At 45.5% G+C, this 57,671-nt stretch carries 51 protein-coding genes and 2 pseudogenes (2 of these 53 cut by a window edge); 33 read left to right on the top strand and 20 right to left on the bottom strand.

The genetic code is table 11. From position 1 onward, the window contains the following. A protein-coding gene (gene gdhA, locus A6049_RS14635; protein ID WP_063565366.1) for an NADP-specific glutamate dehydrogenase crosses the window boundary here: on the bottom strand, positions 1 to 737 show its 5' portion. 640 nt of this gene lie to the left of the window's left edge; 737 of the gene's 1,377 nt are visible here — the first part of the coding sequence; the start codon lies at positions 735 to 737; its stop codon lies off the left edge, out of view. 388 nt (positions 738 to 1,125) lie between these two features. Here gdhA and A6049_RS14640 point away from each other — a divergent pair, with 388 nt between their 5' ends. The 4 genes from A6049_RS14640 (at position 1,126) to A6049_RS14655 (ending at position 4,576) form a co-directional block, all read left to right on the top strand. Continuing rightward, positions 1,126 to 1,599, top strand: coding sequence for a GreA/GreB family elongation factor (locus tag A6049_RS14640; RefSeq protein WP_063565367.1), 474 nt, complete (start codon positions 1,126 to 1,128; stop codon positions 1,597 to 1,599). Then, positions 1,589 to 2,095 (top strand): cation:proton antiporter regulatory subunit, encoded by a 507-nt coding sequence (locus A6049_RS14645; RefSeq protein WP_063565368.1) that lies wholly within the window; start codon positions 1,589 to 1,591, stop codon positions 2,093 to 2,095. Before A6049_RS14640 ends, A6049_RS14645 begins: the two co-directional genes overlap by 11 nt. Before the next feature lie 3 nt (positions 2,096 to 2,098). After that, the gene (locus A6049_RS14650) at positions 2,099 to 3,304 is read left to right on the top strand and encodes a cation:proton antiporter (protein ID WP_063565369.1); all 1,206 of its coding nucleotides are present in this window, start codon (positions 2,099 to 2,101) and stop codon (positions 3,302 to 3,304) included. Positions 3,305 to 3,619: 315 nt separating this feature from the next. Further along, positions 3,620 to 4,576, top strand: coding sequence for an alpha/beta hydrolase (locus tag A6049_RS14655; protein WP_095206106.1), 957 nt, complete (start codon positions 3,620 to 3,622; stop codon positions 4,574 to 4,576). On the opposite strand, the gene A6049_RS14660 is transcribed toward A6049_RS14655, so the two are convergent. Beyond that, on the bottom strand, positions 4,571 to 5,449 hold the full coding sequence (locus A6049_RS14660) for a PhzF family phenazine biosynthesis protein (RefSeq protein WP_063565370.1): 879 nt from the start codon (positions 5,447 to 5,449) through the stop codon (positions 4,571 to 4,573). The two genes, A6049_RS14655 and A6049_RS14660, sit on opposite strands and share 6 nt — an antisense overlap. Before the next feature lie 181 nt (positions 5,450 to 5,630). Between A6049_RS14660 and A6049_RS14665 the strand changes: the two genes are divergently transcribed. The 4 genes from A6049_RS14665 (at position 5,631) to A6049_RS14680 (ending at position 9,240) form a co-directional block, all read left to right on the top strand. Further along, positions 5,631 to 6,557, top strand: a complete 927-nt coding sequence (locus A6049_RS14665; RefSeq protein WP_063565514.1) for an NADP-dependent oxidoreductase — start codon at positions 5,631 to 5,633, stop codon at positions 6,555 to 6,557. 295 nt (positions 6,558 to 6,852) lie between these two features. Then, on the top strand, positions 6,853 to 7,404 hold the full coding sequence (locus tag A6049_RS14670; RefSeq protein WP_063565371.1) for a GNAT family N-acetyltransferase: 552 nt from the start codon (positions 6,853 to 6,855) through the stop codon (positions 7,402 to 7,404). Between the two features lie 386 nt (positions 7,405 to 7,790). Continuing rightward, positions 7,791 to 8,420: a type 1 glutamine amidotransferase family protein gene (locus A6049_RS14675; protein WP_063565372.1), complete on the top strand. Its 630-nt coding sequence runs from the start codon at positions 7,791 to 7,793 to the stop codon at positions 8,418 to 8,420. Between the two features lie 82 nt (positions 8,421 to 8,502). Then, complete coding sequence (locus A6049_RS14680) at positions 8,503 to 9,240, top strand: cyclase family protein (RefSeq protein WP_063565373.1); 738 nt, start codon at positions 8,503 to 8,505, stop codon at positions 9,238 to 9,240. Positions 9,241 to 9,370: 130 nt separating this feature from the next. Here A6049_RS14680 and A6049_RS14685 read toward each other — a convergent pair whose 3' ends face one another. After that, positions 9,371 to 9,571, bottom strand: coding sequence for a hypothetical protein (locus A6049_RS14685; protein ID WP_063565515.1), 201 nt, complete (start codon positions 9,569 to 9,571; stop codon positions 9,371 to 9,373). A gap of 186 nt (positions 9,572 to 9,757) precedes the next feature. Between A6049_RS14685 and A6049_RS14690 the strand changes: the two genes are divergently transcribed. Beyond that, complete coding sequence (locus A6049_RS14690) at positions 9,758 to 10,249, top strand: hypothetical protein (RefSeq protein ID WP_063565374.1); 492 nt, start codon at positions 9,758 to 9,760, stop codon at positions 10,247 to 10,249. A 77-nt stretch (positions 10,250 to 10,326) separates the two neighbouring features. Here the strand turns inward: A6049_RS14690 and A6049_RS14695 are convergent, their stop codons facing one another. From A6049_RS14695 to A6049_RS14705, 3 genes are all read right to left on the bottom strand, one after another. Continuing rightward, positions 10,327 to 12,153 (bottom strand): ABC transporter substrate-binding protein, encoded by a 1,827-nt coding sequence (locus tag A6049_RS14695; protein WP_063565375.1) that lies wholly within the window; start codon positions 12,151 to 12,153, stop codon positions 10,327 to 10,329. Between the two features lie 65 nt (positions 12,154 to 12,218). Then, complete coding sequence (locus A6049_RS14700; protein ID WP_063565376.1) at positions 12,219 to 13,733, bottom strand: ABC transporter permease; 1,515 nt, start codon at positions 13,731 to 13,733, stop codon at positions 12,219 to 12,221. A gap of 12 nt (positions 13,734 to 13,745) precedes the next feature. After that, entirely contained in the window at positions 13,746 to 15,164 is a 1,419-nt protein-coding gene (locus tag A6049_RS14705) for an ABC transporter permease subunit (protein ID WP_063565516.1), read from the bottom strand. Positions 15,165 to 15,334: 170 nt separating this feature from the next. Between A6049_RS14705 and A6049_RS34405 the strand changes: the two genes are divergently transcribed. Continuing rightward, positions 15,335 to 17,086 carry an ABC transporter ATP-binding protein gene (locus A6049_RS34405; protein ID WP_063565377.1) on the top strand — a complete coding sequence of 584 codons (1,752 nt, stop codon included), beginning with the start codon at positions 15,335 to 15,337 and terminating at the stop codon, positions 17,084 to 17,086. 106 nt (positions 17,087 to 17,192) lie between these two features. Here the strand turns inward: A6049_RS34405 and A6049_RS14715 are convergent, their stop codons facing one another. The 3 genes and pseudogenes from A6049_RS14715 to A6049_RS14725 form a co-directional block, all read right to left on the bottom strand. Continuing rightward, complete coding sequence (locus A6049_RS14715) at positions 17,193 to 17,981, bottom strand: hypothetical protein (protein ID WP_063565378.1); 789 nt, start codon at positions 17,979 to 17,981, stop codon at positions 17,193 to 17,195. A 113-nt stretch (positions 17,982 to 18,094) separates the two neighbouring features. Further along, on the bottom strand, positions 18,095 to 18,853 hold the full coding sequence (locus A6049_RS14720) for a LuxR C-terminal-related transcriptional regulator (RefSeq protein ID WP_063565379.1): 759 nt from the start codon (positions 18,851 to 18,853) through the stop codon (positions 18,095 to 18,097). Between the two features lie 18 nt (positions 18,854 to 18,871). Next, a pseudogene (locus A6049_RS14725) lies at positions 18,872 to 19,936 on the bottom strand (suppressor of fused domain protein). Between the two features lie 148 nt (positions 19,937 to 20,084). Here A6049_RS14725 and A6049_RS14730 point away from each other — a divergent pair. The 5 genes from A6049_RS14730 to A6049_RS14750 all read left to right on the top strand — a co-directional run bounded on the left by A6049_RS14730 (position 20,085) and on the right by A6049_RS14750 (position 26,918). After that, positions 20,085 to 20,375, top strand: coding sequence for a hypothetical protein (locus A6049_RS14730; RefSeq protein WP_079696310.1), 291 nt, complete (start codon positions 20,085 to 20,087; stop codon positions 20,373 to 20,375). 280 nt (positions 20,376 to 20,655) lie between these two features. Beyond that, on the top strand, positions 20,656 to 22,113 hold the full coding sequence (locus tag A6049_RS14735; protein ID WP_062325655.1) for a glycoside hydrolase family 1 protein: 1,458 nt from the start codon (positions 20,656 to 20,658) through the stop codon (positions 22,111 to 22,113). Positions 22,114 to 22,360: 247 nt separating this feature from the next. Continuing rightward, positions 22,361 to 23,785 carry a glycoside hydrolase family 1 protein gene (locus tag A6049_RS14740; RefSeq protein WP_063565380.1) on the top strand — a complete coding sequence of 475 codons (1,425 nt, stop codon included), beginning with the start codon at positions 22,361 to 22,363 and terminating at the stop codon, positions 23,783 to 23,785. Positions 23,786 to 24,019: 234 nt separating this feature from the next. Beyond that, positions 24,020 to 24,871 (top strand): BglG family transcription antiterminator LicT, encoded by an 852-nt coding sequence (licT, locus tag A6049_RS14745; RefSeq protein WP_063565381.1) that lies wholly within the window; start codon positions 24,020 to 24,022, stop codon positions 24,869 to 24,871. 127 nt (positions 24,872 to 24,998) lie between these two features. Beyond that, positions 24,999 to 26,918: a beta-glucoside-specific PTS transporter subunit IIABC gene (locus A6049_RS14750; protein WP_063565382.1), complete on the top strand. Its 1,920-nt coding sequence runs from the start codon at positions 24,999 to 25,001 to the stop codon at positions 26,916 to 26,918. Between the two features lie 103 nt (positions 26,919 to 27,021). Here A6049_RS14750 and A6049_RS14755 read toward each other — a convergent pair whose 3' ends face one another. Beyond that, on the bottom strand, positions 27,022 to 27,915 hold the full coding sequence (locus tag A6049_RS14755) for a LysR family transcriptional regulator (protein ID WP_063565383.1): 894 nt from the start codon (positions 27,913 to 27,915) through the stop codon (positions 27,022 to 27,024). Positions 27,916 to 28,099: 184 nt separating this feature from the next. On the opposite strand from A6049_RS14755, the gene A6049_RS14760 reads away from it, so the two are divergent. After that, complete coding sequence (locus tag A6049_RS14760) at positions 28,100 to 28,684, top strand: ankyrin repeat domain-containing protein (RefSeq protein WP_063565518.1); 585 nt, start codon at positions 28,100 to 28,102, stop codon at positions 28,682 to 28,684. Next, positions 28,681 to 30,027 (top strand): uracil/xanthine transporter, encoded by a 1,347-nt coding sequence (locus A6049_RS14765; RefSeq protein WP_063565384.1) that lies wholly within the window; start codon positions 28,681 to 28,683, stop codon positions 30,025 to 30,027. Before A6049_RS14760 ends, A6049_RS14765 begins: the two co-directional genes overlap by 4 nt. A gap of 68 nt (positions 30,028 to 30,095) precedes the next feature. Here the strand turns inward: A6049_RS14765 and A6049_RS14770 are convergent, their stop codons facing one another. The 4 genes from A6049_RS14770 to A6049_RS14785 all read right to left on the bottom strand — a co-directional run bounded on the left by A6049_RS14770 (position 30,096) and on the right by A6049_RS14785 (position 33,289). Next, positions 30,096 to 30,473 carry a PilZ domain-containing protein gene (locus A6049_RS14770; protein WP_063565385.1) on the bottom strand — a complete coding sequence of 126 codons (378 nt, stop codon included), beginning with the start codon at positions 30,471 to 30,473 and terminating at the stop codon, positions 30,096 to 30,098. Between the two features lie 181 nt (positions 30,474 to 30,654). Further along, complete coding sequence (locus tag A6049_RS14775; protein WP_063565386.1) at positions 30,655 to 31,818, bottom strand: alpha/beta hydrolase family protein; 1,164 nt, start codon at positions 31,816 to 31,818, stop codon at positions 30,655 to 30,657. Beyond that, on the bottom strand, positions 31,791 to 32,480 hold the full coding sequence (locus tag A6049_RS34570; RefSeq protein ID WP_063565387.1) for a GNAT family N-acetyltransferase: 690 nt from the start codon (positions 32,478 to 32,480) through the stop codon (positions 31,791 to 31,793). Before A6049_RS34570 ends, A6049_RS14775 begins: the two co-directional genes overlap by 28 nt. Beyond that, positions 32,477 to 33,289, bottom strand: coding sequence for a MerR family transcriptional regulator (locus A6049_RS14785; RefSeq protein WP_063565388.1), 813 nt, complete (start codon positions 33,287 to 33,289; stop codon positions 32,477 to 32,479). Before A6049_RS14785 ends, A6049_RS34570 begins: the two co-directional genes overlap by 4 nt. 100 nt (positions 33,290 to 33,389) lie before the next feature. Here A6049_RS14785 and A6049_RS14790 point away from each other — a divergent pair, with 100 nt between their 5' ends. The 8 genes from A6049_RS14790 (at position 33,390) to A6049_RS14825 (ending at position 41,206) form a co-directional block, all read left to right on the top strand. Continuing rightward, positions 33,390 to 33,839, top strand: a complete 450-nt coding sequence (locus tag A6049_RS14790) for a DUF6386 family protein (RefSeq protein ID WP_063565389.1) — start codon at positions 33,390 to 33,392, stop codon at positions 33,837 to 33,839. 38 nt (positions 33,840 to 33,877) lie between these two features. Then, positions 33,878 to 34,501: an SMI1/KNR4 family protein gene (locus tag A6049_RS14795; protein WP_063565390.1), complete on the top strand. Its 624-nt coding sequence runs from the start codon at positions 33,878 to 33,880 to the stop codon at positions 34,499 to 34,501. A gap of 38 nt (positions 34,502 to 34,539) precedes the next feature. Beyond that, the gene (locus A6049_RS14800) at positions 34,540 to 34,866 is read left to right on the top strand and encodes a hypothetical protein (protein ID WP_063565391.1); all 327 of its coding nucleotides are present in this window, start codon (positions 34,540 to 34,542) and stop codon (positions 34,864 to 34,866) included. A gap of 140 nt (positions 34,867 to 35,006) precedes the next feature. Continuing rightward, a complete protein-coding gene (locus tag A6049_RS14805) occupies positions 35,007 to 35,555 on the top strand; it encodes an RNA polymerase sigma factor (protein WP_240321406.1) in 549 nt (182 codons plus the stop codon). Beyond that, entirely contained in the window at positions 35,545 to 36,684 is a 1,140-nt protein-coding gene (locus A6049_RS14810; RefSeq protein ID WP_063565392.1) for a DUF4179 domain-containing protein, read from the top strand. Before A6049_RS14805 ends, A6049_RS14810 begins: the two co-directional genes overlap by 11 nt. Before the next feature lie 197 nt (positions 36,685 to 36,881). After that, a complete protein-coding gene (locus A6049_RS14815) occupies positions 36,882 to 37,934 on the top strand; it encodes a pectate lyase family protein (protein WP_063565393.1) in 1,053 nt (350 codons plus the stop codon). 310 nt (positions 37,935 to 38,244) lie between these two features. Further along, a complete protein-coding gene (locus A6049_RS14820) occupies positions 38,245 to 39,726 on the top strand; it encodes a methyl-accepting chemotaxis protein (RefSeq protein ID WP_063565394.1) in 1,482 nt (493 codons plus the stop codon). A 256-nt stretch (positions 39,727 to 39,982) separates the two neighbouring features. Further along, a complete protein-coding gene (locus A6049_RS14825) occupies positions 39,983 to 41,206 on the top strand; it encodes a GNAT family N-acetyltransferase (protein ID WP_240321407.1) in 1,224 nt (407 codons plus the stop codon). 129 nt (positions 41,207 to 41,335) lie between these two features. Here the strand turns inward: A6049_RS14825 and A6049_RS14830 are convergent, their stop codons facing one another. Beyond that, a complete protein-coding gene (locus tag A6049_RS14830) occupies positions 41,336 to 41,704 on the bottom strand; it encodes a VOC family protein (protein ID WP_240321409.1) in 369 nt (122 codons plus the stop codon). Between the two features lie 359 nt (positions 41,705 to 42,063). On the opposite strand from A6049_RS14830, the gene A6049_RS14835 reads away from it, so the two are divergent. The 4 genes from A6049_RS14835 to A6049_RS14850 all read left to right on the top strand — a co-directional run bounded on the left by A6049_RS14835 (position 42,064) and on the right by A6049_RS14850 (position 47,641). Beyond that, positions 42,064 to 43,320: an amidohydrolase gene (locus A6049_RS14835; RefSeq protein ID WP_063565396.1), complete on the top strand. Its 1,257-nt coding sequence runs from the start codon at positions 42,064 to 42,066 to the stop codon at positions 43,318 to 43,320. A gap of 170 nt (positions 43,321 to 43,490) precedes the next feature. Continuing rightward, entirely contained in the window at positions 43,491 to 45,125 is a 1,635-nt protein-coding gene (locus tag A6049_RS14840; RefSeq protein WP_095206108.1) for a carboxylesterase/lipase family protein, read from the top strand. A gap of 261 nt (positions 45,126 to 45,386) precedes the next feature. Beyond that, positions 45,387 to 46,343, top strand: a complete 957-nt coding sequence (locus A6049_RS14845; protein ID WP_063565397.1) for a helix-turn-helix transcriptional regulator — start codon at positions 45,387 to 45,389, stop codon at positions 46,341 to 46,343. A gap of 110 nt (positions 46,344 to 46,453) precedes the next feature. Beyond that, positions 46,454 to 47,641, top strand: coding sequence for an MFS transporter (locus A6049_RS14850; protein ID WP_063565398.1), 1,188 nt, complete (start codon positions 46,454 to 46,456; stop codon positions 47,639 to 47,641). 2 nt (positions 47,642 to 47,643) lie between these two features. On the opposite strand, the gene A6049_RS14855 is transcribed toward A6049_RS14850, so the two are convergent. The 3 genes from A6049_RS14855 to A6049_RS14865 are packed head-to-tail and all read right to left on the bottom strand — an operon-like array spanning position 47,644 to position 49,606. Next, positions 47,644 to 48,303: an Imm50 family immunity protein gene (locus A6049_RS14855; protein WP_063565399.1), complete on the bottom strand. Its 660-nt coding sequence runs from the start codon at positions 48,301 to 48,303 to the stop codon at positions 47,644 to 47,646. 60 nt (positions 48,304 to 48,363) lie between these two features. After that, complete coding sequence (locus A6049_RS14860; RefSeq protein ID WP_063565400.1) at positions 48,364 to 48,921, bottom strand: DUF1697 domain-containing protein; 558 nt, start codon at positions 48,919 to 48,921, stop codon at positions 48,364 to 48,366. Between the two features lie 34 nt (positions 48,922 to 48,955). After that, on the bottom strand, positions 48,956 to 49,606 hold the full coding sequence (locus tag A6049_RS14865; protein WP_063565401.1) for a hypothetical protein: 651 nt from the start codon (positions 49,604 to 49,606) through the stop codon (positions 48,956 to 48,958). A gap of 372 nt (positions 49,607 to 49,978) precedes the next feature. On the opposite strand from A6049_RS14865, the pseudogene A6049_RS34575 reads away from it, so the two are divergent. The 3 genes and pseudogenes from A6049_RS34575 to A6049_RS14880 all read left to right on the top strand — a co-directional run bounded on the left by A6049_RS34575 (position 49,979) and on the right by A6049_RS14880 (position 53,501). Next, positions 49,979 to 51,494 (top strand): annotated as a pseudogene (locus A6049_RS34575) (DUF1593 domain-containing protein). Positions 51,495 to 51,681: 187 nt separating this feature from the next. Then, positions 51,682 to 52,488: an alpha/beta fold hydrolase gene (locus tag A6049_RS14875; RefSeq protein ID WP_063565402.1), complete on the top strand. Its 807-nt coding sequence runs from the start codon at positions 51,682 to 51,684 to the stop codon at positions 52,486 to 52,488. Positions 52,489 to 52,517: 29 nt separating this feature from the next. Next, positions 52,518 to 53,501, top strand: a complete 984-nt coding sequence (locus tag A6049_RS14880) for a sensor domain-containing diguanylate cyclase (protein ID WP_063565403.1) — start codon at positions 52,518 to 52,520, stop codon at positions 53,499 to 53,501. Between the two features lie 135 nt (positions 53,502 to 53,636). Here the strand turns inward: A6049_RS14880 and A6049_RS14885 are convergent, their stop codons facing one another. Both A6049_RS14885 and A6049_RS14890 read right to left on the bottom strand, forming a co-directional pair. Then, a complete protein-coding gene (locus tag A6049_RS14885) occupies positions 53,637 to 55,127 on the bottom strand; it encodes a right-handed parallel beta-helix repeat-containing protein (protein ID WP_063565404.1) in 1,491 nt (496 codons plus the stop codon). Positions 55,128 to 55,288: 161 nt separating this feature from the next. Further along, entirely contained in the window at positions 55,289 to 56,524 is a 1,236-nt protein-coding gene (locus A6049_RS14890) for an MFS transporter (protein WP_063565405.1), read from the bottom strand. A 111-nt stretch (positions 56,525 to 56,635) separates the two neighbouring features. Here A6049_RS14890 and A6049_RS14895 point away from each other — a divergent pair, with 111 nt between their 5' ends. Then, positions 56,636 to 57,671, top strand: partial view of an SgrR family transcriptional regulator gene (locus A6049_RS14895; protein WP_063565406.1) — the 5' portion only. It continues 764 nt past the right edge of the window; only the first 1,036 of its 1,800 coding nucleotides appear in the window; it begins with the start codon at positions 56,636 to 56,638; its stop codon lies off the right edge, out of view.

Genomic DNA, 57,671 nt, shown 5'->3' on the forward strand with positions numbered 1-57,671 from the left:
ACGGTGCTGTCCTTGAAGCTCAGTCCTTTAGATGCCAACATTTCCTTCACAAAGTACACGCATCCGAATCCGGTAGCTTCCTTACGTGCAAGACTTCCTCCGTATAGGAGCCCTTTACCTGTAAGAACGCCAGCTTCGTGTCCACCGCTGATGCGTTTGTACTGTCCGAACATATAACCGATTTCCCGTGCACCTACACCGATGTCCCCGGCAGGTACGTCCGCATCGGAACCGATATATTTGTACAGCTCAGTCATGAAGCTTTGAGTGAAACGCATGACTTCCAGATCTGATTTTCCTTTTGGATCGAAGTCGGAACCACCTTTACCACCGCCGATTGGCAGGCCAGTCAGGGCATTCTTGAAAATTTGTTCAAATCCCAGGAATTTAACGATTCCCGAGTAAACGGAAGGATGGAAACGAAGTCCACCTTTGTAAGGACCAATTGCGCTGTTGAACTGAACACGGAATCCACGGTTTACTTGTACCTTGCCTTGATCATCTACCCAAGGCACGCGGAACGTAATGACACGTTCTGGCTCAACAAGCTGTTCAAGCAAGCCATTTTCCCGATATTTCGGGTGAGCTGCAATGACAGGAATAAGCGAGTCCAGGATCTCTTTAACAGCCTGATGGAATTCACTTTCCTGTGGATTTCTGGCGATAACCGATTCGTAAACGGAATGAACATACTCTGCGGCAGTTACTTGAGTTGAATCCTTAGTTATAGTCGACACTTTTTCAATGCACTCCTTTATTGTGTTAAAGTCTTGGGATGGCTATTTGTATAAATTGCATAAAAGTTTGTAGTTAAATATACAGGAAACAAAATAAAAATACGAGATGAAAACCCATAAAATGTTTTTTATGACGTTATTAAAATCTTCTATGGATCTGTCATATGATGTAAAGGTTAAGTTTGGAAGCCGGATTGACGCCCTTTTTATCATTATACAACGCAAAGTTAACAGAATAGCTGGATTAAAAAATTTGTTTTGGTAAGATGGTAGTAAGACCGCGGTATCCGTGGTTTTTTTATCTATATGAAGGAGGAGAACAACATGATGAAGAAAAACATGCGAATCAACATGGAGAACAGGGCTTGTATAGGAGGTGAGATTTATTATGAACCATAGGACCTCCTTTCAAAATTGCAGAGAAATGCTGGTGAACCAGCTCATTATATTCGGTGAAGAGAAAAGAACATTTCTCGACGCCTATTTTGACGTGCGTGATCCGGAACGTTCGCAGATGGAACGGCTGCTCGCAAACTATACCACGTGTGTGGAGAAGCTGCTCCTTGGTTCGGATGAAGCTCTGGAATCGGTGGTACTTATCGGTAGTTTAATCCGTTTTGAGTACGTTGACTTCCATACATCTGATTCATTCACCATTGTTATGCCGGATGACGCGGACCCGGATGCGGGGCATATTTCCTTCCTCTCCCCTGTGGGGCGGCAATTATTGCTTGGGCTCAAGGGAGAAGTGAGGTCGATTAATATACCGGCTGGCTCCATGCGAGTACGCATTACGGATATTACGTTAAACAATGAGTCCTTGAATCGGATGTCCACTGGGGGTGCAGATCATGCACTTTAAAGAGACGGATTTGCCGGGAATTGGACGCAAATATTGGTTGCACACACGCAGCGGTGAGCATCTGGTCATCGTTATCCATAATGATGAGCGACGTGACCTGTTTCACATGGAATCAGGCGATTCGCCTGAAGAATTGGGAGATATGGTGTCACTGGTCACACTGGATGATGATGAGGCACGTGCGGTTGCGGCTATTGTCGGTGGCATGACGTATAAACCAACCTTTCAGGATGAGCGTGAAGTTATGCTGGAGGGACTGTTAATTGAGTGGCTCCGTATTGAGCCGCATTCAGAGAGCATAGGAAGATCGATCGGAGAACTGAATATTCGCCAGGCAACAGGAGCAGTTATTCTTGCTGTGGTGGAGAAGAACAGGATGAAACAGTTTAATCCAGGTCCTGACTATACCTTTACCGCGGGGGCAACGGTTGTTGTCGCTGGTGAACGGGATCAGATCAAACTGTTAAAACAGTTGTTATCCAATGGACGGCTCTAGCCTATGGATATGCTCATATTCGAAGTGGGAATTGCCGTTGCGCTGATTACACTTACGGGGCTAATATCTGCAAAATTACGATTTTCGGTCATTCCTTTCTATATTCTGATTGGTATGGCTGTTGGACCGCATGCACCACAGATCGGCATTGTGGATTTGCGTTTTATCGAAAGCTCGGAATTTATTGAATTTATGGGCAGGCTGGGTATTCTGTTTTTGCTCTTTTATCTGGGATTGGAATTTTCGGTCTCCCGCCTGATGAAGTCGGGCAAAGCCATTCTGACCGGAGGTATGTTCTACGTTGGACTAAATTTTGCTTCCGGTCTGCTGCTAGGATGGTTCATGGAACTGCCACTCAAAGAAACGTTAGTTGTCTGTGGTATTATGACGAGTTCTTCCACAGCTATTGTGGCTAAAGTACTCGTGGATCTGAAGCGCACGGCGAACCCGGAGACGGAGATTATTATGGGCATGATCATGTTTGATGATCTGTTTATTGCCATCCATATCTCGATTCTGACGGGGCTTGTACTTAGTGGGGCTACCTCATTCCTCAGCGTCTTGCTCGTATCCTTGTCTGCGCTGCTCTTTATTGTGCTATTTCTAATCATAGGCAGGAAATGCATCAAGTATATTGATAAGGCACTCAACATCAAGTCATCGGAGTTGTTTCTGCTTACCGTTATGACGTTGCTCTTTCTGGTGGCGGGTTTCTCGGAAACGCTGCATGTAGCCGAAGCGATTGGAGCTCTGATGATGGGGCTGGTTCTGGGGGAGTCCAGACATGCCAGCCGAATTGAGCATCAGATTATGCCGTTCAAAGATTTCTTTGGGGCGATCTTCTTTTTCAGCTTTGGCCTGACCATTGAACCTTCGACCCTTGGCGGAGCCGTTGGCATGACCGTGATTGCCGTTATTCTGACCATTGCCAGCAACTATGGTGCGGGCATGATCGCTGGCAGACTCTCCGGGATGTCTCCACGCGCTTCTCTTAATGTGGGATTCACGCTGGTGTCCCGTGGAGAGTTCTCTATCATTATGGCGAATATCGGCAAGGCAGGAGGCCTGATGGCATCCATTCAGTCTTTTGCCGTGTTATATGTGTTGATTCTGGCAGTGCTTGGCCCGATCCTGACGAAAGAATCACCTTGGATCTACAGTCAATACGCTCGCTTGAGGAAAAGAATGAGGGGGAAAGAGACGGGATGAATTGTGCATCTGTTTGCCACGTCTTTACAGCGTAGGTTAATACACAAATGCAAACACGCTTTGAATCTAATCCACTGCTAAACCGTACACGCCACACTACTTGGAGTATATTCTCTCCTTGGTGTGGCGTTTATTGTATCGGGGAATGTACCATCCCTTTATTGACAGATGTATGAAGGCTGTTATACAAAGAAGTATACTTATGGAAGTAGGCTTAATGTAAGGTCGTGCAATGCACGGCCTTTTTTGGCTATATAGGATCAGTCTCATTCAATCTGAATGAGACTGATCTATGACAAGAGGAGAATGAACAGCATGGATAATCTGCCTTCATATCATTCATCACATCATTATTGGAAACAGTATCAAGCCTTTTTCCCGGAAGAATTCAGGCTAGGGGACCATGCGAATCCTGAAGAGGAGTGGTGGGAATCGAACGGGGTTCATCTGCACATCGATCTTCTGCCCGCGCCCGATTCGCCGATCAAAATTCTGTTCATTCACGGAGCTGGAGGCAATGGCAGGTTGCTCGCGCCTTATGCTCGAATGTTGCAGCTCCGAGGCTATGAGGTAGTATCGCCAGATCTTCCACCGTATGGACTGAGCTATCCGTTGCCTGGGACACGTCTCAATTATGAACTATGGATCAAGCTGCTTGTTTCACTCGCTGATTGCGAATTTAGGAAAGACGGCAAGCCGATCGTGGCATTGGGAAGCAGCATCGGAGGTATGCTGGCTTATCACATGAGTGCACGCAGTGAGCACGTACAAGGCTTGATTGTAACGACATTTGTGGACACGAGTGATGCGGATATGCGTGACCAGCTTGCACCAAACCGTTTGGTGAGCCGATGGGGCAAACGTATGATGGATCGGTTTCCGGCTTTACTGGATCATATACGTATCTCTGTGAAGCAAGTATCGCGTATGCAGCTGATTACCAATAATTCGGAGTTAACCCGACTTATTATGAATGATCCACAGGCGGCATCGACACGTGTCCCATTAGAACTGTTAAGAACATTCCTGAATAAGAAGCCGGAGGTAAATCCGGAACAGTTTGGCCAATGTCCCGTACTGCTGGTTCACCCCGAACTGGACCCGATGACACCACTACGGTTCAGCCAATCTTTTTTTGATCGATTAAAGGTGGAAAAGGAATGCGTAGTGTTGGAAGGAGCGGGCCACTTCCCTATAGAACAGCCAGGGCTGAATCAATTGGAAGAAGCCGTGTTACGATTTTTACATAAGATTGAAGCTCAACATTTATGAAAGTTGAATTCGAATGTTCTCTATATGAACCGCGACCCCGCCCACTTGAATCTTTGTAATTTCATTGGACATGCCCAGTGTTAATCTGGCTTGGATCTCCGAGGGACGGTTCATAGTATACCCTTGTCTAATCGTATAGATTGTATCGTGGGGATCTGAAAGTTGGTTGTATTTATGTAAATAACAGAGTAAAGCACCGTTAGAAGTACCAGTTGCGCTCTCTTCCGGGATATCGTAAAGGGGAGCAAAGTTCCGGCATTCTGCCAGAGTACTCTCTTTATCTGGTTCGACTGCAAACACGTGATAACCTACGACATGGTTAGCTTTGCTAATTTCAGCGATAAGCTGAAAATCAGGAATGATTTTTGACAGAACATCAACATGGTTAACCGCAATCAAGATATCGCGCAATCCGGTAGATACGATCTGTACAGGTAATTCAGCGTGTAAATCATGTGTAGAAATACCCAGAGAATCTGCAATGTCTTGTCGGTCAACGATATCTCCAAACTCCGGAAGCGCCTGAGACAGATAGACTTCACCATTGTTGTGGACAACTACTTCAAGTATTCCTGCTAACGTCTCCAGCGTGTATACACCTACATCAACGATATGCTGTGCTTTCATTAAATAAAATAAGGCAATCGTTGCATGTCCGCATAGATCAACTTCATCACTAGGGGTGAAGTAACGAACTTTGAAATCAGCCTGATCCGATGGCATAACAAACGCGGTCTCTGAGAATCCAACTTGTCTGGCAATCTCCTGCATCTGGGAGTCGGACAAGTGTCCTGCTTGTAAAACAATTCCTGCGGGGTTTCCGCCTAGAGGCTTATCCGAAAATGCATGTAACGTACTTACTTCAATTTCCACATCTCTACCTCGCTTGTTCAGTTATTTAAGTTCAACAGTTCTTCATTATATCACGGTTCCTAATCGGGATTGTGAACCCAAACCTGCTGCGAATTCATGAATATAGGTCAAGTGAACGTTCGGGAAGGGTAATGAAGAAGGAGAGCATAACGATAATGCTATGGAAAGGCTGGGATCTCTAATGAAAGCAATTGTGATTGAAAAGTTCGGTGGAGCGGAACAATTGAAGGAAAAGGAAATGCCGAAGCCGGCATGTGGAGTGAACCAGGTGCTAATCCGCATTCATGCTACTTCTGTAAACCCGGTGGATTTTAAAGTCAGACAAGGCCATATGAAAGAGGCAGCAGATTCTTTCCCACTAATATTGGGCGGGGATGTGGCCGGGACAGTGACTGAAGCGGGTTCCAATGTCACTAGGTTCAGAGCGGGCGATCGCGTATTTGCCCGTCCTCGTCATTTCGGGACCTATGCAGAATATGTGGCTGTGGATGCGGACATCATTGCCCGTATCCCGGAAAATCTAAGCTTCGAGGAAGCAGCTGCCATACCGCTAGCAGCCATGACGGCCTGGCAGGCACTTGTTGACCATGGACGGCTTGCCAAAGGGCAGAAGGTTCTCATTCACGCCGGAGCAGGTGGTGTAGGAACCTTTGCTATTCAGATTGCCAAATATCTTGGCGCTGAAGTGGCTTCCACGGCGAGTGAATCGAATGAGGAATTGCTTCGTTCGCTGGGAGTGGACCATTTTATCAATTATAAAAAAGAAGATTTCTCGGAGATTCTCTCCGGGTATGATGTCGTGCTGGACACGATGGGTGGCGATATTCAACGTGATAGCTTCAAGGTATTAAAGCCAGGTGGGCATCTGGTATCACTTGTGGAACAACCGGATGAAACGCTGGCTAAGGAAGCTGGTGTAACCGCCAACGTGTTCATGATGGAACCCAAAGGGGACCAACTCGATCAGTTGGCTGAGCTCGCTGCTGAGGGCAAGCTGAGACCCATCATTGATGAGACATACCCCTTGAGTGAACAAGGACTGCGTGAAGCGCACGAAAAAAGCGAAACCCATCATACACGCGGGAAACTGGTCATTCGAGTAGAGTAGTTGAGAATTACCATTAGTTGTTTAAGTTAGATTTTTGTTTGGCGTACACCTCCTAAAATTGACATTGGACATAACCTTATGGGAAGCCGGTGATATTTTAGGAGGTGTATTTTTTATGCGGAAAAGACCGAATAATATAATTTGAAATAATGGAATATTACGGTATATACTTGATGTAAGTGTTGAAAGGAATGAGAACGATGTAGTCTATGAAGACTTAGATCCCAAGGCCAGATCTCCGCCTTAATTCAGATATGAGTGAGGTAGGAGTAAATAAACCTTAGGAGGATCTATAATGGAAAATAATATTTGGACAGGTCATAAAGTTAAATTACGTGCAATTCTCCCAACTGATTGGGATAAGTTCCACAATAATGATTCTGATTCTGACTGTGCTAGACTTTGCGATGTAATAAATTTCCCAAGATCGGAAGATGGTACAAAAGCTTGGGCTGAACACCAGGCATCCCGTGGTCCTGATGGGGATAAAATTATGCTCGCGGTCGAGACTTTAGATGAAGTATTAGTGGGAAGTATAAGTTCGAATAACTGTGATACCCGCAATGGAACTTTTACGTACGGTGTTGCTATCTTTAGAGAATTCTGGCGAAATGGTTATGCTTCAGAAGCTATAAAGATATTGTTGCGATATTACTTTAAGGAATTACGCTATCAGAAAGTTACCGCACATGTTTATGCTTTTAATGAAGGTTCATTAGAACTTCATGAGCGTCTTGGATTTGTCCAAGAAGGGAAACTCAGAGATATGGTATTCACTAATGGACAGCATTACGATGAGTATCTCTATGGTATGACTAAAAGTGAATACTTGAAAATGAAGATATGAGAGTAGGCTACCCTAGTGGTAGCCTTTTTTCGAATAACGGTAAACGAAAAATTTAACTCTGAGGCGAGATGTAGGCGGAATGATTTCTTTAGTTGGGGCTCCGATTTGTTGATGTTCATTTTCAAATACCAATCTCAGAACATGATCCTCTAAAAGCGGTCTCTTATATAGCATAAGAGACTTCGATGAAAGTGATATTTCTGCTAAAAGAAGCAATTTATTCTTATGTAGCCTATTTACCTTTTACCATACGGAAAATCTGTTCCAGTCATTAAACCCACGATATGAGCTATTTGATTATTATCAAATTCAAAAAAACTTTACTGACGGAAGATGTCAGTAAAGTTTTTTTATAATAGGCTTATCGACTAGAAGGGGAGTGCATTATGCATACAAAAAAAGCATATCTTTATGTATTTGATACGATGTCAGACTGGGAGGTAGGTTATTTAATTGCTGAATTAAACTCGGGAAGGTATTTTAAGAAAGGGCTGGCGGCGATAGAGGTGGTTGCTGTTGGCGTTGATAAAAGTCCGGTGACTACCATGGGGGGATTGGAAATATTACCTCGCATTTCAGTTGATGAGTGTATGTTGGAAAGTACGGATGTATTGATTCTTCCAGGCGGAAATACTTGGATGGAATCCATTCACGAGCCTATATTGAAAAAAGCTTCGACATTTTTGGAAAAAGGTCATGTTGTTGCGGCAATATGTGGTGCAACCGTTGGACTTGCGAGGGTGGGATTGCTAGACTCCAGAAGGCATACAAGCAACGATCTGGAATATTTGAAAATGATTTGTCCTCATTACATTGGAGAAAAATGCTATGAAATGGTACCGGCCGTAACGGATGGCAATTTAGTTACTGCATCGGGCATAGCTCCTTTGGAATTTGCGATGCATGTATTGAAGGTGCTCGATGTATTTACACCGGAGACTTTAGATTCGTGGTTCAATCTATATCAGACTCATGAACCAAAATACTTCTTCGAGTTAATGAATTCTATCAAATAGCTGACATTTCAATATTTTCGCATGGAGTGGAATAAGATATAATAGTAACAATTTATTCCATTCTATGTATGAGGTGATTCGGATGTCCAATGAGCTCATTCAAGCGATTCAATTATTAAAAGAAAAGAAGTGGGTGGATCTGACCCATACGTTTGGACCGGAATCTCCACATTTCTCAGCTTTTGATGCGGCAAAATTCGATACGTTGTTTAATCACGACCAAGGTTTCTTTGCCCAAAGTTTCAGGTTTCCCGGTCAATATGGTACGCATCTCGATGCACCGATCCATTTTGTGCGTGATACCCGTTATCTCGATGAATTGGGGTTGAAGGAACTTGTGCTACCGCTGGTGGTCATTGATCAATCTGTGGCTGTAGAGAGCAATCCGGATTTCACGCTGGATGTCGAGCATATTCTTGAGTTTGAAAAAGAGCATGGCGTTATTGAAGCTGGCAGCTTTGTAGCACTGCGTACCGATTGGAGCAAACGCTGGCCCAGTCATGAAGCATTCGACAACAAAGATGCTGAGGGACACAGTCATGCACCCGGATGGTCAGTCAGTGCGCTAATGTTTTTATTCGAGGAAAGAAAAATACAGGCGATCGGCCATGAGACCTTCGACACTGATTCAGCTGTAGACTATCAAAAGAACGGGGCACTTCTGGCAGAATATTATGTACTTGCCCAGGATACATATCAGGTAGAGCTGTTAACGAATCTGGATCAGGTACCAGCCAAAGGTGCCGTGATCTTCAATATCGTACCCAAGGCCGAAAAGGCGTCCGGCTTTCCAGTGCGCTCGTTTGCCATTTTACCGTAAAACAAAGTTGAACATAGGTATAATGCAAAGGACTCACACACAGTTCTTTCCGAATGATTCACCAACGGCATTTGTGCAAACTGCTCATATAAATAATAAAGGAGGCGTAGTACGCCTCCTTTTTATGTGGTTACTTTTGATCCGAAGAGGGATCCTGATTGAATCGTTGTGAAATTTTTTTCTCTGTCTTCTTACGCCGAACCCAGCGCTTGAATATACTTTCTTCTTTTCTTCCCTGCAGTGTTTCCTTCATGCCTTGGATCATAAATTCGGATCTTCGTCTGTCATCCCGACTAATCTCGCGTAGTTCCTTAATAAATTTGTCGTCCATATCTGCCTCTCGCTCATTAAGTATATCTCTATTATACCGAACGTACGTTCTTTTATCAAGTTTTACCATAATCGAATTTTTGGGGACGATTTTAGTGAGAAAGAGCACAGGATTCAGCCCTTTCCATATGTGAAAATGGAATAGAACGTTCAGTATATCTGTATAACAATGTCTGGAGGGTGAGGGATGAGGACTAGTGATGATGGAATAAAGCGTGAATGTGTACCTGAAAGATCGTGGGCGCTCATTATGATGCAGGGGTTACTGGGCATTGGTGCGATGGTTGGAGGGGGAGCACTCATTATCGATCCTTCGGGAAATCTCGTCCATATGCCGGATTCATTATTGGAGCATTCCCCTTTTGGCAGTTTTCTGATCCCGGGAATTATACTATTGTTGGTTCTTGGTGTTATGCCGATGATCATTGCCATTTTACTCCTTCGTCGCACTCACTGGGAAATAGGTGAGAAACTGAATCTCTACTCGAATCAATACTGGGGATGGACGTTCTCGTTATATACGGGATTTGCTCTGATCATCTGGATTATGGTGCAGGTATACTGGATCCAGCATATATCTGTTATCCATCTGATCTATTTTGCCTGGGGAGTGGGAATCCAAATCGTCACTCTGCTTCCTGACGTACAGCGAAGGTATCAGGCAGACTGCTCATCATAATATATTCTTTCTATAAAATAATACGGCTGTCATCCGGATCTTGGAGTGATCCGGGTGACAGCCGTTTATCTTAATTGTTACTTGGAAGCCTGGTAGGCGCTCAAGAATTCTTTTACTTTTGCCGGATCGGACTTCAATTCATTCCCGGTCTGCACGAGTGGACTTACTGTAGAGTATGCCTTAAGTTTATTGTTTTTGTAGAACTGCAAAATGTCATCCTGATTGATGGAGTAGAGCACGGATTTTCTCAGATCACTGCTCTTGGCAACTTCCCGATTGGCTGTGTTGAACAGCAGATAGGAAACCGCATTGCTCGGAATACTCTGCAATTGCAACTTGCTGTCATTTTTGATGATGTCATACTTTGTTTCGGATACTCCGTAGTACAGGTGGATTTCACTGCTGCGAAGAGCAGACAACGCACTGTCGGCATCAGAGATGAATCGAACATTCACCTGAGAGATTTTGGGTGCATACTCAGAGCCTTTGCGGTATCCGGGATTCTGATAGAATACACCTTCGTAATCATTTTTATATGCCAAGATATATGGGCCGCTGGCATACAGGGTGTTGTTGTACGCAGCACCTTCAGTCACGGTATTCTGATCGCCGTAAGGAATGTCTTTATTCACGTCAAACGAAGCTACATCATACGTATTGATGCTTTCGACCTGTTTTTTGGACACAATGCCAGCAGATTGGTGAGCCAGATAGTTCAATACTTGCGGGAAAGGTTCCGTTGTTGTGAGTTTCACAACCTGATACTTTCCGGCAGCGTTATCGGCTTTGTTTTTGTCCGTAACCAGTTCCGTAATTTTCGTGCCAAGCCCTTGTTCCAATGCGTCTTTAACCGTACCACTGCCACTAGATTGCTGAACGGATTCCAATGCGCCCAGATCGGTTACTAACTCGGCTTCCTTGATATGTTCGTGAAGGCTGTATGTCCGGTGATCTGGTACGGAATCTTTGTTTTTGGCGCGATCGAGAGAGAAGATGACGTCATCTGCACCGACACGTTCTCCCGTATCTACCGCTTTTTTATTATCAATCTTGGCAAAGTTGATATCGTCTCTGAGAATGAAGTAATACTCCGAGTTACCCTCAGCAATACTGAAATTGTGGGAGAGGGAACCCTCTGGTGTAAGTTGATCGTCATCTGTCAGGTTCACGAGACGTACATACATGTTGGTGTTCAGTTGGTTGATGGAACCGTCATTTCCTTTGATCGGGTCAAGGGAAGTCAGGACGGAAGCGGTTTGTGTCAGAATTAATGGTTCTTTTGTATTTTTGGAGCTGTCTTTGAATTCAATCGGTTCCCATGCCATGGCGCGGGATTTAGACAAGCGAACGGTGTCTACATTGAGAATGTCTTTGTTCACAGCCTGACTTTTCAGGGAAATGTACAGCGGAGCGATATAGGCTTGATCGGTTACCAAGCGGTCCTCCAATTGTTTATACGTATCCTTGTATTCGTCCGGCGTCTGGGTAGCAGCCTGGTCAATAAGTTTATCGATTTCTTCATCAGCCAGAATGCTGTAATCTCCGCCTGTTTTGAAGAGTGAACGAACTGCGTAATCCGGATTCCCGGTTACCGTTGTCCAGCTGGACAGCGCAATGTCATAATTGCCAGCATCCTGCTGGGATTTGTAGCTGCCGTAATCCGGCTGCAGGTTCAGCTTAACATTGAAGCCATTCTTGGTAAGCTGGTCGCGGATAATGTTCACGTCATTTTCGGAGGAGCTCTGAGCCAGTAATTCGATGTCCACCGGTTTTTGGTTTTGCGTGTTTTCTGTTGTATCTGACGGTGCGGATTCTGACTGGGATTCCGTCTTGGTCTTCACACTGCAACCGGAGACCACAAGGACAAAAGTTAATAGTAGTGCTATCAGCATACGTTTTTTCATGAAAATACCTCCAGATAAGTTCATAATCATTGGAATTCAATTTGAGTTGAATATTGTAGAAGTGGTTAAGCCTTTTCCAGCTTTGGATCAAGCGCATCACGTAGTCCGTCACCCAGAAAGTTGAACGAGAGCACGAGCAGAATGATCGCAAGACCTGGATAGATGGCCAGATACGAATGGGTTTCCAGATACGTGCTGCCCAGCTTGAGAATGTTGCCCCACTCGGGAATATGCGGCTCCACGCCGAGCCCCAAATAACTCAGACTGCTGGTGGCAATGACGGCTCCGCCGATCGTAAGTGTAGACTTGATAATCATGGGTGCGAGCGAGTTCGGAATAATATGTTTGAAAATAATCGAGCGATTGTTGTAACCCAGTGCACGTGCAGCTTCAACAAATTCAAAAGTAGATACATAGAGCACACTAGCCCTCATGGTTCGTGCATAAGTTGGGATCGAACCCAAGCTGAGTGCCAGAATAAGATTGACTGTGTTGGCCCCGAACGCCGCAATGATGGCGATAGCGAGCAGAATACCCGGAATAGCATAGAGAATATCCAGCAGTCGCATGATGATATTGTCCGTGTGTCTCCCATAGAATCCCGAGAAGGCTCCGAGAATACCGCCTATCAGTACTGGAATCAGGGTTGACATGAAGCCTACGATTAATGATATACGGGCGCCAAATACAATCCGGGAAAATAAACATCGTCCAAAGTCATCCGTTCCCAAGGGATAGGCGAGCGATGGGGACTGAAGCAAGGCCGAGTAGTTATTTTCTACAGCCATGCTGTAATCAAAAGTAAAGAAGCTGCAAATCGATATCGAGAACAGGAAAATGATAAAAAACAAACCGGACATTGCCGTGACATTCGGAGCAAGACGCTCCCACAGATCATTCCAGAAGTTGGATTTTTGTTTACCCTGTCTGCGGATTCGTCCAATGATGGAGATACCCAGCAGCAGTGCGAATACATTCCCTGTGACCGAAGTCAGAATCAAGATCACGCTCACGCCCAGCATCCAGCGTGGGATGATCGAGGCTGACGTATACCGGGATACGATAAACAGCACCACCAGATCGATGCCAAGTACAAGTACGAGCACAGCCATGGCTGGCAAAAACGTATCCGCAACATATGGTTTAAACATATTGAGTGCCGAGACCCCAATAACGAACAGCTGGGTCAGCAGCATATACACCGCAAATGTATACTCAATGCTTTTTGTTTTCTTGATCAGATGAAAAGCGGCCGTAACGATAAAGATATTGCCTGAAATGATACCCAACAGCTGGACCCAGGCAAGTCTGCGAGTCAGCACAGAGATTGTCCCCTTCTGAATCAGGTCTCTCCGAATTCGGAGCGTCAGTACACTCTGGACCAGCGTGAAAAATAGGTAGATTCCGAGCGCAGTCAGCAGAAATGGTCTGAACTCCTGAAGGCTCCAGTCATAACTGTTGAACAACAGTAACACCGACAAGAGAAGGGAAGTGACCCAGGCGAAGCTCGCCTGACTGTACTCCTGTGAAGACTTAAGCCGAAAACGCATTTCTTGTGTAAGTGAACCCGATTTTGTCATAGTGCACCTGCTTTAATATTGTTTCATCTTGGAACGAACCCTGGGATCGACAAAAGCGTACAACAGATCTACCACAACATTGATGATGGAGATTGTAATCGCTGTGTATATGACCCCGCCCATAATGCTCGGAATATCAGGGATAAACTGTTTATCCACAATGTAGCTGCCAAGTCCGCTGATATTAAATACTTTCTCCGTTACAGCCGCCCCGCCAAGCATGCCTCCGAACTGAAGACCTACAACGGTTACGATTGGAATTAGCGCATTGCGCACCGCATGTTTCAGCAGAACCTGTCGTTCGCTTAATCCTTTGGCACGAGCAGTCACCACGTAATCCTCATGAATAACTTCCAGTGTGGAAGACCGAGTCATACGGGCCACCGCAGCAGTTAATCCCGTTCCCAGAACAATCGTTGGCATAATAATAGATAGCCAGTTCTGTGGATTGAAGGTAGCCGGAAGCCACTGCAGTTTGATCGAAAAATTCAGGATGAAGATGAGTCCTTGCCAGAAATTCGGAATCGATAATCCAATTAATGCAATAAACATGAATGTGTAATCAAACAGTGAATTGGGCTTGATCGCCGAGATGATGCCGATTGGCAATGCAATGACAAGGGCAAGCAGCAAGGAGATAACGGCCAATGTTAACGTGATTGGAAACTTTCTTGCGATCGTAGCCGTGACATCTTCATTCCCTGAAAAAGACTTGCCGAGATCAAATAGCGCTATGCCCTTGATATTGTTCCAGAGCTGGACAAGATAGGGCTGATCCAGGCCATAGACATGGTTAAAAGCTGCGATCTGTTCCTGTGTCGCTGTCTCTCCGAGAATGTTGGCCGCCGGATTGAATGGGGACAGGTACAAGATGGTGAATACAAGTGTAGCTACGCCCAGAATGACGAATACCGTCATCAGAATTCTTTCGAATATGTACTTTAGATAAGGATTGCCATACAAAAACATCATGGCGTACATCAGACAGCCCGGAATAACTGATATCGCAAGGAACCAAGGTTTATCAATCATCGATTGGAATGTATCAGCCATCGTCAGTCGCTGTTTTCCCTGTTCTTGAAGCTTGCTGAACGTTCGTTCCTTTAACTCCTTCTGAACGGATTCCTCCAGCCACTCCTCGGTCTGACGCTTAAACTCTGCCTCACTAACTTGCTGCCGAAAGAAACGGTGTTTACGCCTCAACTGTTCTTCAACGTCCGTCCGAAGTTTATCCCGATAAGAAGTGGAGAGCATATCGCGTTCAACAGCTTGTTGAACCACGGCCCAGCCATCCCTTTTTCGTCTAGATTGCCAGATCAGAAGCACAACCAAATTAACGGGCAGTCCAAGAATAAATAGAACATATCGATAGGAGGGATGAAGCAGCATTTTGCCATAATTAAATCCCAAGGTGTAAACAAGCTGTGACATTTTGCTGCCTTTTGCAAGATTCAAACCATGCGAGCCTCCTTTCATCTTATTTTAAATTGCATTATTCCGATTGATATAGTATATATTATTTAGAGTCTATTTAATTGTCAAGGTATGGAAGAGTATACATATGAGCACATGTGAAAATATGGATGAGGGCTGGTGATCACATGCAACCTTTGTTGAAAGTAAATGAGTTGTCCGTTTCTTTTCATTCCGGAGAGAGTGAATTTCAGGCGGTGAAAGAAGTCAGTTTTGAAGTGCGGAAAGGGGAAACACTTGGCATCGTAGGGGAATCCGGCAGTGGCAAGAGTGTAACGGCACGTTCCATTATGCGGCTGCTTGCCTCGCCTCCTTCGCAGATGAAAAAGGGTGAGATTCTGTTTAAAGGGGTAGACCTGGTCCATAAAACGCAAAAAGAGATGGAGAGTATCCGTGGCCGTGACATCGGCATGATCTTTCAGGACCCTATGAGCTCGCTTAATCCGACTGTGAAAATCGGAAAACAGATCACCGAAAGTCTGATTAAACATCAGAAGCTTTCCAGAGGGGAAGCGAAGAAGCAGGCGATTGCCATGCTGGAGCTCGTTGGTATTACCCGGAGTGAAATACGTTTCAACCAGTACCCACATGAATTCTCCGGAGGTATGCGTCAGCGGGTGATGATCGCTATTGCTCTTGCTTGCCGTCCTGAATTGCTGATTGCGGATGAACCTACAACTGCGCTTGATGTTACTATTCAGGCCCAAATCCTTAATTTGATGAAAGATATGCAGGCACAGCTGGGCACTTCCATTATTCTGATTACCCATGATCTCGGAGTAGTGGCAGGCATGTGTGATCGGGTTGTAGTCATGAAAGACGGGCAGATTGTGGAATCCGGCACAACCACAGAGATTTTTGCGAATCCGAAACATCCATACACAGCAAGACTGTTGAATGCATTACCTCGACTGGATGAGAAGAAAAAGCCAAAACTCGTCTCGTTGGTGCCACGCGATCTGGAAGATGATCAGCCTTTACTGGAAGTGAAGTCCCTCAAACAACATTTTAATTTGGGTAAAGGCAACACTTTAAAAGCTGTGAACGATATCAGTTTCGAGATTCGCCAAGGGGAGACGCTTGGGGTCGTAGGCGAATCGGGCAGCGGGAAATCGACTACAGGCAGAGCCATTCTACGACTGCATGAACCTACAGGTGGGGATGTGCTGTTTAAGGGAGTGCCGCTCAACCGCCTCTCTGCCTCAGAGATGAAAACGATGAGGAGACATATGCAAATTATTTTCCAGGATCCGTATGCCTCGCTTAATCCGAAATTTAGAATTATGGACATTATTGGGGAAGCCTTGGATATTCACCATCTTGCCGGCAGCCCCGCTGAGCGGGAAAAACGTGTGGAGGAATTGCTGGAGATGGTGGATCTCGATCCGGCTCATGCTCAGCGATACCCTCATGAATTTTCGGGTGGTCAACGGCAGCGGATCGGAATCGCTCGTGCGCTGGCCGTGGAACCTGAATTTATTGTATGTGACGAGCCTTTGTCTGCGTTGGATGTGTCCATTCAGGCTCAGATCGTACAGCTGCTTGAAGAATTGCAGCAGCGACTCGGTCTGACATACCTGTTCATTGCACATGATTTGTCCATGGTTAAACATATCAGTGATCGTGTAGCTGTCATGTATAATGGGAAGATTGTGGAGTTAGCAGAAAGTGAAGAACTATATTCGAACCCTCAGCATGCGTACACAAAGGCCTTGTTATCGGCTATTCCGGTTCCGGACCCGGCTGTGGAAGCGAAGAAAAAACGTCATGCTGTAAACGAAGCCCCAAGAGAGACGGTAGAAGTGGAAGATCGCTATAATCTGGAACAGTCCCGATGGGTGGAAGTAAAAGAGGGACATTGGGTGGCCATTTCCGGATAAGGTGAAACATTCATTTTTACTCGAAAAAGAACCCCGGCAATGATCTGTAGAAGGTCATTGCGCGGGGTTCTATTCATGCACAGCAAGCACTGTGACAGTGAGTGTATTATTTGAACTGCACGGATTTCTTAATGTTATCGATCTCGGCCTTTGTAGTATCATCCAAATAGGTGAAGATGAAGTTGAATGCATAACCTTCAATAATGGTGCTGTAGTAATCTTGCGTAATGGTTGAACCATTACCCGCATCCATCGTAATTTGCATCAGATCCATCTCTTTGCCACCGATGGTTTCGGTTGTGAATTCCTTGTATTCATAAGGGAACTGGCTGTCCTCCATGAATTTCTTCGTTGCTTTCAGATAATCTTTACCGGTACGAATTCCTTGCAGCAGGCTTACTTTTTCAGCAATCGCCATGGCGGAAGGGCCAACTTGACTTCCGTCCAATGGATATTGTGAAGCCATCAACAGGTTCAGTGTTTTGGCCTGAGATAGTTCAATTTGTTTTTTCTTCGTTTCATCATCTCCAGCAATAACTTCGGAGGAAGCGTTAGTCAGCTCGTTCATGCCTGCGGCATCCTGGAACTCCCAAGCTTCGGGGAATTTCAACGAAACACCGAAATAGTCATTGTTGTAAGAGCCTTTTTCCGTAGTTCCCAATTCAACGTCTTTGGAGTTATCTGTTTCCTTGGACTCGGAAGTGGATGCTTCGGAGCTCTCCGTGTTCTCCGTATCTTCTGTCTTGGCTGTGTCTGTATCTGTGCCGGCAGTGGTTTCTGTTGCAGTGGATTCCTTCGATTTGGCGTTGTTATCCGCTTTGTCGCCGCAGGCTGCAGCAACCAACAGAATCATAATTAACATGGCAAACAATGAAGCTTTTTTTGGATTAGACATATTACCCTCCTGAAAATGTGTGTGTGTTCTTGTTCTCTCTCTAATTCATGTGTACCTAAAATCTTAGCACAGATGTTCGTGTTGACCACCTATAGGAATCTATAGGTGTACCTTTATAGATAAGACAGACGGCTGGCAATTGAAACAGCTTCCGTGCTGGATTGTACACCTAATTTGTTAAAAATCACTTTTTTATGGTGATTTACGGTGCATTCCTTTATTTTCAATTTCAAAGCAATGGCTTTAACCGTCAGTCCGTTAGAGATCATTTTCAGAATGGTTAACTGTCGCTTGGTGAATTCAATCGATGGCTGCTCTGTTACCGACGAGGCAAGGTTAGATTGATACCGATTTTGCATATGGGCCGGGATCAGCTTGGCGATTGCAATCAGCTCACTCTGGATGTCTGCATTAATGGTGGAGACGTCCAGGTAGCCAACATGTTGAAGACCGACCGACAAAGGTGCAGCGTAGCAATGCCAGTTCTGAAAAAGTGGATTCTCATGCTGCTCAGGGGACAGCTGAACAGGCCCGTGTTTATCCATAGATTCGGATATGGCATTGACGCCACAGCTTCTAGCTGTAAAGATCATACCCGGGCGGATGGGTGACTGTTTCACCACCTGTTCCAAATCAGGGCTATAATCCATGGCAAGCAGAACTCCATGCCCGTCGGTGAGCAGAAAGAGATACGTGCTGGATAGGTTTTCTTTGATATCCGAGAGACTCTGCTGGAAGGCGTTAATCAGAAAATGATTGATTTTGCGAATCCTGTCCAGATTGGTTTTAGTTAAATATTGAATATGTGCCATACCGTGAGTATAATTTTCGCTCTCGGACCAGCTCTTCCGTAAGGAAGATGTTCTTGACATATGGTTACCTCCTTGTGATCAACCGATGGTTTCGATCACATGACCATCCTGATCGGTAATTTCAGTGCGGGCAATTCGAAAGAGAACGCCGGGCAGTGAAGCAATTTCAAATGTTTGCTCGACTGGGCGAAGGTTTGCAACTAACTCCGATACGGTTTGTTCATGCACAATTACCTTAATCTGGTTGCCATCCTCAGAAAATGAAGGTGTCCCCCCGGCTTCGAACGTAATGTTCACTCCTGATCCGATTAGGGACAGTGGAGCGCCTTTTGAAAAGCGGCTACGTAGTATTTTTCCGATAATTTGGGCTTGTTTTGCTCCGATCTGGAGTTCAGCGGGTACACTTTATTGCAGTATTCTCTTGCGTGGAGATGTCCAGGCCAGTTGTTGTATGAATAAAAATGCTGTACTGGAACCTTCCTCTTCAATCCCGCGCTCAACAGCCTGTATCACTGAGGGGATATCCAAATATGAATTTCTCATGAGATCCGTAACGTATTTTGGCATGAATTCAACAAAGGCTGCTAACAATCCGCGGGTGTTCCATGTTTGCATCGTTTCGAGTTCCAGACCGGTGATTCCCACCATCTGAATGAATTTCACCGTTCCATTGGGTGTGGAGATCTCTGTCAGATCAGGATCTTCAATAAAAGAAAGTGCGGTTAGTAATGTATCTGAGCCGAGACAAATGGGGCCATTTGCATCCATGTAATCTCCTGCATGAAATACGTTTCCGCTAGTAAAAACATATCGTCCAACGTTCTGTAATAGATTCAGAGCCCAAGACGGGGGTGTGGACTCACCCTCACTCCGGGTAAGCCGAAACGTCATTTCAAATCCATAACCGCTATGCTCGAGATCTTCCGATTCCTTCTCATACAGTTCTGAAAAACCATAGGTAATGAAATGCCAGTGAGGTATGGGGGCATCCACTTTGTATACGCTAATTCCATTTAGCGGATCAGGTCCACCGAGCATATAAGGAATGGCTGTACCATAGTGAAGTGGTTCCTGATCTCCATATAACTTACCAACTGCTATATCAATGGCATCCCAACCGGATGTGTTTGCTTCTTCAGTCATTGTTGTGTTCCTCCTTGGCTATCCATTTTCCCGAAAAACATTTAAAATTAAGTCTACCTTTTTCAAAATCGGTTTCAAGCGGCTTAAGGATGAATTGCTTATCGTAGGACTTGGGGGTTACGATGTCTATTTCAGGGAGGGAATTTACATGAGTATGAAAGAGTTATATCTGGCGGAATTTAATCAAGGCAGTTGGGACTCATTTGTGCAACTCTTTGAAAAATCATATTTACATGTGGACCCAAAATGGGCTGAATGTGCAGAGCAGCGAGGGATTCCGGCAGATATTAGCAAGGTTATATTATGTGAAATGGGTGAATATGCGCTAAGATGGATAGACATGAAAGTTCCTGCATTGGGCGACGAAAGTCCTGCCAGCTACCTCGAATACGGGGATACAAATGCCCTAAGAGCAGCGATTATGCGAATGCCTCGATAACGTCCAAAGGTGGTCAGCGAGTGCATTGAGCGGAAAGTTGATTTTGCAAAACAGATATGTTACGCTTACATTACAAGAGAAAAACAACCGAATACACAATAACATCTTTTGATGGATTGTAACTGTGCAGACAGGCAAAACCTAAACTGATGGTGAAATGAAGGCTCTTTTTTTGCGAGCTATTTTACCTTGAGTTTAGGTTTTTCTTGTTTTTTGGCGTGAAATACAGCCGCTGTATTCGGGAAAAACCCAAATAAAATTCGAAAAGAGGTTGTTCGTTATGACCACGGCAAAAAAAGGATTCCCCGAAAACTTCCTGTGGGGAGGCGCTACAGCTGCCAACCAATTAGAAGGTGCATTCGATAAGGACGGCAAAGGTCTCTCTACTGCGGATATGATTGCGCATGTTCCCAAAGAGAAGCGTACAGGTGGACATGCCATGGAAATCTCCTCTACACGAATTGAAGAGATCCTTTCTGGCAAAATTGAAGAACGTTTCCCTAAACGCTTTGGTATTGATTTCTATCATCACTATAAAGAAGATATCGCATTATTTGCTGAAATGGGCTTCAAAGTGTTCCGTTTGTCCATTCACTGGGCACGTATTTTCCCGAATGGTTACGACCAAGAGCCGAACGAAGCTGGCTTGAAATTCTATGACGACGTCTTCGACGAACTGTTGAAATACGGCATTGAACCGCTGGTAACCTTGTCTCACTATGAAACTCCGCTGGGTCTGACACAGAAATACAATGGTTGGGCAGGCCGTGAAGTGATTGGGCACTATGTGAGATATGCAGAGACTGTGTTCAACCGTTATAAAAATAAAGTGAAATACTGGTTGACGTTTAATGAAATCAACGTGATGTTGTTTAGCCCATACACAGGCGGCGGTATCCTGATTGATAAAGTGGACAACCAACTGCAAACGACATATCAAGCGCTGCATCACCAATTTGTAGCAAGTGCACTGGTAACCAAGCTTGCACATGAGATTATTCCTGGTTCCCAAGTGGGCTGTATGCTCGCTCGTATGGAAACGTACCCTGCGACCTGTAACCCGGTTGATGTTCGTCTGGCGCAACATGAGAATCAGATTAACCTCTTCTTTACGGATATGCATGCTCGTGGTCAATACCCGAACTACATGGCTCGTTATTTTGAAGAAAACAACATTGTGATTCAGAAAGAAGCAGGCGATGATGAGATCTTGCTCAACAATACCGTTGATTTCATTTCCTTCAGTTACTACATGTCCGTAACCAAATCTGCATCTGCAGACAAAGAAGAAACAACAGGTAACCTGACTGGCGGCGTGAAAAACCCTTATCTGGAAGCTTCCGACTGGGGCTGGGAGATCGATCCGATCGGTCTGCGCGTAACATTGAATAACTTCTGGGATCGCTACCAGAAACCATTGTTCATCGTAGAAAATGGCCTGGGTGCATATGACCGTGTTGAAGAAGACGGTTCAATTCATGACTCCTATCGTGTGGACTATCTGAAGAAACACATCGAACAAATGAAAGAAGCGATCAAAGACGGTGTGGATCTGATTGGATTTACAGCTTGGGGCCCGATTGACCTCGTGAGCATGTCCACTTCTGAAATGTCCAAACGTTATGGTTTCATCTACGTGGATTTGGACGACGAAGGTAATGGAACACTCAAACGTTCGAAGAAAGATTCGTTTGACTGGTACAAAAACGTAATTGCCAGCAATGGTGAGCAACTATAATTTGGTCTGATTCCTTATCTTGAACCCGGATCGCTGTAAGTAATTAGGCTATTCGCGGATTGTTACCGCATAAAGCGGGCAAAACCCAACATAAAGCAGGCCATCGGTGATTATCTGATCTGAAGCCCTTTAGTTGGCGTGTTGTCCGCTTATTGATGTGGAACTGATCGAAACAAGTGCTTACGGGCATAGGGTCAACCGTTTTAACAAAGAATGAAGATAACGTAACCAGAGAGGAATGACAGATATGACAACACCATTTCCGAAGGATTTTCTATGGGGCGGCGCAGTCGCAGCCAATCAGCTCGAAGGAGCCTACAATACAGATGGCAAAGGCCTGTCTGTTCAGGATGTAATGCCGCATGGGATTACGACGCCAAGAACGGAAGGACCGACAGAGGATAACCTGAAATTGATCGGTATTGATTTCTACAACCGTTACAAAGAGGACGTTAAATTGTTTGCTGAAATGGGCTTCAAAGTATTCCGCACATCCATTGCCTGGTCCCGTATTTTCCCTAAAGGCGATGAGTTGGAGCCAAACGAAAAAGGTCTGCAGTTCTATGATGACCTGTTTGACGAGTGCCACAAATACGGGATTGAACCCCTCGTAACGATCTCTCATTATGAGACACCGCTGCATTTGTCCAAAACGTATGATGGCTGGGTTAACCGTAAAATGATTGATTTCTACGAGCGTTATGTAACCGTGCTGTTTAACCGTTTCAAAGGCAAAGTAAAATACTGGCTGACGTTTAATGAAATTAACTCCATTCTGGAAGAACCATTCATGAGTGGCGGCATTTTCACACCAAAAGCGGAACTGTCCAAACAGGATCTGTACCAAGCAATCCACCATGAGCTGGTGGCAAGTGCGCTGGCAGTTAAACTGGGTCATGAGATTATGCCTGAAGCGAAAATTGGCTGTATGGTACTCAGTATGCCAACCTATCCATTGACACCAAATCCGGATGATGTTGTAGCTGCAATGCATGCAGAACAGCGGAATGACATCTTTGCCGATATTCATGCACGTGGCTATTATCCGAAATACATCAATCGTTACTTCAAAGCGAATAATATCAACATCAAGTTTGAAGATGGCGATGCTGAAATTCTGAAACATACGGTGGACTTCATCTCATTCAGTTACTATGTAAGTATTTGTGAGACAGGTGACCCACAGAAACGTGTTGAAGGTAAAGGAAATCTGTTTGCAGGTGTACAGAACCCTTACCTCAAAGCAAGTGAATGGGGATGGCAGATTGACCCGCAAGGCCTGCGCGTAACGCTGAATAAATACTGGGATCGTTATCAAAAACCGCTGTTTATTGTCGAAAATGGTTTGGGTGCAGTCGATGAGCTGATCACAGACGAAAATGGCAATAAAACAGTGAATGATGATTACCGGATTCAATACCTGAATGATCACTTGGTGCAAGTGGGTGAAGCGATTGAAGACGGCGTTGAAGTCATGGGTTATACCTCATGGGGCTGCATCGATCTGGTGAGTGCATCCACAGCAGAAATGAAGAAACGCTATGGCTTCATCTATGTGGACCGTAACAATGATGGATCAGGTACCCTGGATCGTTACAAGAAAAAATCATTCCATTGGTACAAAGAAGTTATTGATACAAACGGCGCAAGTCTAAAATCCGAAAACCATTAATTTCTAGTTCTAAAGACATATGTGGGCAGCATCTTCTTGTGTCATATTCAAGCACATTAACCGCTTTCACAAAAACATTGTCAGATGGATAATTATATGGTAAGATGGGCCTAAGGCTAATGAATACTGGATTGTTACTGTTCAATCAGGCAAAACCAGAAGCGGGGCATGTGTATCATGACCAGCTTTGGTTTTGCCTTTTACTACTTTGACGGTGCAAGGTGATGTGAAGAAATGAAAATTGAGAAGGTGCTGAACAACAATGTAGTTACTGTGATTGATCCAGGAGGAAACGAACTGGTCGTCATGGGACGGGGCATAGCCTTCAAAAAGCATACTGGTGAAACGATAGAGGACAGTCTGGTCGAAAAAATATTCTCATTGGAAAGCAAGGAAGTATCGCAGAAACTGAAAACGCTTCTGTCTGATATTCCAGTTGAATATGTTGAATGCTCGGATGAGATTATTCGTTACGCCGAGACCGTGTTGGGTGAGAAGCTTCATGAAAGCATCTACATTTCACTTACGGATCATATTCATTTTGCCATTGACCGGCATCGTCAAGGCTTGCAGATTCGTAATGCATTATTCTGGGAGATCAAGCGCATGTACCGCAAGGAATATGCCATTGGGCTCAAGGCACTTCAGATTATTGAAGAAACATTGGGTGTCCTGCTTCCTGAAGACGAATGCGCATTCATCGCAATGCATCTAGTCAATGCCCAGATGAACGGTGAGATGAGAGAAACCATCAGCATTACGAATATCGTAAAAGATATACTCAACATTGTACGACGCAGCTTTGTCATTGAGCTGGATGAGGATTCGCTGAGTTATTATCGATTCCTGACACATTTGAAGTTCTTTGCTCAGCGCGTACTACACGGTACAGCGATTGAAGATAAGGAAGCAGATAATCCGCTTCATGACCTGGTGAGCAAACAATATCCTGAGGCACATGCTTGTGCCTGTAAGATTAACGACTATACTCGCAAGATCTATAGCCGGGTCTTATCCAAGGAAGAAATCCTATATCTGACCATTCATATTGAACGAGTTGTCAGAACTGAACAAACAATTGAATAATTGGGATTGTTACTGCAAAAAAGGCAAAACCTAAACGTTGAATAATGATAAGCTGAAACTGCTTTGTCATTATTCAGTGTTTAGGTTTTTTTTTAACCTTCATTACACATAAAAGGAGCAAAACACAATGGATAAACAACAATTGTCCAAGGATATTCTGAAGCTTGTTGGTGGCGAAGAGAACATCGATCAAGTCACACACTGTATGACAAGACTCCGGTTTAACCTGAATGACAACAAAAAAGCGGACAAAGCGACGCTGAAAAATACACCTGGCGTTATGGGCGTTATGGAGAATGGCGGACAGTTCCAGGTCATTATCGGGAACGATGTGCCCGTTGTGTATAATGCACTGGTAGGCAACATGTCCAAATCCCCGAATGCAGACGCTGGATCAACCGGTACTTCGACTGGGGTTAAGAAAAAGAGAAATCCAGTAAGTGCATTGTTCGACTTTATTTCCGGAATATTCACGCCGATTCTGCCAGCGATTACAGGTGCCGGTATGATCAAAGGGATCGTGGCAATCCTGGTAGCTGTAGGTTGGTTGTCTGATACCAGTTCAACTTATATCATTTTATCTGCTATCGGTGATGGTGCATTCTACTTCCTGCCGATCATTCTGGCGATCAGTGCTGCACGTAAACTCGGTAGCAATATGTATATTGCTGCAGCGTTGGCAGCGGGGATTATGCATCCGACGATTACAGCCTTGCTTGCCAATGGTGACACCACATTTGTGGGCATTAAGGTTATAGCAGCAACCTATTCTTCTACGGTTATTCCAATTATTCTCGCAATCTGGATTGCTTCCTATGTAGAGAAAGCGGTTGATCGTGTTACACATGCTTCACTTAAGCTTCTGATTGTTCCAACGGTTACCCTGTTAATTATGGTTCCTCTGACCTTGATGACAGTTGGACCATTGGGTACAGTGCTCGGTAATGGTTTGTCAGGTGGTATTTCCTGGTTGTTCGACAATATGTCTATATTCGCAAGTATTTTGATTGGTGGTACGATGTCACTTCTGATCATTACGGGTATGCACTATGCACTGCTGCCGATCATTGTTGGTTCGATGACATCACTCGGTTACGATTTTATTATTCCACTGATGTTTGCAGCTAACTTGGCACAAGGTGGTGCAGCATTTGGTGTTGGTCTTAGATCGAAAAATGGTAAAACTAAATCGCTTGCTTATTCCACAGGTCTTACGGCTATTATGGGGATTACGGAACCGGCAATGTACGGGATCAATATGAAGTTCAAAAAACCATTTATTGCTGCCCTGATCGGTGGAGCTGTTGCAGGTGGATTCATGGGGATCGTCAATGTTAAAGCTTATGTACTTACAGGTCTAGTGGGTCTGCCGAGTATTGCAGCATTTATCAGTCCGGCAATTAGCACGTTACTCTACGCTCTGGCTGGTGGTTTGATTGCCATCGTAGCAGCAGCAGTACTGACGTACATCCTTGGTTTCCAAGAAGACAATGCTCCACAATCGGCTGAAGCTACGCCAGCTGCTGAGCCTACAACACCAGCAGCAACGACTTCTGCTTCCGCAATAACTGCTATCGAAGAAACTAAAGCACTGGATCAAGAAGTATTTAGCCCAATTACTGGTGAAGTTAAATCACTGAGCGAAGTTCCAGACCCTGCATTCTCCGAAGAGATTATGGGTAGAGGGTTTGCGATTCAGCCGTCGGAAGGCCGTGTGGTTTCTCCAATTAACGGTACAGTATTCTCGTTGTCGAAGAGTGGACATGCCATTGGTCTCGTTAGTGATGACGGCGCTGAAATGCTGATTCACATCGGGATTGATACCGTGAAACTGAAAGGTCAATTCTTCTCCCCTAAAGTTCAAGCAGGAGCGAAGGTTGCCGTTGGTGATGTACTGATGGAATTCGACAGAGAAGAAATCGAAAAAGCCGGTTACACAACGATTACGCCGGTCATCATTACGAACATGCATCAATATAATTCAATTGAGTCTGCCGGACGTACAACGATTAAGGAAAAAGAATTGTTGTTCACGGCAAAAGCTTAACGAACATCAAAAAGCAGCAGTCTTTCCGGATGAAATTATTCCGGCAAGGCTGCTGCTTTTTAGTATATGGACGATATTCTTCATGGCTGATATTTGCTGGACACTACACCGAGCGAGAAGGCAGCAGCTCCTGAACCAATTGTACAAAGTGCTGCGCGGGCTTGGAAAGATGACGATTGCGATGCCACACAAGCGCAGAATCTACGTTAGATTGCGCATCTTGAATACGATAGATATGGAACGGATGCTCATGATAAAGCTGAAGAACCGTATGGGGCACGATGGAGCTTGCAAAACCGAGTCGCACAAGTTCCAACAACATGTTAATATCCGAGCATTCGCCCGCAATCGAAGGGTTCACGTGATGCTCACGGAATTTCTGTAATATCAGTTCGAACATCCCGAGTCCTTCAGTGCTAGGAAGCAAGAGAGGGATATCGGCCAGCTTTTGAAAATAAATCCCGCGCTCATCCGCTGACTTCAGTGGTGTGGAGGAAATATAGAAGAGAGCTTCCTGCGGTAGATGCAGCACTTCATATTGCTCTGTTTTGACAGGCATCCGTACACAGGCAAGCTCAATTTTGCCTTCACCCAAGAGCTGGCAGAGCTGTGCAGATTCATTTTGCTGAATTTTATAAGTCACCTGAGGGTGTGTTGTCCGAAACTGCTGGAGCGCCTGTGGGATCAAACGATCTGAAATGGTATTAATGCCAAGCGACAGCTTGCCCCGAATGCCATACCTGAAGCTTTGCATCTCCATGACGGCTTCTTCCATATATTTGGTCATTGTGACCGCATAATCATAGAAGCTTCGACCCGCCTGTGTCAGCTCCATGCTGCGTCCTTTGCGTTCAAACAAAGCCACGCCGAGCTCGTCTTCCATCAGCTTGAGCTGCTGGCTTAAAGGAGGCTGAGCCATGTGTAATCTGCGCGCTGCCGCCGTGATCTGTCTCTCCTCGGCAATCGCGATGAAATAGCGACATTGTTTGATATCCACGTGTGTTCTCCTTATTTGCAGCGATATGATTTTCATATGGGAAACCAACAAAACATGTATTTTTATTATACTTACATCCTATGTTACCATACATAAGATTTAAACACTGCAAATCACACATGTCGATTATGATCTATCGAATATATGCCGTGAGGATGACGACGAATTGGAGGGTGAAGGTGCGATGCTGAAAACAATACATGCAGCTGCTGAAGCTGGACATACAGATGATGTGCTGCGGTTTATCGAACAAGGAACCGGAGTGAATGACCGGGATGCGCGAGGACGGACGCCTCTGATGGCCGCGGTACATGGCAACAAGCCAGAGACGGCAAGTATGCTTATTGAAGCGGGAGCGGATGTGAACATCCAGGATCAACGACTGGACAACATGCTGCTGTATGCCAGTGCGGAAGGTTTGCGTAAAATGGTCGAACTGGCTATAAAAGCAGGTGCCGATACCCGGATTACGAATCGGTTTGGGGGCACAGCTCTTATTCCTGCTTCAGATCGAGGTCATGTCGATATTGTGGAGATCCTTCTGAAATGCACGGATGTGGATGTGAACCATATCAACAATCTGGGCTGGACAGCTTTGCTGGAAGCGGTCATTCTGGGGGATGGCGGCACTCGTCATCAGCAGATCGTAGTATTACTTTTGCAATATGGTGCCGATCCTTCCATTGCTGACCAGGACGGCGTTACAGCATTTGCGCATGCCCGGAGGCATCATTATAAAGAAATGGAGCGAATGTTAACCCAATCATGAACAGACATCAAGAGCAATCTTTGCAAAATAATTTAAAGGGTGCGTCATCGCTTGCATTGGCAGGTATTCAGTGGTTTTTCTTCCTGTTTACCAACACAGTGGTGGTGCCGTTATCCATCGGACACAATTTTCAGCTTTCACCGGAGGCCATTGCTGCGTCGATGCAGCATGCCTTTTTGCTTACCGGGGCTGTGTGTATATTACAGGCGTTCTTTGGCCATCGTTATGCCGTGATGGATGGTCCCTCGGGGTTATGGTGGGGGCTGACGCTAAGCTTAACGGCCTCGGCTTCATCGGCAGGAATGAGTTTGGAACGTATTGGGGGAGGACTGGCTGCGGGTTTCCTGTTAGCTGGGCTGACGATGATGATCCTTGGCGGGCTTGGAGCGGCGCATGTGCTTCAGAAGCTGTTCACACCAATGGTCAAGAGTGCGATGTTATTTCTGATGACGATTCAATTGACCATGAATTTCTTCAAAGGCATGGTTGGATACACCGAGTTTGGCACATTCAACCTGCCTGTAGCGGCGTTGTCCGTTGCTATTGCGTTTCTTGTGGCCTTAATCCAGCTTAAGGGAAAAGGCAAGCTTGGCAACTATTCCATCCTGATTGGCATCGTGACGGGGTGGATTGCCTACAGTTTTGTGTTCCCTGGACAGCATGCAGGAGCATCAGGTCAACAGGATTTAAACCTGTTTTCCTGGTTTCCATGGGGGACGCCGAAGTGGGAACCGGGAATCGTCATCACAGCTTTTTTTGTTGGGCTGGTGAATATGACGAACTCCATCACCACATTAAGCTCCGTCGAAAAAATATATGGAGTGCAAACGACCAGCCAACAATATAAACGATCGTACATGCTCACGGGATTGTTCACCATGTTATCTGCGTTTGTAGGTGTGCTGCCGTTCGGATTATTTGCTTCTTCGATTGGTTTTCTGGAGAGCACCCGCATTCTGAAACGGGCTGCGTTTGTTGTTGGAGCAGGCATGTTATGTATATTGGGACTTACACCTTCTGTGACAGCCTTTTTCGCACAAATTCCTCCCAGTGTAGGGAGTGCTGTGCTGTTTGTAGCCTATTTGCAAATGTTTGGTACAGCCCTAAGAACACTTGAAGGCACCACCTTTAATTCCAAAACCATCTATCGTGTGGCACTGCCTGTTCTTACAGGTGTTGCTGTAATGAACATCCCTGCTGAAGCGTTTCATGTTCTGCCCATGTATCTCATTCCGATCATTAGCAATGGGCTTGTCATTGGGGTTGTGGTGTCACTTTTGCTCGAAACCACAGTGGATTGGTCCAAGATGGACAATACTACGACTGCTACCAAAGCAGCCTGAATATCTAAAATATTGAAACAGTCCGGTTCACCGGGCTGTTTTTTTTTGTTAGATTCGTGCTTCCCGGGTTACTTCACCATAATTTTGCCTTGCCCCGCAAGCATTCTCATTTCTCTGGATAAACGCTCATGATTGCCTTGCTGGATCTCCAGCTGTACGCCGTAGTGCCATTGGTTATTTTCTTCTTTGCCCCAGCGCAGCGTTCCTTCCAAATACAAGGGGTCTTCAAAAAGCAACAAGTTCATGCCGATTCGGATGTTATTGGACTCCACATGCAGATTTAACGGAAATGAAAGCTGACAGCCCGATCGGCTGATATCGCATAATTCCGCTTGAATGGGTTTGGGTGGTGCTGAGGCGCCGTTAATGCTGAGTATAAAAATTTCGAACATTATCGGTTCCTTTAAAGTATAGCGAAAAGGTTCTCTTCTAAGGTTGATAGCCATGGTTTCCTCCACAAAATCAAAAAAAGTCAGTTATGATTATATCGTCATTTTTGCTAAAAAAATGAAGAGAATAACCTTGTTTGCTAACACCTTAATTCTTCACATGTATAACATGAACCTAGTTAACTCTTGAGTACCTTTAACCTGTGTGCCGGGCTTGATATAATGGTTAAATATGGTTCTAATAATCTCGCCTGCGGATCAAAAGGGGATGGAGCGGATCAAATTGCGTCATTTTTCTTAAGAATTTCAGGAGAAATGAATCGATTGGGAACCGGAAGTGTGCAACAAACGGTTGATCAACTGCGTGAATAGAGTTCAAGAATTGAACAATATCATCCAAATACTGTGCGTCCATTAGTTTTCGTGGCGAGAACAAGGCCGTTGCATAGGTTTTGAACGTAGAATGTACCAGTGAAGAGGGCAGCATCGAATGATCAGCATCCGGTAGTTTGGTTACACTGAGCAGTGATTGTGGAATCATCTGACGATACACGCGCTCTGTCTCTTGAACATCGACATTTATATCTTGACCTCCAAGCACGAGATGAACAGGGCTATGAAACGAAACGAGCCCATCTGTGGCATCTGATTCCACATTGTTGACGATAAACGTCCAACGCTCCTTGGAAATGAGTTGGTCCTTATTAGCTATGAGTTTATATTCATCATAGGTGGCCTTGTTTCGAATCAGCTGCAGAACCTGGTCATTATAGAGCTGCCTTGCAGTGATCTCTTCCTCGGTATATCCCTTCTGGAGCATTTCCTGCTGGGTGTTGTATCTGCCCTGTGTAATCCAGTTGATGGCGGGGGAAACCAAAATGCTAAATGCAATATCCGGATCTTGTTTCACGATGTTTGGAATGACCCATCCAGCCTGGCTGGCACCCCACAAACCAATTCGATCTTGATCAATAGAGGGTTCTTTTCTGGCCCATTCAATGGCGGTTAAGACATCCTGTGCACGATCCTCCATGGTTTGGTCAAGCCAGTTTCCCGAGGAACCGCCAACACCACGTTTATCCAACGAGAGGGAGGCATACCCCGCCATGGCAAGCTTTTCCCACAAAGGTCGATACCCACCGTCATAACTGGCATTAATCGGACCATCACCATGTACAAAAACGACAAGGCCAACCTTATCTGAATGCTGTTTGGGCAGTGTGAGTATACCCGTTAATTGTCCATATGAGGTTGGAATGGAGATGCGTGTTTCTTTCATGTTGAATGTGTTCTGAATGAGCAGCCAAGACACAATAGCCAGAATGATGATTGTTACACCGATCAGCCATTTGAAAACTGAGGTCGTAAATAATCTTAGTCTAGGGGGCTGTTGTTTAAACACTGAAATGCCTCCTGTATGTTAGAGATAGGGATCATCATGAAAATCCATTCAGGTTCACGGAACAGGAATTTTCGGGAAATGCTGTTGTGTGATGATTCCACTCTGAAGTTCAATTGTTGGTAAAGACGAATGGCTTGTGTGTTGCTGCTGGATACGTGCAAAGATATATATTTACAATGGAGATGTTGGTTTGCAAACTGCTGAGCAGTAATCAGCAACTGTCTGGCAATCCCACGCTTTCGGTGACTTGAAGCTACAGCCAAATGCTCAATATAACATTCGTGTGGACTTGGCTTATATTCCAGGGCAATCATTCCGACCATAAACATGCAGACATTGCGTAGTCCGTATTGCTTGCAAAGCTTACGGAGTGGAATGTGATGGATCTCCTTTTTTATCTGTAGGGGGTTTTTGAGGCACCATTTCAGGCATAGAACCCCGACAACCTGGTTTCCATCCATTGCAATGAACTGCCTATCGGAGGGTGAGTTTCCCTGATCAATCCATATAGCGCCAAGCAAGTCAACTATTTCCGTTGGGGCGAGCCGAACAAGAGCCTCAAACTTGGTTGCAAAAGAATGGACTATTAATTTTCGGACAGCCAGTTGATGTTGATTTTGATCATCATAGTCCACAATTTGAATTGGAGTCGTGAGGTTCATAATGGGTTCCTTTCTTTCACTTTAGGAGGAGTGACCTCAATTCTGGCCTGAATCTCATAGTGTAATTGATCAGTTCCTAACATGGAGAGATAGGACTTTTCAATCAAGATTATAGGGTCTACCAGCACGTAAGTGGCTTGAAATGCATATTCCTTAAGGTGATGAATTTCCTGGGTAATATTTTCTTCGGATGTCACTGTGAATGATCTGGTTAGATATAACCCTTTTTCAACAAAAGAATCGCTGGTAGCATTAGAAAACGGAACACAGACTGCAACCTGGTCTAAGGTATACAAGTAGTGTAAATCAATTTCAAACAATGCAGGTTGATCCGTACGATGCTGATAAAGTGCACGGGCATGCAGAGATTCGTTTGGTTGGATGGTGATCCAAGTGGTGAAATGCCGAACAGGAATTTCCTTTATCTCATATATGGGTATACACTGATCCTGCTGGGATTGGCTGATCCATTCCTGCTGTTCCTGCAATATGCCTTGAATGAATTGTTCCATATGCATTAACGAATCAATCTGTGATTGTACAGCTCGAAGTGAATCGGTTAATAATCGGTTATAGTCATCTGCGGAATAGGAGAGCATGCACTCTTTGATTTGCTGAACAGGGACATTCAACTTGCGCAATAAAAGAATGTGAGAAAGCTGGTAGATCTCATCCATTCCATACATACGGTAGTGGTTGGTATCCACATATGCCGGGAAAAGTATTTCTTTTTCCTCAAAGTATCGAATTTGATGGATTGAAACATGCATTAATTTGGATAATTCGCTAATCGTAATGTATTTGTTCATTAAGCTGGCTCCTGTCTGCTTGAATGGAATAGTTCCACTATAAACCTTAGGTCTGACCTAGGGTCAAAGTGTTTATTTTGAATTAGAAAGGAGAGATAGAATGAACGGGAAATTTCAGATCTTCACGGATACGGCAGCATTGTGCCTGTACGATCTGGGGACGTTAAAACATCGTGTTGGAGACACACCGGACTGGTGGTCTATTGCAGAGGATGAACTGACAGAGGTAAATGCAGGCAACTGTTTGTTTCTGAATCTGGGTGAAGATGGACAGTATGAGGTGAAATGGAGTCTGGATGATGCGGGGAAGGAACTGGAGAATGCAAAGGTATACCATCTACTTGTCCCTTCCGGTAACGTGTATCTGGGGGCAGCGGAGGATGTCACTGGGGGCGAGCTAGAACCCGATGAGTCTTGCGGTGGTGTGTTGCTCCAGATGGAGCCCGGAAATTATGCGTGCGCGATATCGAGGGACAACAACCAAATATGGATTAACATCAAATCCAGTCTGCAAAGCGAAAATAGTTTGAATGACTTGATCCGAATTTGACGTTATAGGTACAACGCGATGGAAGGAGGCCTACAGACATGCACAATCCCCAGTTGGAACGCATACAGGGAAAGTTGAACAAACTCCAGACTCTGGACCCGAAGCGGAATCTGTTTGGGGCAGAGAATCATCAATATGAGATGGCTCCGGTATGGACATTGGACGAAATTAAAGCTTTTGAACAGAAATGGAAGATAGCGCTGCCTGAAGAGTATCAAGCTTTTTTGCTTGGGATTGGAAGTGGTGGTACAGGTCCTTATTATGGGCTGGAAAAGCCGGAGAACGGCATATATTTGGTGATGGATTATGATGATGAGTTGAATGCAATTTCTGAGCCGTTTCCACATGTGGAATCCTGGAATTGGGATGTGGACTGGTACGACGACAGCAAAGAAGAGGACGAGTGGGCAGCGCTTGAACATGAGTATTATGATCCGAAATGGTCGGCAGGGATGCTGCGAATCAGTGATTTTGGATGTGGCGTCTCGCTCAATCTGATCGTGAAGGGATTGTCCTACGGAGAGATCTGGACCGATGATCGAGCGAACAGTAATGGGATTTATCCGGATCATTATATGGGCAACGCGGAGCGGCTGGGTTTTCTCGACTGGTATGAATTGTGGCTGGACCGCTCGATCAATGAATTGAATGAGCAAGAGTAGTAGCCTTTAGCTAACTTTTAGATTAAAGGAGGTACCATGTGGGCTGGGAATATGGCATCAGAACATCAAATCCTGTCATTTTACCTCGGATTGTGAAGCGACTGGCGGATGCCTTAACCTTCTCTGACTTGTATAAGATGGAGCATTATGAAGATGGGTTTGCGTTGCTTCAGGAGGGTTCGACCTGGCCTGAAGCTCTACAAGTCTCGATTGAAGTGGCATCGGGAATGGATGAGATTGTAGAGGGAGAGTTATACATCTATTGTCTGTTCCATACTTGGGGTGACATCGCAGCAAACTGGCTGAAACAAATGGAAGCAGCTATGAATCAGGATGACGCTGAGCTGGAATGGTTTGAACTTTAAATAATGATGCGGAAATAAATACAAGAGCTTCCTCCTCAGGATTAGGCGGGGCTTTTTTGTGATGGAAAATAAATAAAAAACGATTTGGCTTGTTCATCCGTCTTAAACGACAGAAAGAGAGAGAAGGAGGGGATTGCAGGGTGGAAACCAAAGCCGAGATGAAAAAGATGCTGTTTGTACAGAGCGAAGACGAGACGGCATTTGTCCAATCCATCATGGAGCATCAGGACACGCTGATCTCCATTGCCTACAGTTACCTGCGTAATCGTCACGATGCACTAGAAGCGGTGCAGGAGATGACATGCCGGGCCTGGATCAAGCGTCGCTCTCTGAAAAATGAGAAGGCGTTCAAATCATGGATTATTCGTATTCTGATCTATGTGTGCATTGATGAACAAAGGCGTCGCAAACGGGCTACACCACTGCCAAGCGATGGGTTGGAGGAGGCGATATCCGAGTCTGCCATTGGAGGACGCAGCGATAACAGACTTGCAATGTGGTCCATGCTTGAGAAAATCAAACCTAAATACCGCCATGTATTACTGCTGAAATACTATAACGACATGACATCGATTGAGATTGCCTCCATTCTTGGCAAACCGGAAGGAACCATCAAGACCTGGCAGCATAAAGGGTTGGAACTGTTACGGAAACAGATGAAGAACAGGGGGGATTGGCATGACAACTAGTCCGGAGGAACAAGCACTTTTCGCAGATGCTTCCCAGGCTAAGCTGGAGAGACAGCAATTGAATCCGGCGGACACGGCCTTTGCCATTCAGCAAGGTCTGGCCAAGGCAAGAACTCGGCGAATGACAGGTCATGTGCAATTAAAGTGGATTACGGCGGTGCTCGTAACCGCTCTGGCAGCCGGTTGGCTGCTGATGGGTCCACTTGGCGGTACACCACAACAGGCAATGTACAGCCAGCCCGCACAGAATTGGGGAGTCCTTGAACCTTTTCGGGAGTTGGCTGAAAAGGATGTAGACGGAAATACGATTACATCCGCAATTAACAATGGTTATGTACAGCTCGTGAATCGTTCTGTGAAATCAGGAATATATCAGTTAACCGTCAATGCAGTTATGGCGGATGAAAACAAGATGATCGTTTTGTACACAGCCCAGACGGATGCTTCCCAGGAGATATATTCGGTGAACCGTTCCAGGGTAACTGACATGCTGACCAATCATAAATTTGATGATAGTAATGCGGGGGGAGTCCAAGTACCCAATGGGAACCATATCATATATGGTCGAACTGCGATTAACCTCAAACGGACTGATGCATTTCCTGAAAAGTTAATGCTCGACTTTCAAATCGTCTCCCTCGATCCGGGGAAGCTAGCAGACCCAAAAACAGGGACAAAGCGACCTGAAATGCGATATTCAGAGCGGATGAAGATTTCTTTTGACTTAGACCCCAAATTTTCAGTTCCCAAGACGGAAATTATAAATCTTAATCAGTTATTTACGATTGACGGCCACGAGGTGAAGTTATCTCAAGTCGAGATGTCTCCACTTATTATACGAGCCAAACTTGTCTATGAACCCAATGAAAAGATTGATTTCCAAACCAAACAATCTATAAGTGAATCAGTACATTCTTACGAGATTGTTTCTATCACCCAGAATGGTAAGCAGACCAAGCTTCTAATGTATCTAGGTAGCGGAACAGAAGACGGGATCATTTTATACTACGGCAGCAATATGCTGGACGATCCTCAATCGCTTGTATTGAAAGTACCAACTGAGCCGGGCAAAGTTTACGGTAATTTGCAGGAAGCGGAGAAACATAAGCTGGAACTGAAAATCAAATAGGTTTCAGAAGAAGGGCGATACAAATTCATGGTTTTTGCAGATGACTTTGTGTCGTCTTTTCATTTTTCTTATACGGGGACTGCTGTTGCAAAAAAAAAAAATATTGGTTAAATTGCAATTTTTGTATTGTCACATCTGATGTTACACGATATAATCAACTTGTCTTTCAGGATAAAATTATAAAGGATGGTGAAATTTTGAAGAAATTTTCGATTCTTTTACTCGCTGTAACACTGTTATTATTGACAGTCTCCACGGTCTCTACGGCACCCGCTACATATGGTGCGGCCAGTTATCCCAACACAGGCACCAATGGTTTAACGGGTTTTGCCGGTAACGCCAAAAATGAGAGTGGTGTATCCAAATCAGCCACGACAGGTGGTAAGAACGGTCAGGTCATCTACATCAGTAATCTGAACGATCTGCGAACACATATGGCAGGCACAACAGCTAAAATACTGGTTATTGAACAAAATATTTCTTCCTCTACCTTGCAGAAAGTCGAATTTGGATCGAACAAAACGTTGGTAGGCTCTTTTGATAAACACACACTGACGAACATTCATTTCAGATCGACGTCCAGCTCAAGTAATGTCATTTTTCAGAATCTGACTTTTGAACACGCTTCCAATATTAATGCTAACGACGATATCCAGATGTATATTACTTCAGGCTCCAACTACTGGATCGATCACGTGACGTTCTCCGGCCATAGCTACAGCTCGAGCGGAAGTGATCTGGACAAGCTCTTGTATATTGGGGATCGTGCAGATTATATAACGATCAGCAATTCCAAATTTGCAAACCACAAATACGGAATTATTCTCGGATACCCGAATGATGGCAACAGCAGCTATAATGGTGTACCTCATGTAACGATGGCTAATAACTATTTTGAAAACCTGTATGTACGTGGTCCTGGTCTCATGAGATACGGTTATTTCCATATCAAAAACAATTACGCGAACAACTTTAACCAGGCGATTACCATTGGTGAGAAAGCTCGCATTTATTCTGAAAATAATTATTTTGGTGCAGGCGCTGAAAAAGGCGGCATTCTGGATGATAAAGGAAACGGGGAATTTACGGATACAGGCAGCACACCTGCGTTAAGCAGTCCATCCTCTCCTCAAACGAGTTGGAGACCGAGCTCCAGCTACAGCTATGAAGTACAGACAGCTAGTTATGCCCGCGAGTTTGTCACCAAGTATGCAGGTTCGTCTAACAACACACTTGTGTTCGGGAAATAAAAGGTAGCTGATCTTCTTAACATGTGAAAGCCCGTATCCCTGATACGGGTTTTTACTATTTTTTTACTATGGAGAAAACCAAATAAAATTCCTGAAATATAAGTACATATTATATTCCTTCATATATTAAAAATTTATAATAAAATTCCGATATACATTAAGTGTGTTTTCATGTTTATGAAGACCTAATGTACTATAACAAAGCCCTAGGACTTTGCGATTTATTCATAAGCAAGGACCAAAGACTGATAAAAGATAGTACAGAAATGTTTCACCATCGTATTTAATTGATAAAAAGGACGGGAAATTCATGAATCGTTATGACGAAATCATCTGGAAAAGGAACAAGCTGATCTGTATCATCCTGTGGGTTATTGTTGCCATCGGTTTTGGTATGGCCTTTCTGGAACCCAAGCTGCTTGTTTCGAGTGGGGTAGCTATTTTATTCACCGGTTGGGTAACGTACGCCAATATCAAAAAGAAGTATATTCATGTGATCCCATGGCTTTGTACACTCCTGATTACGGTTTGTGGAGTCTATGCAGGCTGGGGAAGTGTTAACATCACTTTAAGTCTGGTCATCACTTCAGTATTGTTGCTCTATCCCGACAAGAAACTGTTCACTACCGGATTTTTCGTGTTGTTTATCATCAGTATTATTCAGGTCGTTCTGGTGGAGACAAAGAGCTCCGAGGAATTTATTGGCCATATTGTTGATGTAGGATTGTTTGCGCTTACGGGAGCCATTCTGATGCTGGTTTCCCAGTTGAATCAAAGACTCTTTTGGGATAGCGAAGCGCGTTGGCAAGAAGTAGAGCATTCCAAAATGAGAGTGGAAACAATGCTTGTAAGGGTCAAAGAATCTGTAGAGGGCCTATCTCGTTATACGGATCAACTGAAGCAAAAAGTAACCGACACCGGCTCCATTACCCATGAAGTAACGCTTGGATTCAGCGAGGTGGCCAAAGGGGTTGAATTCCAGGCCACCAGTGTGGCTGAAATTTCAGAGTCCTTGTCTTTGTCGGATCAGCATATCCGCGATGTTGCTTCCTACTCACTTCAGATGAAAGAACTGTCAGCCAGCATGGCAACGAGCACGGAAACAGGCAGTGCGCAGATGGATCAACTGAATGTTCAGATGCAGGAGCTGTATGAAACGATTAATACCACAGCCGATGATATGAGTAAGTTTAACGAGGAAAGTGAGTCCATGTCGCTAATGCTGAACAGCATCTTGGATATTGCGAACCAGACGAATCTGCTTGCGCTCAATGCAGCGATTGAAGCAGCCCGTGCAGGTGAACATGGACGTGGGTTTGCAGTCGTTTCGGAGGAAGTTCGCAAGCTGGCAGAACACTCCGGCCATTCGGCCAGTGATATTGCTGCTATTTTGTCCCGTTTGAGAGGACAGACACAGGCGTTGACGGATCGGTTTGGGCGTATTCGACTCGCTTTGGAAGCAGGAAAAGACAGTGTGCAAACGGCAGAAGAAGTTTTCCGTACGATCAACAGCAATTCTCAGCAAGTATTGAATCAGGCCGCAGATATCGAGAGTAGTTCAGTCACCATGAGGGAATCCTCTACGAAAGTGGTTAATGAGGTTTCAGAAATTTCAAGTGTGACTCAGGAATCGAGTTCTGCTACGGAAGAAATTCTTGCCAGTATGGAGGAACAGCGCAACCTGACCGAGAAGATGGTGGACAGCTTCGGAGAACTGGAGCAACTGATTGTGGACCTGAACGAGTTGGTATCCGATAAGAACGAAGTAGGTTCTGCAACGGGTACGCTGTAAAATACTTAGGCTGAAGCTAGCCTACTGCATCGGAGTCACCTGATTACACCAATTTTATATTCGAAGTTCAGTTACTGAGCCTGTCTCCAACCATGATGTGGGGGCAGGCTTTTTTTGTTTTTAGATGGCTTATCTCTCCGCCCGTTTTCAACGAAACAATTGTGGATGCTCATCCAGGCCCACTATAATGGGAGGAATAGGAATTTGTAAAAAAACAATTGATGGCAGGAAGTTTGGGTAATTGGGGGAGCAGAACGTGAAGAATGCAGTAATGGAAAAAAAGACGGATAGCCGCGATCTTACAGATCCAGCGAAGAATGAAAGACGCGATAGTCGCGTTTGTTTCTATGATCTGAATTCGCTCCAAGATATGGACTGGCCTAACACCGAGGATGGTAGAGATGCACGAGCGTATTTGGAACCCATGATGTTACAAGGGACGCGGGACTTCATTATAAATGTAAACACAACCTTACTCATTGCTCGAATTGACGATCTAGTGCTTCCGTTGACGGTAAATGATGCAGAGTATGAAAATTCTTACGTTTGTTCACCTTATACGCATTATGTGAGGTATGCCAAGCAGGAGTTGACGATGCTTCGGAAACCGTTGCTGGAAAAGGGGCTTTTCGCGCTGCTTAGTGTGGTGGGGTGGGGAATGCGGCAATCACAAATAAACAAGGTTGTACATATCAACAACTGGCTGTTATCAACAAACCTGTATCCAGCCATGTCCGGAGAGCAGGCTGTTTGTCTGCTTGCAGCAGTAAGGGAACGTTATCCTGAGCATGCCGTCATATTTCGCTCCTTGTGCCCAGGGCTTCACTCCGATCTGACGGGAGAACTGAAGCAAGCAGGCTGTCAACTAATTCCGAGCCGTCAAATCTATCTGTACCAGGCGAATGATCCGAATTTCGGCAATGCGAAGTCGCGCTGGCTGCTGAAGCGGGATTACGAATTGTTGACCAAGCACGGATATGAATTCGTTTCCGGATCGAATTTGACGGAGGAAGATATTCCGCGAATTGCGGAGCTGTATAGGCTGCTATACCTCGAAAAATACTCTTATGATAATCCGCAATTCAGTGAACAGTTCATTGCGACAGCAAAAGCTTCGGGAACACTGACCTTGTATGGTCTGCGAAAGGAAGGGCGTATAGATGCGATTATGGGATACTTCTGTCGGAATGGGGTGATGACAACGCCGTTATTCGGTTACGATACGGCGCTACCCCAGTCTATCGGACTGTACCGTATGCTATCAGCTTGCCTGATTGGACAGGCCCGTGAGAACGGTCATCTGTTGCATGAGAGTGCTGGTGCTGCGCAGTTCAAACGCAACCGTGGCGCTGTGTCGGATTTCGAGTATTCTGCCGTGTATGAGCGCCATTTGCCAATGAGCAGACGCTGGTGCTGGCTGCTGCTTGAACGGCTTTTGAATCGAGTAGGTGTGCCGCTGATGCGTCGGATGAAGCTGTAAACTTGCACAACAGCGCGCTGACGCCGTCCTATGTGGGGTGCGCGTGTAGGTTTGGCTCCACACACAACAGGTCAGTCATCGTGAAACGTACACTTATTTAGATTCGCCTCAAAAATAATTGCGCCTTAATCATACATGTTCGGCCAACTGCACTTCGAAGCCATCTGGGTCGGCAATGTAAATAAACCTCAGATGCGGATTGGGCTGGACGGGGCCTCGTACAATCGGGATGCCTAATGCGGCGAGTTGCTCCATGGCTTCGTCCAGCGACCTTACCTCATAGCCGATCGAAACACCGGCCTCTGGCTTGAGTGTGGTTTCGCTGCCCTCAATCAGTTCCAGCTTCGTTTCATTTTCTGGTCCGAGCATGGCGATCTGCCGTCCACGGCTTTCGAATCTGCGCTGAATCGGCAGCCCGAGCAAATCGTGGTAGAAGCGGAGCGATGCTTCCAGATCGTGTATCCGCAGTGTGATCCAATTTAGTCTAATCAACATCATGAGTTTCTCCTTTTTTTGCGCCATATTCATCAACGTTATGCTTATTATACGATAAGCTTGTGCGTGGGCCTACCATACCACGTTACCTTTGCCTATAGAAGTTGCACTTAAAAGTGAAATCGAAAAACTGCCCAAGAATATTCTTGGGCAGTTTGGCTAAGAGTGCCGTTCAATGAGCGGGCAACTTTTTTATTGAATCAGATCAATCGCATCCTGTGACACGAAGGGTCCCCAGTATGGGCGTGAAGCATGTGTGTAGAAGTAACGCGAAACAGGATTAGCGACCCATAATATAGAATTCGTAGTGTAAAGGTGTATGTATGATGAAATAGAGAGCTTGATGAGAGAGGTGAGTGACCATGATTGATATTATTGCGCTTCGACGAGACCTTCACGAACATCCCGAGCTGGGATTCACCGAATTTCGTACGGCTACCAAAGTCGTGCAGATGTTAACGGAACTGGGTTACCATGTGGCCTATGGAAAAGATGCGATTGATGACACATCGCGGCGAGGTCTGCCAAACCCTGAAGTGTTGGAAGATGCATATCAGCGTGCCATCGATGAAGGGGCAGATTCAGCGATTGTGCAGCAGATGCGAGGGGGATTTACGGCGGTTGTCGCTGAGTTACAAGGAGAAATGGAAGGGCCAACAACGGCGTTCCGTTTCGATATGGATGCACTTCCGATCCGTGAGAGCAAGTCAGACAAACATATACCACAAGCGGGGAAATTTCGCTCCAGTCATGAAGGCATTATGCACGCTTGCGCGCACGATGGACATACAGCCATTGGGCTTGCACTTGCAGAACGTTTGAGTAACCGAAAGTTCGCCGGGAAGATCCGTCTGCTGTTCCAGCCTGCTGAAGAAGGTGTGCGTGGTGCGTATGCCATGGTCGAAAAAGGCATGCTGGAACAGGTGGACCGTCTGTTCTGCATACATCTGGGTACAGGTGTGCCATCCGGTCATGTCAGAGGGGCGTCTGCTGGATTCCTGGCAACGACCAAGCTGGAAGCCCATTTTACAGGTGTGTCTTCTCATGCCGGAGCTACACCGGAGGAAGGACGGAATGCTTTGCTGGGAGCCTCTACAGCACTCCTTAATATTCATGCGTTGCCTCGGTTTAGCACGGCAGATACACGCATTAATGTGGGTATTCTTGAAGGCGGAACAGGGGCCAATATTATTCCCGAGCACGCACGGATGGTGATTGAAACCCGTTCAACGACAGAAGAAACGAATCGTGAGCTGGAGCGACGGGTGCGTCAGATCATCGAGCACAGCGCGGCGATGCATGAGTTAAGCTCTACGGTTGAAGTCATTGGCGGTGCAGTCCCTATTCACTGTGATATGGAGCTTGCAGAGCTTGCTGTACAGCAAAGTGAAGGCATCGCAGGATTTACCCATGCGGAGGCTATTTCGGATGGTGCTTCACTCGGAAGTGAGGATGCCAGTTACATGATTAGGCGTGTACAGGAACAAGGTGGGAAAGCAACGTATATGATTATTGGCAGCGAGCTGCCTGCTCCGCATCACCATCCGGAATTCGATATTGATGAAGCAGTGCTAGCTCCTGCGGTGGAACTGCTGGAGAGATTGGCACGAACGCTCTAGAAAGATATAACTACAACCAAGGAGAGGCTTTCACTTACATATCGGTTAAGGAGGTGAACGCGCTTCAAGGCAGGAGCACGAGCGAACGTACCAATCGCCAGTTGGCTGAAGCGACTGCATAAGCTTTGCAGGCACAGCTCAATGGCGGTGGAACCTTGGAGCAGAGTTGGATGAAACATAAACAAGATCAGGGGTTCAAACCTCAAACATTGCAGCAGACGAAATATGGAGCCATTGATGGAAAAACCTATGAACAATACGGTACGCTCGGCTGGTTAGGTGTTCCTTATGCAGCACCTCCGGTAGGTGAATTACGCTGGAAAGCACCGCGTGAACCGGATGCATGGACAGGGACTCGAACCGCCAAGGAATTTGCTGCGTGCAGCTTACAGTTATCCGGTGAAATGATAGCCGGAAGTGAAGACTCACTGTATCTCAATATTTGGCGTCCAAATACAACCAGTTCGAAGCTTCCGGTTATGGTGTTTCTGCACGGCGGCGGGAATATGACCGGATCAGGCAAGGATTTTCAAGGTGAACAACTTGCGCGTAACACGAACAGCATTATCATATCGGTGAACTATCGTTTGGGAGCTCTTGGATTCTTTCAAAATGCTGCATTGAAAACCGGAAATCCCCTTGATGATTCGGGCAACTATGGCTTACTTGATGCATTCCGTGCACTGCAGTGGGTACAGGATAATATCGAGGGCTTTGGCGGAGATACAGGCAATGTTACGTTGGCCGGGCAGTCGGCAGGAGCACGTAATGTTCTGGCAGCGTTAATCTCACCGCTAAGCAAAGGGCTATTTCAGAAATTAGCTGCTTTCAGTGGTGGTCTGACCACGGCTGCACCGGAGGAAGGCGAACAAAAATCCGAGGATGCATTTGTGAAATTGCTCGTGCAAGAGGGTAAAGTGACCTCTATTGAACATGCGGGAACATGGATCGGCAAGCAGTCTCAGGCACAGCTGGCCAGCTATTTGCGTGAGTTGCCTGCTGACAAGCTGGTCACTGTATATGGTTCAACGGCGATTCGTATGCAGCCATTCCCACATTTGTTCCGTGACGGTACAGTCATTCCGAAAGAGGGATTCGATGCCATCAACAGCGGTAATTATGCACAAGTTCCTGTTCTGCTGGGCAGTTTGGAAACCGAGTTTTCCAGCTTTGCTTTCGGTGATCCATACTTTGTACCCTCATTTCATGATGAAACTCTGTTTACAGATGAAACCAAGGCCGAACAGTATGCCGCAGCTCTGAAATATGGCAGTGAGGCTTATGCAGGCTTCAATGCGGAGCGGGTAGCCGAGCGCCTGACAAGTGAAGCGGGACAGCCACCTGTATACGCCTATCGTTTTGCATGGGGCACAAAGCCTGGGGTCATTTCCGAAAGGCTGCAAACATTGCTGGGCGCACCGCATGGCGCGGATATGGACTTTTACACAGGACACGCAGACGGCGTTGCCGCTCTTTTCGCTGAAGGTTATTTTAGTGAACAGAACAAACCAGGCCGTGAGGCATTGTCTTCCGCGATGGCAGCATATTTGAAGCAGTTCCTCTATACAGGCAACCCGGGTTGTGGTGGATCATCGGAATTGGCCGAATGGACACCTTGGACAAAAGATGCCAAAGCACCAATTATGCATCTGGACTCAACCGATACGACAGCGGAGATCGGCATGTCTACGCATTATAATGTAGGCAAGGATATCGTAATGGAGAAAATGAAAAAAGAATTGCCAGACGAGACATACAAGTTGCTGACGGAGAAGGTATTTGCCGGACGCTTTTTCTGGGAATAAGGACGGGATTAAGTCATGCGAAAGGACACGAGAGAATGAGCTCTAGTGTCCTTTTTTAGTTGCGGGCGTATCTCCTCATTCTTTAATGTGAAAATTCTATTTCTACAGGCGGTTTCCGGATTTTTTTCGGTATGAAGTGTAGTGATTTCGTCATGGGGCTGGTCTAAAAGCAAAAATTGAGGTAGAATTATTGAGAATTATTCTCAATTAGAAAAATCTCTTTCTGGAGTTAAGATCAAGTTATAGACGAGGTGAGAACACATGGGTTTCGATTCGTTAGCTGTCGTATACCAGCATTATTTAACCCAGGAACCATTCAGTCAGCAAGATGAAAATACGTACCTGCTCTCTGCTAAAGCGGGCAGTGGCAATATAAAAAGAGTAACCACGTATAGTGGTATCGAAATTGTGTATTCTCAGATTAATTATAGTGAACCATGCTCTACGTTTTTTGCATCGAATATTCCCATCATTGAGCTGCAATTTGCCTTGTCAGGTGCGCGCTATGTAGACATATCCGGTCAGCAATATACGCTGCCCACTGGACAGGGAGCACTCATTATGATGCGTGATTTTGAAGCCTGGTTCCATCCGCCTGCGCAGGAGAACTATACTTCTTTTGCCATCGGAATTCCGATCTCGTTGTTCAATTATGCGGGCGCACAATTGGCAACGAGCCAGTCCATTCGGTTTCAGGACATTTTGGGACATTGTGTGTTCAAACCCATCATATTTCAGCTGGATCACAGAATTCGAACGATGATTGAAAGTCTGATTGGGGAATTGAACAACCCCTATAGATCTTCCTTAATGATGGAAGCGACCGCATTGGAGATATTGAATCGGTTTATGATTCAGCTGTTTGATCTGGCGCCTATTCCTTCGGGATTTTCCAGAGAGGATATACGGAAGCTGCATACCGCCCGGGAGATTATGGAGGCAAGCATGGTGGACCCTCCATCCCTGCTGGCGTTGTCCAAACAGGTGGGTCTGAATGATTTTAAATTGAAAAAAGGCTTTAAGGCGCTGTTCGGCACTACCGTATTTGAATATTTGCGCCAGATTCGTCTCGACAACGCCATGAAATTGCTGCGCAGTCAAGAGAATAACGTCACTGAGGCAGCGATAGCGGTTGGTTACAGTAACATCAGTGCATTTTCCCAGCAATTCTATCGCAAATTCGGCGTGAAGCCATCGGAAATGAAAAAAATATATTAATAATCCGTCTAACCGTTAATTGTTCCGTATGGAGGCAGTCGAGATTCTCTCAGCCTTGTATACTCCAGGTACAGTGGATACTGTACTGAAAAATAAAGGAGTGTATGAGCGTGAACAGAATCAGAGGAAGTATCTTTTTTAGCGTATTTGCAGCCATGTTGGGTCTTATGCTTATTGCTCCCATTATGCCGCCACTTATTCGTGAGCTGGGGATGAAAGAAAGTCATTCCGGGCTAATTATTTCACTCGGGTCCATCGCCATGGCTGTGATGGGTCCGGTATGGGGCAGATTCAGTGATCTGAAAGGCAGAAAACCAATCATATTGATTGGATTCATAGGCATGTCCATAAGTTGTGCGTTGTTTGCATTGGCGATGTATAGTGGATTAAATGCGTGGATCGGAGGGGGACTTTTGTTAACCCTTCTGATTGTAACGCGGAGCTTGATTGGTATGTTCATTCCGGCAGTGCTATCCTCTTCACAGGCATATATGGGAGATGTGACGGAAGGAGAAGAGCGGGGAAGCGGGATGGCGATTATTAGTGCCGCCAATGGGCTGGGACTTGTATTTGGCCCTGCGATTGCAGGCGCTTTTACCATTATCGGCCTCCTGTGGCCGCTTTACTTTGGTATTTTTATTGCGATAGCGGCTTTTATCATTGCTTTGTTGCTCATTCCTGCTGCCAAGCCGGTCATTCAGGAGAAAGCGCCCAAGGTCAACCCGCTCCAACGCGGGTTGCGTATGTATCTTGCTGCCGGGTTGGTTACGATGATTGGCATTATGACGGTACAGGTTATTGGTGGATTTTATTTCCAGGACCAACTCGCATTATCTCCAGGGGCTACAGCCCGAATGGTCTCGTTTGGACTGATGTTCTCCGGGGCTGCGATGCTGATCATGCAGGTGATCCAGATGAAGTGGTTGAAATGGCAGCCACGGCCGATGATTTTGCTCGGGTCCCTTTTTCTGCTCGCAAGCATGGTATTGTTTCTGATCTCTAGTCAATTGGTTGTCTATTATCTCTCCTTCTTCCTGTTCGGCATGGGCTCGGGTCTGATGATGCCTGGTTTTATGGCCGGGGCTTCTCTTTCGGTCAGCAAAGAACAACAGGGCGGCGCAGCCGGATTGGTTGCTGCGATTCAAGGCATATCTGCCGTGATCACCCCTTTACTCACAACAACGTTGTATCAGGTAGATAAACATATTCCGTTCATGCTGGTAGCCCTGTTGGTTCTAGTCATGGGTGCAGTCATGTTGGGATCGAGAAAAACTCAAACCCATTCCGTTGCCGGGTAAGGTTAAAGACCTAACTGAACCACAACTTTGCGGCATAGAAATGTCGCTGCGAATCCGGCTATCGCGTCCAGTTGCACGCCAATCTGTTCACCCTCGTAAGCGAAGCTGAGCTGCAAGCAGACATTGCTTTCCTCGGCGGGAGAGATGTTCTTAAACTGGACGTCTTCAAAATTAAAGTCGAGGGGCTGTTCCAACCCGTCTGTGGAAGTATGCGTAATCGTCAGGGACAGATTTTCAAACTTATCGCCTTGATCCGCGTTTTGCAGCTTCACATTGGTTAGTTCATCGTAGTGAAAAGGTGGGAAGAACCCCAACGTATCGATCACGTTCTGGGCACCTTCTATGGAATTGAGTGGTGAGAAGATCATTTCAAACTGCCAGGCTTCCATCAATCGTGACTCATACTGGGGGCTTGTATACAGCAGGATTGAATCAGGTCCACATTTGATTGCCGTTCCAATAAATGCGGCCCAGCCTGCTGTTCCAACCTCACCAACCTTTATCAAAATCTGATCTTGAGCATGCAGCCTTAATTCGCAATCTGAATTGAAGTGTACTCGGTAAGCTGGTACCTTCACCTGCCAAGCCGTATTCGGGGCAAAATAAAATTCCTCCCGCTTCACAGATTTTATACTAACGTTCCATGTCCGCTCCTGATTCATGCAATCCCCTCCGATATACATAAGCTTTGAAAACTGGCAAGACACTTCACTTGGCCTTGATCATCTCTCAGCCGCAGCCTGCATCAGCTTGTAAATCTGGCGGGTCGTGTTCACGTTCCGGACCGTCATATATTTGTAGACCTTGGAGCCTATGAGCTTGTTCATACCACTTTTGGTGACAAGTTCTTTACTGACGGAATATAAAATGGCTCCGGGAACATATAGCAATGTGCCGATTTCCGGTTTGATGGGCAGTTTGTCCAGAACTGAAACATCATTCACTTCATCCCAGAGGAACATGACATCACTTTTGGCCGCGGCATCATTCGTCCAGTCCTCCGGTAGTCCCTGAATAACTGTTCGAACTTCATCCAGATTACGTACCATCACCTTGATCTGTAAGCCAAAATCGACAGCTATGGCTTGTTCAAGAATCTGGGATAATTCCGTATTCGCATCCACGCGTTCCTGATGATCGGCAAAGATAATATTGCCTGAGTTGATATACGTCACCACGTCCAGCAAGCCCGCTTGTTCAAACGTTTCTTTTAACTGCTTCATATTGATTTTATTATTCCCGCCCACATTAATGCCCCGAAGCAAAGCAACATAAATCATGATTCAACCCTCCGTATCTTGTGATCCTTTAATTTCAACAAAATGACAAATACTCGAATAAATGTGCAGTATGCTCTTCTCCCAGTAAATCATTCAATATAGGTTCGACATGCTCCAGATATTCGGGTTTGGTTTCATAAGTTTCCTCGTCCTTCAATTCCCCAGCATAGGCCCGTGCAGCTTCAATCAGGATGGCCAGTGCATTAAAAAACACTGTTAATGAATCGGCAATAAGCTGAGGTTCTTCTCCTGCAAAGGCCGCATATACAGGAGAGTTCGGTGCTGCTGTATCCACAATTATCGGATCATCGTTAAAATTCGCAATGACGACATGATTTTTTTGCCAAGAGGCTGACTCCTCATAAGGTTCGTTCATTCCGATCCAGCGGTGACCTAGTTGCTGACGATGGAGATGTTCAGGTGCAACAAAGGAGATTAGAGCTGCATCACCGATCTCGACGGCTGCATTTTTCATTTTGAGTGTGCCCTTGGCCTGTTCATCCATCATCTCGTAGTGGCTGTACAGATATTGGAGCTCTGGAGAGAGCGGGATTCGTTCGTCCACTTGCAGCTGGTGTTGCTGTTCACGAGGACGCAGATCATGATTTTTGAAAAGTCCATAAGCTTTATTATATAAATCTTGCTGCTCCACAAAACGGATTAGGGCAGCATTCAGCTGTTCCAAGGTGTCTGATCCCTCCTGGTGTTAGAATTATTTTCAAATAGTTACATTCATTCATAGTCATAAGCATAAGCATATATCAAAATGGGAAAAGCTTACACCCTCTGGTTATATAAATATTCTTTAGTTCAATTTATATAGTTAATATTGAATACGTTTACATCAATCTGCGAACATGTTATACTTTTTCTCAAATGAGGATTGTTACTGCTTTGGCAGGCAAAACCTGAATGTCGATATGCGTGGACTCTGTCCAGCTCATATTGATGTTTGGGTTTTTTTGCATTTTACGGACCATATTAAGTAGTAGACCAACATCGCAGACATTCCCAAAAACACATCGCGTGGAACACAAGAAAGGGGAGCATCACGAACATGAATACAAGAAAATGGTTAAACGTTTTGGTGGCTGGTTGCCTCAGTATGATTCTGATTGTCAGTGGGTGCGCATCCAAAACACCGCAAACGGTTACTGAAACGCCGAATAAGACGGCAGAACAGGAACAAAATGAATCTACAGAAACGGTAGATCATTCAGCAACCAAAGCTAGAACGGTCATTACAACCGATGGTGAAGTGGATGATATGAACTCGGTGATTCGTTTTCTGTTATATTCCAATGAAAGGGATCTGGCAGGCATCGTGCTGACCAGTTCAGTCTATCATTATGCGGGCGACGAGGAAGCAGGAATCAAACCTTTCCGCTGGACAGGTACACAGTGGGTTTACGACATGATTGATGCCTATGGCGAAATTTATCCCAACTTGTCCAAACATGCAGAGGGATATCCGGAGCCGGAACAGCTTCGCAAGATGACCAAAATCGGTAATATCTCCGACAAAGGGGAGATGGAGAAAGAAACAGAAGGTTCCGAATTTCTCCAAACGCTTTTCCTCGACGATGATTCCAGAGATCTGATTGTGCAGACCTGGGGCGGTACAAATACAACAGCCAGAGCACTGAAATCGATTGAAGAACAGTACAAGGGCACATCTGAGTGGGAAACGATTCGCAAAAAAGTCAGTGATAAACTGGTGCTATACATCATCCTCGATCAGGATGACAGCTATAACGACTATATTGCAAAAAAATTGGCCTGACATTCGCATTCTGAACGACCAATCGAACTTCTGGCATTTTGCCTATGCGTGGAAATTCCATACAGAGGAAGTCAACAGCAAGCTGCATGGGGATTGGATGCTCAAAAACATTCTGGATGGTCATGGCAAGTTGTTGGATATGTATGCATCCTCCTTCTTCTATCTAATTGACAATGGGCTGCGCAGTATGGAAGACCCTTCCTTCGGTGGATGGGGAGGACGCTTCGGTGTGGTAAATGACAAGCTGTTCAGGAACAACGTTCTTGATTACGATCCGTATACTAAACGATATGAGGCTGAATACTCTCTGATGAGATGGTTTGACGATATTCAGAATGATTTTGCGGCTCGTGCCGATTGGGCCGTAGCAGATACCTTTGAAGCAGCCAACCATAATCCGTCATTAACGATTAAGGAAGGACTGGATCTGTCCGTCAGTCCGGGTGAGAAAATAACCCTTCATGCCGAAGGAAAGGACCCGGATGGAGATCAGCTCACCTACAAATGGTGGAGATATTTTGAAGCAGATACGTACAAAGATTCCAACGTCCAGGAGGAGAAAGTTCAGCCTGAGATGGCGGGTGATCTGCAACTTGGATTACATCGTGAACTGGCGAAGGGCGAGAAGTTGGATACGATTCAATTGGAGGGCAGTGACACCGATGCTGTATCGTTCAACGTACCTGACGATGCCAAATCGGGCGATACCATTCATATCGTAGCCGAAGTACAGGATGATGGGGAGCATCAGTTGAAGCATTATCAACGTGTGATTCTCACTGTAAAATAGCCAAAAATAAAAAATGAGTACAAAGAGCCCTTTCGTGATGTGAGGGCCTTTTGGCATACAAAGTGGATTGTTCTTTATGTATCCAAAGTAATGAAAATTAATATTTCTTATCCATAACCCAACAATTTCCGATATAATAACCAGATAGGTCAAAGCAAAAGGATACTACCTCAGAGAGGTGATTTGGATGACGATTGACGTCCTCGTGCGTAACAATGTGAAAGTGTTGGGAAAAGGCAGCCAAACGATTATTTTTGCACATGGATTTGGGTGTGATCAGGATATGTGGCGCTATATTGTTCCGAGTTTTACGGAGAACTACCGAGTTGTTTTATTCGATTATGTAGGCTCAGGTGAATCTCAAATTAACTATTATGATTCAAACAAATACAGTGATCTTCAAGGATATGCCCAGGATGTGCTGGAGATTATGGAAGCGCTCGACTTGAGAGATGTCATATTTGTTGGACACTCGGTCAGCAGTATGATTGGCATGCTTGCTTCCATTCATGAACCTAAATATTTCAAGCAAATCGTCATGCTGGGGCCTTCCCCGCGTTATGTAAACGATCTTCCGGGTTACTATGGCGGATTTGATCGGCGTGACATTGATGAGCTGCTGGAAATGATGCAGATGAACTTTATTGGTTGGGCCAGCTATCTCGCTCCGATTGTTATGCAGAATCCGGAACGGAAAGAGCTGACGGAAGAGTTGGAAAAAAGCTTCTGTTCGAGAGATCCGCATATTGCCAGACAATTTGCGGAGGTGACGTTTTTCTCGGATTGTCGGAATGAATTGGAGCGTGCCTCGGTACCTACGCTCATTCTTCAATGCTCGGATGACAGCATCGCTCCCGTTGAAGTGGGGGATTACTTGCATGCGCATCTGAAGAACAGTAGACTTCAACAGATGACGGCGAAGGGGCATTATCCACATTTAAGTCAGCCTGAAGAGACAAGCCGCTTCATTAAAGAGTATTTGCAGAGCGTGTAAAGTAAAATGAGAGGAAAGGCAGTTAATCCATGGATATACAATTAGATATGGCACCCTGTGGATACTTCTCCATTTCTGACTCGGGCATCATAAAAACGATTAATCAAACCCTGCTGACCATGCTAGGGTATGAACGCAATGAGCTATTGGGACGGCATATTGAGTCGACTATGTCGGTGACCAACAAGCTGTTTTTTCATACGTATTTCTATCCCTATATTCAGTTATATGGACATGTGGACGAGATGTACTTTACGTTTCGCACCAGTGATCAGCAGGATGTCCCAGTTTTGCTTAACGGGATTCGCCAAACTCGCGATGGGGAAAGCGTAGTAGATTGTGTGGTTGTGGTGATGCGTAAGCGAATTGAACATGAGAAGGATATAATGAACACCAAGACGAAACTTCAGGAACTGTATCAAGCCACAAATGATGCGAACAAGGAACTTGAACGACTGCACGAAGAATATAAGGTGAAGCAGCAGGCGTTAATCAAAGTGAATGATCAGTTGGAGACGATGGCTTCGACGGATCTGCTCACCGGACTCAAGAACCGCAGGTTTTTTCAGGATAAAATGCTGGAAAGCCTGGCACTCTTCCGGGAAACTCAATGTGTTTTCTCCCTTCTGGTCGTTGATATTGATCATTTCAAGAACATCAACGATACGTATGGACATCCGATTGGAGATCTGGTGCTGGGCAATCTGGCAGGCCTGCTGCAATCGGTGTCACGGAGCACGGATGTGGTGGCGCGTTATGGCGGAGAGGAATTTGTCATTATTCTTGCGAATTGTGATCGAGAGCAAGCTGTGGCTACAGCGGAGAGATATCGTTCACAGGTAGATTCCGCCGATTGGGGCGAGTATAACATTACAGTGAGTATTGGCGCAGCTACGGTTTCGCAGGAAGATACAGATCAGTCTTTGTTTCAAAAAGCGGACAAAGCGCTCTATGCCTCCAAAACGGGTGGGCGAAATCGGGTGACCCATGTAGCCGAGCTTGTAAGAAATTAAGGGCTGGGTTAAACAGTTAAACAGGAAAACATTAAGGAGCCTGCATCATAAGGGAAGTGCCCCTATGCGCAAGCTCTTTTATTTTGTTTGAAACGGGACAGCTGACTTGAATTGGTTGTTCTTCTTCCGTAATCATTATCGCGGTGCAAGGTAGCCGTATCCTTCGGCGAAAGAACCAGCTTGGAGAGTGAAGTCTTCGTTGGCCTCATCCATAAATTCGGGGTTTACATACAATGAATGTGCGTCATTTCGTGATCCCTCCATGTAGGGGGTGAAGCCGGAATACTCCGTGTTTTTCCATACCCAAAGCGTATCTTCTTGTGGTGCAGAGGAGTAGTACACATTGTGATCAAACACATTCCCCGAATTACTGGTGTATTCATTGTAAATGAGCACGTCAGAGCTGCCCGATACGAGAATGTTTCGTTTGAACGTATTGTTCTTCGTTCGGGCTTGCAAGAATAACTGCCCATTGCCTGCATCCAGCAGGTCGTTATCCACTAACGTATTGTACATAATCGTACTGTCCTCCGTAGAACCGCGCTCCTCATCATAGCCGCCCATGGCGATGCCGGTAAGCCTGTTATGAAAAATCAGATTATCCTGCAACGTAATGTGGCTGGTGGAACGCCCGGCATGCTCCGAAGCAATCTCGATTCCGATATCGTTACGATATACCCGATTGTGGTCGATGATATGATTTTTGCCTCCATCTACATAGATTCCCCCGGCAGAATTGCTATCATTGGGGAGGTTCGTTCCATAAGACGGATTAAGATTGGAAGAAATATTATAGACTTCGTTTCCCCGTACAATCCCGTTTCGCGCCTGATCGTAAGTGTCGTCCTCGGAAGTTCCTTCATACCCAATCAGATCAATGCCGATGTTGTCGGTATCATGGATCGTATTGTCTAGTAGGGCAAACGTATCCACATTCCCGTTGACTGCGAGTGACTCACTTGAACCTAGCACGAGATCATACAGTTCATTATCCTTGATGATAATATCCCGTAATGCTTGGGGATGCTCCGTACCATAAATCGCGATTCCATGGGCGTCCCTGCCCTGTAAATTGGGTCCTGAAGGTTTAGCATTATTGGCAATGGAATGAACGGTGTTGCCCAGGAGTTGAATGTGCTCTCCTGACCCGTGAACATATATTCCAGTAGGCACTTGTCCCCGAAGTGAGGTTGTAAAGTTGCGAATTTCGAGATTTTGAATCGTAATATAGCTGGCATTTTCGACTTCAATCAAACCCTCTATGCCGCGTACCGACAGACCTTCACCATCAATGATGGCCTTCTCCTGCGGATAGCTGGAAAACAGGGTTGGATTGCCGGAGGAATTACCGCTTCGAGTGATTTTGACTTTTTGGTGATAGACACCTTCCCGCAAATAAACGGTGCTTCCCGGGGGAGCATGGTCGGCAGCATGCTGCAACGTTTTCCAGGGAGCTTGAATGGTTCCTTTGTTCAAATCGTTTCCTTGTGGTGATATGTAATACATCTTCTGGGTATCCGGTACCTGCACAGCCTCGGGAGAAGGGACGGATGAAGTCTCATCCTTCTGACAACCGGTTGCGAACAGGATCAGGGCCAGGAGTGCAATTGTAGTAATACGATACAAGTTGATTCCTCCTCATGAATTGACTATGAAGTTCGATTATAGCAGATTTGAATGGTGAAATAAGGCGTAAGATGCTCATAGAATTCCACAATGGGGAGAGGTACTTAGAAACGAAACAGGTGGTGAGTATGATCTCGCCACCTGTTTGTATATGTTGATCGTTATTTTCGGTCCCAGAGTACACTGTAGCGGCAGCAGATAAAAATGATGAAATTCGCTGCCGCAGCTATACCGAACACCAACGCAGGATTGGACAGCTCGGAGATCCAGCCGCTTCCCCATATAGCCAGGGGCATGCCGAGCTTGAACAGAGACCCGGTAATCCCACTGATCCGGCCAATCATGTGATGTGGCGTGGACTCCTGGCGGAATGTCCAGATGCAGATCGTGCTGATGGTTTGGAAAATACCAGATAGAAACAGACCCACTGCAAGTCCGTAGGTTGAGTGGAACAAACCAAGGATCAGAAAGGCGAATCCTTGAAGCAGTGTGGTCACCACAATCAGCACGCCAGCCGAATATTTGCGGCGCAGGGAGCTTACCACCAGACTGCCGATCAAACCACCTACCCCAGCAGCAGATAGTACAAGTCCAAGCTCCAGATTACGCAGTTGCAAAGTGTCTTTGGCATAAAAGATGACGGTTGCATCCACCATACCATAGGTGGCATTGAGAAAAATGACCGTAATGCTGATAACCAGTAACATATGGTTGCGACGCAGCTCGATCCAGCCTTCTTTAAAGTCTACCCAGAAGCCCTGAGGAGATGTTCCTCTGGACACAGGTGCGGAGTGCAGTGGTATTAGAATGATACAGGATACTGCAAGCAGAATGGCCGTAATTAATAGCCCCGTATGCAGGTTGGATAACATCAACAGCATTCCGGATAGGGCGGCACCCATAATGGTAATTAACGTTGTGGTGAAACCCAAAGCCGCGTTGGCTGACGTTAGTAGTGGCGTAGGCACCGATTGTTTGATCATGCCAGCTGATGCATTGCGAAAAACATAACTCAGTGTCATCAGCATAAAACCGCATCCGTAGAGTACATAAATGGAAGGTTGACCATATTGAAAAGACAGAAACAGCGCGAGCAGAAGGATAACCTGTAACACGATGGAGCCAATAGACCACCATTTCTTATGCACCCGGTCCATCAGTACACCGATAAACATGGCTAGAAACAGGTTCGGCAGAAATTCAATGCCACGCATGGTGGACATCGCTACAGGAGACTTTGTGAGTTCATATAAAATAAGAGGCAGAGCCAATTCATAGATTTGATTGCCAAGAGCAATGATGCCGCTGGCAGCAAACAGAATGATGAAGCTTGGATTTCTCCATACGGATGTGGCGAGTGTGGTGGTAGGTGTGGCGTGTACGTTGATTTCAGACATGGATAACACTCTCCTCTTTACGTGTGGTAATGAGGTCCATTATACTTTTGCAAAAGAGGAAGAAAAAGCGAAGCATTCACCAAGTCGACTTCGCCTTTTAGGAGGGTGAAGATGGACGCAGAAGAGCATTATCTGATCTTGCGCACTCACTTTGAGGGTGTGCCTGAGCAGGAAATGATTGAAGTCATGATGGAACAGGTCACTGAACTGCTGGATTGTTCGAGGCGTAATGCACAGCTTGTGCTGAACAAATTGACGGAATCCGGTTATTTGACATGGATACCCGGTCGAGGAAGAGGCAATGTATCCCGAATGTCTTTTAACGTATCGGTGTCGGATCTGCTTGCAGCCAAAGCGAAGCAGCTTGTGGAGAATGAGCAGCTCAATGAAGCATGGCGTTTAATTGATTCTTCCGGTACGCAGCGAATGAAGGAAGACTTCACCGATTGGCTGGAACGACAGCTGGGCATCTTGCGCACCGATGGGGAGGAACGGGAGGTACTGCGTTTTCCCTTTTACCGGCCGGTCCCTCATCTGGACCCTGCGTGGGTTCAGCGGCGTACTGAATCTCATTGGGTAAGGCAGATCTTCGATACACTCCTCATATTCGATCCGGAGGAAAAACGTATTCTTCCTGGACTAGCTCATCATTGGGAATGGGACGACTCATCATCCCGGTGGCGGTTTTACTTACGTAAGGGAGTACGGTTCCACCACGGTCAGGAAATGACTGCACAGGATGTGAGATTTACATTTGAACGCATGTCAGGAAGGACATCCTCGGAATGGATGTTTTCTTTAATCAAAGCTATAGAGACTCCCGGGAGATATTGCATTGATTTTTATTTTGCCCAGCCCAATGCGGTATTTCCAGCTTTTCTCTGTACGGATCGCTGTTCGATCGTGCCTGAAGATTTGGGAGGTCCCGACAAAGCTGCATGTTTCTCAGCACTGCCGATTGGCACGGGTCCTTTCCGCATGATCAAAAATAATGAATCTCTGCTTGTTCTGGAAGCGAATGGCCATTACTTTGAAGGGCGTCCTCATCTGGATCGGATTGAGATGTGGGTGTGGCCGGACTATGAAGGACAGCCTGGGTCACACAGGACAAGCAGGGATATGCAGCTGTTATATTCGGGTGCGAGTA

Origin of the sequence: Paenibacillus sp. O199, assembly GCF_001636635.1 — a bacterium.
GTDB classification, from domain to species: Bacteria; Bacillota; Bacilli; order Paenibacillales; family Paenibacillaceae; genus Paenibacillus; species Paenibacillus marchantiae.

Coding starts and splice junctions, on each gene's coding strand:
- A6049_RS14640 (WP_063565367.1), top strand. CDS start 1,126: ATGAACCATAGGACCTCCTTTCAAAATTGCAGAGAAATGCTGGTGAAC.
- A6049_RS14645 (WP_063565368.1), top strand. CDS start 1,589: ATGCACTTTAAAGAGACGGATTTGCCGGGAATTGGACGCAAATATTGG.
- A6049_RS14650 (WP_063565369.1), top strand. CDS start 2,099: ATGGATATGCTCATATTCGAAGTGGGAATTGCCGTTGCGCTGATTACA.
- A6049_RS14655 (WP_095206106.1), top strand. CDS start 3,620: ATGGATAATCTGCCTTCATATCATTCATCACATCATTATTGGAAACAG.
- A6049_RS14665 (WP_063565514.1), top strand. CDS start 5,631: ATGAAAGCAATTGTGATTGAAAAGTTCGGTGGAGCGGAACAATTGAAG.
- A6049_RS14670 (WP_063565371.1), top strand. CDS start 6,853: ATGGAAAATAATATTTGGACAGGTCATAAAGTTAAATTACGTGCAATT.
- A6049_RS14675 (WP_063565372.1), top strand. CDS start 7,791: ATGCATACAAAAAAAGCATATCTTTATGTATTTGATACGATGTCAGAC.
- A6049_RS14680 (WP_063565373.1), top strand. CDS start 8,503: ATGTCCAATGAGCTCATTCAAGCGATTCAATTATTAAAAGAAAAGAAG.
- A6049_RS14685 (WP_063565515.1), bottom strand. CDS start 9,571: ATGGACGACAAATTTATTAAGGAACTACGCGAGATTAGTCGGGATGAC.
- A6049_RS14690 (WP_063565374.1), top strand. CDS start 9,758: ATGAGGACTAGTGATGATGGAATAAAGCGTGAATGTGTACCTGAAAGA.
- A6049_RS14695 (WP_063565375.1), bottom strand. CDS start 12,153: ATGAAAAAACGTATGCTGATAGCACTACTATTAACTTTTGTCCTTGTG.
- A6049_RS14700 (WP_063565376.1), bottom strand. CDS start 13,733: ATGACAAAATCGGGTTCACTTACACAAGAAATGCGTTTTCGGCTTAAG.
- A6049_RS14705 (WP_063565516.1), bottom strand. CDS start 15,164: ATGTCACAGCTTGTTTACACCTTGGGATTTAATTATGGCAAAATGCTG.
- A6049_RS34405 (WP_063565377.1), top strand. CDS start 15,335: ATGCAACCTTTGTTGAAAGTAAATGAGTTGTCCGTTTCTTTTCATTCC.
- A6049_RS14715 (WP_063565378.1), bottom strand. CDS start 17,981: ATGTCTAATCCAAAAAAAGCTTCATTGTTTGCCATGTTAATTATGATT.
- A6049_RS14720 (WP_063565379.1), bottom strand. CDS start 18,853: ATGTCAAGAACATCTTCCTTACGGAAGAGCTGGTCCGAGAGCGAAAAT.
- A6049_RS14730 (WP_079696310.1), top strand. CDS start 20,085: ATGAGTATGAAAGAGTTATATCTGGCGGAATTTAATCAAGGCAGTTGG.
- A6049_RS14735 (WP_062325655.1), top strand. CDS start 20,656: ATGACCACGGCAAAAAAAGGATTCCCCGAAAACTTCCTGTGGGGAGGC.
- A6049_RS14740 (WP_063565380.1), top strand. CDS start 22,361: ATGACAACACCATTTCCGAAGGATTTTCTATGGGGCGGCGCAGTCGCA.
- licT (WP_063565381.1), top strand. CDS start 24,020: ATGAAAATTGAGAAGGTGCTGAACAACAATGTAGTTACTGTGATTGAT.
- A6049_RS14750 (WP_063565382.1), top strand. CDS start 24,999: ATGGATAAACAACAATTGTCCAAGGATATTCTGAAGCTTGTTGGTGGC.
- A6049_RS14760 (WP_063565518.1), top strand. CDS start 28,100: ATGCTGAAAACAATACATGCAGCTGCTGAAGCTGGACATACAGATGAT.
- A6049_RS14765 (WP_063565384.1), top strand. CDS start 28,681: ATGAACAGACATCAAGAGCAATCTTTGCAAAATAATTTAAAGGGTGCG.
- A6049_RS14770 (WP_063565385.1), bottom strand. CDS start 30,473: ATGGCTATCAACCTTAGAAGAGAACCTTTTCGCTATACTTTAAAGGAA.
- A6049_RS34570 (WP_063565387.1), bottom strand. CDS start 32,480: ATGAACCTCACGACTCCAATTCAAATTGTGGACTATGATGATCAAAAT.
- A6049_RS14785 (WP_063565388.1), bottom strand. CDS start 33,289: ATGAACAAATACATTACGATTAGCGAATTATCCAAATTAATGCATGTT.
- A6049_RS14790 (WP_063565389.1), top strand. CDS start 33,390: ATGAACGGGAAATTTCAGATCTTCACGGATACGGCAGCATTGTGCCTG.
- A6049_RS14795 (WP_063565390.1), top strand. CDS start 33,878: ATGCACAATCCCCAGTTGGAACGCATACAGGGAAAGTTGAACAAACTC.
- A6049_RS14810 (WP_063565392.1), top strand. CDS start 35,545: ATGACAACTAGTCCGGAGGAACAAGCACTTTTCGCAGATGCTTCCCAG.
- A6049_RS14820 (WP_063565394.1), top strand. CDS start 38,245: ATGAATCGTTATGACGAAATCATCTGGAAAAGGAACAAGCTGATCTGT.
- A6049_RS14830 (WP_240321409.1), bottom strand. CDS start 41,704: ATGATGTTGATTAGACTAAATTGGATCACACTGCGGATACACGATCTG.
- A6049_RS14835 (WP_063565396.1), top strand. CDS start 42,064: ATGATTGATATTATTGCGCTTCGACGAGACCTTCACGAACATCCCGAG.
- A6049_RS14840 (WP_095206108.1), top strand. CDS start 43,491: ATGAAACATAAACAAGATCAGGGGTTCAAACCTCAAACATTGCAGCAG.
- A6049_RS14845 (WP_063565397.1), top strand. CDS start 45,387: ATGGGTTTCGATTCGTTAGCTGTCGTATACCAGCATTATTTAACCCAG.
- A6049_RS14855 (WP_063565399.1), bottom strand. CDS start 48,303: ATGAATCAGGAGCGGACATGGAACGTTAGTATAAAATCTGTGAAGCGG.
- A6049_RS14860 (WP_063565400.1), bottom strand. CDS start 48,921: ATGATTTATGTTGCTTTGCTTCGGGGCATTAATGTGGGCGGGAATAAT.
- A6049_RS14875 (WP_063565402.1), top strand. CDS start 51,682: ATGACGATTGACGTCCTCGTGCGTAACAATGTGAAAGTGTTGGGAAAA.
- A6049_RS14880 (WP_063565403.1), top strand. CDS start 52,518: ATGGATATACAATTAGATATGGCACCCTGTGGATACTTCTCCATTTCT.
- A6049_RS14890 (WP_063565405.1), bottom strand. CDS start 56,524: ATGTCTGAAATCAACGTACACGCCACACCTACCACCACACTCGCCACA.